The sequence below is a fragment of the Streptomyces sp. NPDC097640 genome, from assembly GCF_040302705.1.
Lineage (GTDB): Bacteria > Actinomycetota > Actinomycetes > Streptomycetales > Streptomycetaceae > Streptomyces.
This window is the reverse complement of the sequence record NZ_JBEOSB010000039.1, coordinates 56,769-99,175: the sequence shown is the minus strand read 5'-3', so window position 1 is coordinate 99,175 and position 42,407 is coordinate 56,769. Positions and strand designations below refer to the sequence as shown.

Annotated in this window: 38 protein-coding genes, 1 tRNA gene and 1 pseudogene; 21 read left to right on the top strand and 19 right to left on the bottom strand. The window is 72.6% G+C overall.

All coding sequences use genetic code 11. The features are described from left to right. Positions 1-95 precede the first annotated feature (95 nt). A pseudogene (locus tag ABTY62_RS42070) lies at positions 96-1,376 on the bottom strand (IS200/IS605 family accessory protein TnpB-related protein); the annotation flags it as partial. 431 nt (positions 1,377-1,807) lie between these two features. Between ABTY62_RS42070 and ABTY62_RS42065 the strand changes: the two are divergent. Together ABTY62_RS42065 and ABTY62_RS42060 are read left to right on the top strand one after the other, a co-directional pair. Further along, a tRNA-Leu gene (locus ABTY62_RS42065) sits at positions 1,808-1,890 on the top strand. A 184-nt stretch (positions 1,891-2,074) separates the two neighbouring features. Next, positions 2,075-2,953, top strand: coding sequence for a Bax inhibitor-1/YccA family protein (locus ABTY62_RS42060; RefSeq protein WP_352134660.1), 879 nt, complete (start codon positions 2,075-2,077; stop codon positions 2,951-2,953). A gap of 115 nt (positions 2,954-3,068) precedes the next feature. Here ABTY62_RS42060 and ABTY62_RS42055 read toward each other — a convergent pair whose 3' ends face one another. After that, complete coding sequence (locus ABTY62_RS42055; RefSeq protein WP_311729380.1) at positions 3,069-3,299, bottom strand: DUF4287 domain-containing protein; 231 nt, start codon at positions 3,297-3,299, stop codon at positions 3,069-3,071. A gap of 123 nt (positions 3,300-3,422) precedes the next feature. On the opposite strand from ABTY62_RS42055, the gene ABTY62_RS42050 reads away from it, so the two are divergent. Beyond that, positions 3,423-3,770, top strand: coding sequence for a hypothetical protein (locus ABTY62_RS42050; protein WP_352134659.1), 348 nt, complete (start codon positions 3,423-3,425; stop codon positions 3,768-3,770). 34 nt (positions 3,771-3,804) lie between these two features. Here ABTY62_RS42050 and ABTY62_RS42045 read toward each other — a convergent pair whose 3' ends face one another. The 3 genes from ABTY62_RS42045 to ABTY62_RS42035 all read right to left on the bottom strand — a co-directional run bounded on the left by ABTY62_RS42045 (position 3,805) and on the right by ABTY62_RS42035 (position 7,413). Further along, positions 3,805-4,746: a hypothetical protein gene (locus ABTY62_RS42045; RefSeq protein ID WP_352134658.1), complete on the bottom strand. Its 942-nt coding sequence runs from the start codon at positions 4,744-4,746 to the stop codon at positions 3,805-3,807. 269 nt (positions 4,747-5,015) lie between these two features. Continuing rightward, on the bottom strand, positions 5,016-6,245 hold the full coding sequence (locus ABTY62_RS42040; protein WP_352134657.1) for an acetyl-CoA C-acetyltransferase: 1,230 nt from the start codon (positions 6,243-6,245) through the stop codon (positions 5,016-5,018). Positions 6,246-6,378: 133 nt separating this feature from the next. After that, positions 6,379-7,413, bottom strand: coding sequence for an SGNH/GDSL hydrolase family protein (locus tag ABTY62_RS42035; protein ID WP_352134656.1), 1,035 nt, complete (start codon positions 7,411-7,413; stop codon positions 6,379-6,381). Between the two features lie 220 nt (positions 7,414-7,633). On the opposite strand from ABTY62_RS42035, the gene ABTY62_RS42030 reads away from it, so the two are divergent. Further along, a complete protein-coding gene (locus ABTY62_RS42030; RefSeq protein WP_352134655.1) occupies positions 7,634-9,034 on the top strand; it encodes a cystathionine beta-synthase in 1,401 nt (466 codons plus the stop codon). A 330-nt stretch (positions 9,035-9,364) separates the two neighbouring features. Here the strand turns inward: ABTY62_RS42030 and ABTY62_RS42025 are convergent, their stop codons facing one another. Next, positions 9,365-9,808, bottom strand: coding sequence for a hypothetical protein (locus ABTY62_RS42025; protein WP_352134654.1), 444 nt, complete (start codon positions 9,806-9,808; stop codon positions 9,365-9,367). Positions 9,809-9,917: 109 nt separating this feature from the next. Here ABTY62_RS42025 and ABTY62_RS42020 point away from each other — a divergent pair, with 109 nt between their 5' ends. After that, positions 9,918-11,321, top strand: coding sequence for an acyl-CoA synthetase (locus ABTY62_RS42020; protein ID WP_352134653.1), 1,404 nt, complete (start codon positions 9,918-9,920; stop codon positions 11,319-11,321). A gap of 69 nt (positions 11,322-11,390) precedes the next feature. On the opposite strand, the gene ABTY62_RS42015 is transcribed toward ABTY62_RS42020, so the two are convergent. From ABTY62_RS42015 to ABTY62_RS42000, 4 genes are read right to left on the bottom strand one after another with little or no spacing between them, the layout of a single operon-like run. After that, complete coding sequence (locus ABTY62_RS42015) at positions 11,391-12,356, bottom strand: ABC transporter substrate-binding protein (protein ID WP_352134652.1); 966 nt, start codon at positions 12,354-12,356, stop codon at positions 11,391-11,393. Between the two features lie 21 nt (positions 12,357-12,377). Continuing rightward, complete coding sequence (locus ABTY62_RS42010) at positions 12,378-13,061, bottom strand: ABC transporter permease (protein ID WP_352134650.1); 684 nt, start codon at positions 13,059-13,061, stop codon at positions 12,378-12,380. 1 nt (position 13,062) lies between these two features. Further along, the gene (locus tag ABTY62_RS42005; protein WP_352134649.1) at positions 13,063-13,704 is read right to left on the bottom strand and encodes an ABC transporter permease; all 642 of its coding nucleotides are present in this window, start codon (positions 13,702-13,704) and stop codon (positions 13,063-13,065) included. After that, positions 13,701-14,843: an ABC transporter ATP-binding protein gene (locus tag ABTY62_RS42000; RefSeq protein ID WP_352134648.1), complete on the bottom strand. Its 1,143-nt coding sequence runs from the start codon at positions 14,841-14,843 to the stop codon at positions 13,701-13,703. Before ABTY62_RS42000 ends, ABTY62_RS42005 begins: the two co-directional genes overlap by 4 nt. A 171-nt stretch (positions 14,844-15,014) precedes the next feature. Here ABTY62_RS42000 and ABTY62_RS41995 point away from each other — a divergent pair, with 171 nt between their 5' ends. The 3 genes from ABTY62_RS41995 (at position 15,015) to ABTY62_RS41985 (ending at position 18,236) form a co-directional block, all read left to right on the top strand. Next, the gene (locus tag ABTY62_RS41995; RefSeq protein WP_352134647.1) at positions 15,015-16,595 is read left to right on the top strand and encodes an aromatic amino acid ammonia-lyase; all 1,581 of its coding nucleotides are present in this window, start codon (positions 15,015-15,017) and stop codon (positions 16,593-16,595) included. Between the two features lie 47 nt (positions 16,596-16,642). Continuing rightward, positions 16,643-17,545 carry a MurR/RpiR family transcriptional regulator gene (locus ABTY62_RS41990; protein WP_352134646.1) on the top strand — a complete coding sequence of 301 codons (903 nt, stop codon included), beginning with the start codon at positions 16,643-16,645 and terminating at the stop codon, positions 17,543-17,545. Positions 17,546-17,648: 103 nt separating this feature from the next. Continuing rightward, a complete protein-coding gene (locus ABTY62_RS41985) occupies positions 17,649-18,236 on the top strand; it encodes a hypothetical protein (RefSeq protein WP_352134645.1) in 588 nt (195 codons plus the stop codon). A gap of 94 nt (positions 18,237-18,330) precedes the next feature. Here ABTY62_RS41985 and ABTY62_RS41980 read toward each other — a convergent pair whose 3' ends face one another. The 4 genes from ABTY62_RS41980 to ABTY62_RS41965 all read right to left on the bottom strand — a co-directional run bounded on the left by ABTY62_RS41980 (position 18,331) and on the right by ABTY62_RS41965 (position 22,994). Further along, entirely contained in the window at positions 18,331-19,584 is a 1,254-nt protein-coding gene (locus tag ABTY62_RS41980; protein WP_352134644.1) for a cytochrome P450, read from the bottom strand. A gap of 278 nt (positions 19,585-19,862) precedes the next feature. Then, entirely contained in the window at positions 19,863-21,260 is a 1,398-nt protein-coding gene (locus ABTY62_RS41975) for a type III PLP-dependent enzyme domain-containing protein (RefSeq protein ID WP_352134643.1), read from the bottom strand. A 233-nt stretch (positions 21,261-21,493) separates the two neighbouring features. After that, positions 21,494-21,898, bottom strand: a complete 405-nt coding sequence (locus tag ABTY62_RS41970) for a MerR family transcriptional regulator (protein ID WP_352134642.1) — start codon at positions 21,896-21,898, stop codon at positions 21,494-21,496. Between the two features lie 55 nt (positions 21,899-21,953). Then, on the bottom strand, positions 21,954-22,994 hold the full coding sequence (locus ABTY62_RS41965; RefSeq protein WP_352134641.1) for an MDR family NADP-dependent oxidoreductase: 1,041 nt from the start codon (positions 22,992-22,994) through the stop codon (positions 21,954-21,956). A 183-nt stretch (positions 22,995-23,177) separates the two neighbouring features. Here ABTY62_RS41965 and hutU point away from each other — a divergent pair, with 183 nt between their 5' ends. The 4 genes from hutU (at position 23,178) to hutI (ending at position 28,802) form a co-directional block, all read left to right on the top strand. Continuing rightward, positions 23,178-24,842 carry a urocanate hydratase gene (gene hutU, locus ABTY62_RS41960; RefSeq protein WP_352134640.1) on the top strand — a complete coding sequence of 555 codons (1,665 nt, stop codon included), beginning with the start codon at positions 23,178-23,180 and terminating at the stop codon, positions 24,840-24,842. A gap of 143 nt (positions 24,843-24,985) precedes the next feature. After that, positions 24,986-26,173 carry an allantoate amidohydrolase gene (locus ABTY62_RS41955; protein WP_352134639.1) on the top strand — a complete coding sequence of 396 codons (1,188 nt, stop codon included), beginning with the start codon at positions 24,986-24,988 and terminating at the stop codon, positions 26,171-26,173. Then, positions 26,164-27,513, top strand: coding sequence for a formimidoylglutamate deiminase (locus ABTY62_RS41950; protein WP_352134638.1), 1,350 nt, complete (start codon positions 26,164-26,166; stop codon positions 27,511-27,513). The genes ABTY62_RS41955 and ABTY62_RS41950 overlap by 10 nt, the downstream gene beginning before the upstream one ends. Before the next feature lie 119 nt (positions 27,514-27,632). Then, positions 27,633-28,802 carry an imidazolonepropionase gene (gene hutI / locus ABTY62_RS41945; RefSeq protein WP_352134637.1) on the top strand — a complete coding sequence of 390 codons (1,170 nt, stop codon included), beginning with the start codon at positions 27,633-27,635 and terminating at the stop codon, positions 28,800-28,802. 10 nt (positions 28,803-28,812) lie between these two features. Here hutI and ABTY62_RS41940 read toward each other — a convergent pair whose 3' ends face one another. After that, positions 28,813-29,757: a zinc-binding dehydrogenase gene (locus tag ABTY62_RS41940; RefSeq protein ID WP_352134636.1), complete on the bottom strand. Its 945-nt coding sequence runs from the start codon at positions 29,755-29,757 to the stop codon at positions 28,813-28,815. A gap of 117 nt (positions 29,758-29,874) precedes the next feature. On the opposite strand from ABTY62_RS41940, the gene ABTY62_RS41935 reads away from it, so the two are divergent. Further along, positions 29,875-30,504, top strand: a complete 630-nt coding sequence (locus ABTY62_RS41935; RefSeq protein WP_352134635.1) for a TetR/AcrR family transcriptional regulator — start codon at positions 29,875-29,877, stop codon at positions 30,502-30,504. 141 nt (positions 30,505-30,645) lie between these two features. Here ABTY62_RS41935 and ABTY62_RS41930 read toward each other — a convergent pair whose 3' ends face one another. Further along, positions 30,646-31,611 carry an RNA polymerase sigma factor SigF gene (locus ABTY62_RS41930; protein WP_352134634.1) on the bottom strand — a complete coding sequence of 322 codons (966 nt, stop codon included), beginning with the start codon at positions 31,609-31,611 and terminating at the stop codon, positions 30,646-30,648. A gap of 249 nt (positions 31,612-31,860) precedes the next feature. On the opposite strand from ABTY62_RS41930, the gene ABTY62_RS41925 reads away from it, so the two are divergent. The 6 genes from ABTY62_RS41925 to ABTY62_RS41900 all read left to right on the top strand — a co-directional run bounded on the left by ABTY62_RS41925 (position 31,861) and on the right by ABTY62_RS41900 (position 37,491). Continuing rightward, on the top strand, positions 31,861-32,229 hold the full coding sequence (locus ABTY62_RS41925) for an STAS domain-containing protein (protein WP_352134633.1): 369 nt from the start codon (positions 31,861-31,863) through the stop codon (positions 32,227-32,229). A 194-nt stretch (positions 32,230-32,423) separates the two neighbouring features. Further along, positions 32,424-32,933 carry an ATP-binding protein gene (locus ABTY62_RS41920; RefSeq protein WP_352134632.1) on the top strand — a complete coding sequence of 170 codons (510 nt, stop codon included), beginning with the start codon at positions 32,424-32,426 and terminating at the stop codon, positions 32,931-32,933. A gap of 196 nt (positions 32,934-33,129) precedes the next feature. After that, positions 33,130-33,888: an LPXTG cell wall anchor domain-containing protein gene (locus ABTY62_RS41915; protein WP_352134631.1), complete on the top strand. Its 759-nt coding sequence runs from the start codon at positions 33,130-33,132 to the stop codon at positions 33,886-33,888. Between the two features lie 95 nt (positions 33,889-33,983). After that, positions 33,984-34,982 (top strand): COG1470 family protein, encoded by a 999-nt coding sequence (locus tag ABTY62_RS41910; protein ID WP_352134630.1) that lies wholly within the window; start codon positions 33,984-33,986, stop codon positions 34,980-34,982. Continuing rightward, positions 34,979-36,178: a hypothetical protein gene (locus tag ABTY62_RS41905; RefSeq protein WP_502997628.1), complete on the top strand. Its 1,200-nt coding sequence runs from the start codon at positions 34,979-34,981 to the stop codon at positions 36,176-36,178. The genes ABTY62_RS41910 and ABTY62_RS41905 overlap by 4 nt, the downstream gene beginning before the upstream one ends. Positions 36,179-36,192: 14 nt before the next feature. Continuing rightward, positions 36,193-37,491 carry a hypothetical protein gene (locus tag ABTY62_RS41900; protein ID WP_352134664.1) on the top strand — a complete coding sequence of 433 codons (1,299 nt, stop codon included), beginning with the start codon at positions 36,193-36,195 and terminating at the stop codon, positions 37,489-37,491. A 68-nt stretch (positions 37,492-37,559) separates the two neighbouring features. On the opposite strand, the gene ABTY62_RS41895 is transcribed toward ABTY62_RS41900, so the two are convergent. Further along, positions 37,560-39,089, bottom strand: coding sequence for a peptide MFS transporter (locus tag ABTY62_RS41895; protein ID WP_352134629.1), 1,530 nt, complete (start codon positions 39,087-39,089; stop codon positions 37,560-37,562). Between the two features lie 312 nt (positions 39,090-39,401). Here ABTY62_RS41895 and ABTY62_RS41890 point away from each other — a divergent pair, with 312 nt between their 5' ends. Both ABTY62_RS41890 and ABTY62_RS41885 read left to right on the top strand, forming a co-directional pair. Continuing rightward, positions 39,402-40,082, top strand: a complete 681-nt coding sequence (locus tag ABTY62_RS41890; protein WP_014177112.1) for a response regulator transcription factor — start codon at positions 39,402-39,404, stop codon at positions 40,080-40,082. A 50-nt stretch (positions 40,083-40,132) separates the two neighbouring features. Continuing rightward, positions 40,133-41,392, top strand: a complete 1,260-nt coding sequence (locus ABTY62_RS41885) for a sensor histidine kinase (RefSeq protein WP_352134628.1) — start codon at positions 40,133-40,135, stop codon at positions 41,390-41,392. Positions 41,393-41,402: 10 nt separating this feature from the next. Here the strand turns inward: ABTY62_RS41885 and ABTY62_RS41880 are convergent, their stop codons facing one another. After that, positions 41,403-41,912, bottom strand: coding sequence for a GtrA family protein (locus tag ABTY62_RS41880; protein WP_352134627.1), 510 nt, complete (start codon positions 41,910-41,912; stop codon positions 41,403-41,405). A 99-nt stretch (positions 41,913-42,011) separates the two neighbouring features. Then, on the bottom strand, positions 42,012-42,383 hold the full coding sequence (locus tag ABTY62_RS41875; protein WP_352134626.1) for a hypothetical protein: 372 nt from the start codon (positions 42,381-42,383) through the stop codon (positions 42,012-42,014). Positions 42,384-42,407 lie beyond the last annotated feature (24 nt).

Sequence of the window (42,407 nt, the reverse complement as noted above, 5' to 3'; positions counted from 1 at the left end):
GTGAGGGACTGGCCTATGACACAAGCCAGGGAGAGCATTGGCTATGAATTCACCATTGCAACTCCACTTCTTACGGTGCGACTTCGTGTCGCACACTTGGACGTGTAGGCCGGGTCGACGGCGACGACGGTGATGCCGAGTTCGGCGGCCATGGACACCAGCCTGCTGCGCAGCCTGCTCACGGGCATGCCGGAGATCAGGCGGCGGAAGCGCTTGCGCCGTCCGTGCTTCTCCCGGGTCGTCTCGGCCTGGAAGTCCAGGTCCTCGATGGCGATGGCCAGGTGGTGGCGCTGGGCCCAGTGCAGGAGGCGGATGAGGGCGTGCCGCACCTGCGCGTCCCGGCGCGGTGCGCATCCGGTGAGGTCGTAGTCGAACCTGCGGGGTTCGCCGACGGGGTTTCCGTGGGCATCCAGGCGCCAGGCGGCCAGATGGTCGGCGTTCATGTCCACACCCACCAGCCCGCCGGACCGGGCCGCCTCCAGCGGCACCGTCCTCACCGCCGGGATCTGCCAGCAGGCAGTCAGGTACCAGCGGCCACGGTCCACGTCGTAGTGGATGCGGTACGCCACGGCCCGGTTGGCCGCGATGCGGTCGGCCCACTGCTCGCCCCGGTGGTGGAAGCGGACGCGGCAGGCCAGCACGTACCGGCCGTGGGGCGCGTTCGCCAGCGCGGCCAGCGGCGCCGGAAGCCTGATGCTCACCTCACCGCCCGGGGTGACGCGGATCGTCTCGTTCCCGAAGCCCTTCCCCGACTCGCCATCGGCCTGAAGAAACCAGCGCTCGGCCTCCCACCGCTCCCGCCACTGCGTCTCGGTCAACTGGGCCGCCTTGAGGTTGTGCCGGTTACGCAGCAGCTTCTTACCACCGCGCACCACCCGCACCCGCCCCGCCTCACGGTCGGCCCGCTCCCGCACCAGCCGGTCCTCGAGCAGATGCAGGCGCCTCGACTTGGCGAACCACTCCTGCCGGGAGCGGTAACCACCCGGCGAACCGTTGGTCCCCTTCGACCCCACCGGCAGCGACAGCCGGGATGCGATCGTACGAACACCGGCCTCAAGGGACTGAATATGCGCGAGCTGACTGCGCCGGGCCAGCGCCCACTGATCATGCGAGGCCTTGGTGATGCTGCCCGCCCAGCGCGAGGACGACTGACCGGTCAAAGCACGCTTGCGCTCTGCCCACTGATTGCTGTCATGATCCAGCCCGGCCGCGCAGCGGGCCCTCAGATCCCGGGAGGCCAGGGAACCCAGCAGGGCCCCGACCAGGCGCAGGACCTCCTCGTCCTGCCCGGTCAGGTCCTTGAGGCTGCTGCGGATCGCCACCCCGGACGGACCGGGCACCACGAACGGCGCCGCCACCTCGCGCAGCCCGCCCATCCCCCACCTCCGCCCGGTGACGAAGAACCCTTCACCACACCCAACGAACACCTCCCATACAGGTCACGCATTCGATGCAAGAACCCCCATTCCCGCCCCAGCCTCATCGCACCGCCGTGCGTGTGCTTACTCCCGCACACCAAAACGCGCCCAAACACTGCCAACCGGCAGCAGCTCACAACCCCCATACGGGGGCGTCGAGATTGCGTCAATCCCCTGCCGGGGGCGTGGTGCGGCATATGAGCAGGTCCGATGGGCGCCGGTGTGTGCGGTTGCCCCGACCCGATGCTGATGGGCCCTCAGTTGCCAATAAAATAAGACAACCTCGGTTCGTCGATCCGCTGTTCGGGGGCGTGCCCCCGGATAGGCTCGTGGTTGCTCTTCTACGGGGAGGGACGTACGTGCGTGCTCGTACGACCCGAGGGAGCCGCGCCCGGATGGTGGAATGCAGACACGGCGAGCTTAAACCTCGCTGCCCCTCGCGGGCGTACCGGTTCAAGTCCGGTTCCGGGCACACCCAGTCCCAGCGACCGTACGCTGAGTGCGCGTCCGGTCGCCCAACGTCCACCGCGCGGGGCCCGCATGGGCCTCGCGCCGCTCGCGCGCGTGAAAATATCCTCCCTGGGCACTAGAGTGCTTTCTTTGCTTACCCATTACTCTGTAGTCAAGGTCGCGCAGGGCGGCCATGGAGGAGTGAGATGAGGAGCAGCAACCCGGTCTTCTCGCGACGGGGGTTCAGCCGCGACGGCGGCTACGCGGGCTTCGGCGCGGCACCGCAGGCCGGGGGCCCCGCCGCAGCCCAGGGCAACCCGTACGCGCAGACCCAGGCACCGACCAACCCGTACGCGGCCGGTGACCAGCAGAATCTGACACCCGACCAGCTTCAGCAGATGTACGGCGCCCCGCCGGCCGGTCCGCTTCAGACCGGCCGTATGACGATGGACGACGTCGTCATGCGCACCGGTATGACGCTGGGCACCGTCATCCTCGCCGCCGCGGCCGCCTGGATCATGGAGCTGCCCGTCGCCGTCGGCTTCGGCGCCGCGCTCGTGGCGATGGTGCTGGGCCTGATCCAGTCGTTCAAGCGCAAGGCCTCGCCCGCGCTGATCATGAGCTACGCCCTCTTCGAGGGGCTCTTCCTCGGCGTCATCAGCCAGGTGTACAACGAGCGCTGGTCCGGCATCCCGATGCAGGCCGTGCTCGGCACGATGGCCGTGTTCGTCGGTGTGCTCGCCGCGTACAAGACCCGGCTCATTCGGGTGAACGCGCGATTCCAGCGCTTTGTGGCCGCCGCAGCCATCGGCTTCCTGCTGCTGATGTCGGTCAACCTGCTCTTCGCCGCCTTCGGCGGCGGTGACGGCCTCGGCTTCCGCAGCGGTGGCATGGGCATCCTGTTCGGCATCATCGGCGTGGTGCTCGGCGCCGCGTTCCTGGCGCTCGACTTCAAGCAGATCGAGGACGGCGTCCGCTACGGCGCTCCGCGCGAGGAGTCCTGGCTGGCCGCGTTCGGTCTGACCCTGTCGCTGGTGTGGATCTACCTGGAGCTGCTCCGGCTGATCTCCCTCTTCCGGGACTAGCCGTCCCCCCGGACATCGTCCGGGACCGGATCACCAGCTGATCACGAAGGGCCCGCGAGGCATACGCCCCGCGGGCCCTTCGTCCTGTTCGATGGTGTGGGGAGGGGAGGGGAGGCTAGAGCAGCTTGCGCGCGGCCCGCCTCAGATCGTGCTCATGAATGATCGCCTTGGCATGGCCGTACGCGAGCTGGTGTTCACCGCGCAGCCAGCTGACCTTCTCCTCGAAGCGGAAGAGGGCGGGCCCTTCGTCTACGGTGCGCAGCCAGTCGACGACTTCACGGCCGGTGCATTGGGGGATTCGGGAGAGCAGGTTCCGGTGGGTTTCTTCGGAGAAGGATTGGGACATCGGCGCCTCCGACGCGTCCGTTTTCCAGGCCTTTCTTCACGGCCCGGGTCTGGTCCTTCAGCTCACCGTGCCTGAGAGTTCGGCCGTTGGCAACAGTCCGCGGGTGGCGCATAGGCTCGCAGCGTGGATGATGCGACCTCTTTGCTGACCGCCGTGGACCGGCTCGCCGACCGTCTGCGCTCCCTTCCGCAGTCCCGTCTGAGCCGGGGTGTGGCGGCCGAAGGGCTCGCGCTGGCAAGGGAATTGTCGGTGCGGGCCCAGCGGATCGAGGAGCCCGGGAGCAGCCCGAGGATCATGCCGGACGCGGGGATGTTCGCGGTCGCCGACCAGGTGGCGGTGGCCGGTCACGATTTGGCGCATGCGCTGGAGCGCGCGCCTCGCGGTGCCGGGGCGGGCGGAGCCGAGGGCGATGAGGCGCTCGCCTCCGCGGTGGCGCTGGTGGAGGCCACGGCCCGGCGCTGCGACCTCTGAGCCGGGGCCGGGGCTGGGGGGCCGGGCGCCGGGGCTACAGGGAGGCGATGACGCGGTCGGCGAGGATGTACACCTGCTCGTCGCCGCAGCCGAAGGTCAGCGCGTAGGCGCCGAGGACCCCGGAGCTGCCCAGCAGCACCGGGCCGCGCCCCTCGCGCAGCGCGTCCGCGAGCCGCTCCGCGGTCTCGCGGTGGCCGGGGGTCATACAGACCGTGGTGCCGTCGGCGAAGACATACACATCCAGGGTGCCCAGCGGGCCGGGGCGCACATCGGCGAGCGGGGTGTGGGCGTCGGCCAGCGCGGTGAGCCGGGCCACGGTGCGGTCGTGGTCGGCGACGGTGGGGTGCGGCGAGAAGTCCGGGTGCGAGGGGTGGCGCCGGCGCGCGGCCGCCAGCTCGGACGACTCCACGGCCTCGGCCGCCGGCTCCGCGTCCAGGCCGGGATCCGGCTCCAGGTCCACCTCGGCCTCCGCGCCCGTCTCCGGGCGCAGGTCCGGTTCGCCCACGGGGTCGAGCGCGTCCAGGTCGATCAGCGGCTCCACCCCGGCCGGGTCGGCCTGCCGGGGCACATACGGGATGACGTCCGGCTGCGGCTCCTCGCCGAGCCCGGCCAGCCTGCCCAGCAGCGGGTGCGCGTCGGCCGCCGCCGCGGTGTCCCGGGCCTCCTGTGCCGCCCAGAACGCCCGCGCCTCGGCCAGCTCGCGCTCCCGCTCCTCGGCGAGCGCGTCGGCGACGGCGGCGCGTATCTCGGCCACGGGGGTGGCGGCGGAGCGGGGCGCCGGGACCGCGACGGGGCCCGCCTCGCCCGCGAAGTCCGCCCGGCCGTCCCGGCCGGCGGTGGGAGCGGCCGCCGCCGCGAGCTCGGCCCGCAGTTCGGCGATCTGCCGCCGGGTGCCGCGTGCGGTGAGCAGGGCGGACGCGCCCACGGCCGTGGCGGTGGCCGCGGCCAGGAGGGCGGCAAGAGTCGTGGCGCTCACTGACTTAACTCCCGGTTCCTGTAGATCCCCCGAATTCCTACCTCAGCTTGGCCCGCGCCGCCGCCCCGTGTCAGTGCATAACATCACCAAGTGGACGGAAATCGGGGTCGGCGGATGCGGCGAGGGCCCGGAACACCCCCGCTGAGCTGGGCTTACACCACTCCCCCAGGACCTTGGTCACATCCTGGGGGAGATTCGGTCACAACTCATGTGCTCACCTCATGTGCTGGGCGCATGTGCCCGGAGAGACTCGGTGTGCCCGGCCCGGCTCAGCTCAGCCGCTCCAGCACCATGGCCATGCCCTGGCCGCCGCCCACGCACATGGTCTCCAGGCCGAACTGCTTGTCGTGGAACTGGAGCGAGTTGATCAGCGTGCCGGTGATCCGGGCGCCGGTCATTCCGAAGGGGTGGCCGACGGCGATCGCGCCGCCGTTCACATTGAGCCGGTCCAGGTCGATGCCCAGGTCGCGGTAGGACGGGATGACCTGCGCGGCGAACGCCTCGTTGATCTCCGCCAGGTCGATGTCGCCGATCGCCATCCCGGCGCGGGCGAGCGCCTGCTTGGACGCCTCCACCGGCCCGTAGCCCATGATCTCCGGCGAGAGCGCCGAGACGCCGGTGGACACGATCCGCGCCAGCGGCGTCACGCCCAGCTCGCGCGCCTTGGTGTCCGACATGATCACCAGCGCCGCGGCGCCGTCGTTGAGCGGGCAGCAGTTGCCCGCGGTGATCAGCCCGTCGGGGCGGAAGACCGGCTTGAGGCCGCGTACGCCCTCCAGGGTGGTCCCCGCGCGCGGGCCGTCGTCCTTGGCGACGACCGTGCCGTCCGGGGTCGTCACAGGGGTGATCTCGCGCTCCCAGAAGCCGTTCTTGAGGGCCTCCTCGGCGAGGTTCTGAGACCGCACGCCGAACTCGTCCATGTCCTCGCGGGTGATGCCCTTCAGCCGGGCCAGGTTCTCGGCGGTCTGGCCCATCGCGATGTACGCGTCGGGGATCAGGCCGTCCTCGCGCGGGTCGTGCCAGTCGGTGCCCTGCTGCTCGGCGCGCTCGGCGCGCTCGGCGGTGCGGGCCTCGGCGTCGGCGAAGATCGGGTTGTGGGTGTCCGGCAGCCCGTCCGAGGTGCCCTTCACCGAGCGGGAGACCATCTCGACGCCCGCCGAGATGAAGACGTCGCCCTCGCCCGCCCTGATCGCGTGCAGCGCCATCCGGGAGGTCTGGAGCGAGGAGGAGCAGTAGCGGGTGATGGTGCAGCCGGGGAGGTGGTCCATGCCCATCTGCACGGCCACGATCCGGCCCAGGTTGTGGCCCTGCTCGCCGCCCGGCAGCCCGCAGCCGAGCATGAGGTCGTCGATGTCGCGCGGGTCCAGCTCGGGGACCTTGGCGAGCGCCGCCTGGATGATCTCGGCGGTCAGGTCGTCCGGCCGCAGCTCCTTGAGCGACCCCTTGAAGGCCCGGCCGATGGGGGAGCGGGCGGCAGAGACGATCACGGCTTCGGGCATCACGGCTCCAGATGGCGCGAGGGGCGGGCTGGGTGGACTCTGAGGGAAGTTACCCGCACGTATCGCATGGGTCACGGCATCAGGGCTGTGATGCGGGCCTCTTTTCCAAGCGTACGCTCAGCGCCTCGGGGGCTCAGCGGGCCGTCGGGGGCGGGCCCGTGGAGGAGGGGGCTCCGGCCGGTTTCTGGGCGGCGGGCGTCCGCTCGCCCGAGGCGTGGCCGTTGCGGCGCAGCAGCCGGGCCCAGGGGCCGCGGGCCGCGGTGACCTCGGTGCCGCCCTCGGCCGCCGCCTCCGCCGCGGCCTTGGCCACCGGCAGGATGCCCACGTCGCGGGCCTCCTCGGGCACCTCGGGCCACAGACCGAGCGCCCCGCACAGCGTCGGCAGAATGGCCATCGCGGCCGTCGCGTAGCCCTCCGCCGAGGGGTGGTAGTTGTCCGGCCCGAACAGCTCGCGCGGGTTGGCCGCGAACTCAGGCCCGAGGAGATCGCCGAGCGAGACCGTACGGCCGCCCTGCTCGACCACCCCGATGGTCTGCGCGGCGGCCAGCTGGCGGCTGAGGCGGCGGGCGATCCAGCGCAGCGGCTGGTAGACGGGCTCGATGGTGCCGAGATCAGGGCAGGTGCCCACCACCACCTCGCAGCCGCCGCCGCGCAGCCTGCGCACCGCCTCCGACAGCAGCCGTACGGACTGGGCGGGCGGCATGCGGTGGGTGACGTCATTGGCGCCGATCATGATCACGCAGACATCGGGGAGGGCCGTCGGGTCCTCGAGGGCCAGCGTCACCTGGCGCTCCAGGTCATCGGACTGGGCGCCGGGCTGGGCCACATTGTGCAGGTCGACGGGGAGCTCGGCGACCGCGGCGAGCCCCGAGGCGAGCAGTGCGCCCGGGGTCTGGCTGGGCCGGTGCACGCCCTGCCCGGCGGCGGTGGAGTCGCCGAGGAAGGCCAGCCGCAGCGCGGGCCGGTCGGCGCGGGGGGTGAAGTCGAGACCGTAGCGGCCGTCGGCGCGCGGGGGCGGGTCCTCGGATCCCCCGACCACCCGCTTCGCGTGCGAGACCTCGGTGAGCAGCAGAACGGCGGCCACGCCGCCCAGCAGCCCGATCCCGCCGCCTCCGTACGCCGCCGCGGCGGCGATCCGCCGCGCGACCCTCGCTCTCGACATAGACATGGGTCCAGGTCACCTCCGTCCACACGTCCGTTGCTCCTTTGTACCCTTTTTTGTACGACTTGCTAACCACTTGCCGCCCGGCTTGTTGCCGCGTTCGCGCTCGGGCGCCACGCACCCGTTGAGCGGTCACAGCGCGCAATAAGCTGGGCAGCACGGGCCCGCGACGGCGGCCGCCCGCCCTGACCGCGGAGAACCCGCTGACTTCGGACCTGGAGCAGGTGTGCAGTACTACGATTCGATGATTGAGCTGGTCGGCAACACCCCGCTGGTAAAGCTCAACAGCGTCACCGAGGGCATCCGGGCGACCGTCCTGGCCAAGGTCGAATACTTCAACCCCGGCGGCTCGGTGAAGGACCGCATCGCGGTCCGGATGATCGAGGCCGCCGAGCGCTCCGGTGCGCTGCGGCCGGGCGGCACGATTGTCGAGCCTACCTCCGGCAACACGGGCGTGGGGCTGGCGATGGTCGCCCAGCGCAAGGGCTACAAGTGCATCTTCGTCTGCCCCGACAAGGTGTCCACCGACAAGATCAATGTGCTGCGGGCGTACGGCGCCGAGGTCGTGGTCTGCCCGACGGCCGTGGACCCCGAGCACCCCGACTCGTACTACAACGTCTCGGACCGCCTGGTGCGCGAGACCCCGGGCGCCTGGAAGCCGGACCAGTACAGCAACCCCGACAACCCGCGCTCGCACTACGAGACGACCGGTCCCGAGCTGTGGGAGCAGACGGAGGGGAAGATCACCCACTTTGTGGCGGGCGTCGGCACCGGCGGCACGATCAGCGGCACCGGCCGCTACCTCAAGGAGGCCAGCGAGGGCCGGGTCCAGGTCGTCGGCGCGGACCCCGAGGGCTCGGTGTACTCCGGCGGCAGCGGCCGCCCGTATCTGATCGAGGGCGTCGGCGAGGACTTCTGGCCGACGGCCTACGACCGGACCGTCGCCGACCGGATCGTCGCGGTCTCCGACAAGGACGCCTTCCAGATGACCCGGCGGCTCGCCCGCGAGGAGGGGCTGCTGGTCGGCGGCTCGTGCGGGATGGCCGTGGTGGCGGCGCTGCGGGTCGCCGAGGAGCTGGGCCCCGACGATGTGGTGGTCGTGCTGCTCCCCGACAGCGGCCGCGGCTACCTTTCCAAAATTTTCAACGACGAGTGGATGGCGGACTACGGCTTCCTGGAGGAGGAGGGCCCGGCGGTGCGCGTCGGCGACGTCCTCCAGGGCAAGGAGGGCGGGCTGCCCTCGCTGGTCCATATGCACCCGGACGAAACGGTCGGTCAGGCCATCGAGGTGCTGCGGGAGTACGGCGTCTCGCAGATGCCCATCGTCAAGCCGGGCGCCGGGCACCCGGACGTGATGGCCGCCGAGGTCATCGGGTCGGTGGTGGAACGCGAGCTGCTGGACGCGCTGTTCGCGCAGCGCGCCGCGCTGACCGACCCGCTGGAGAAGCACATGAGCGCGCCGCTGCCGCACGTCGGCTCGGGCGAGCCGGTCGAGGACCTGATGGCGGTCCTGGGCGGGGCGGACGCGGCCATCGTGCTGGTGGAGGGGAAGCCGAGCGGCGTGGTGAGCCGGCAGGACCTGCTGGCGTACCTGGCCAAGGGCGCCCAGGGCGCTCCCCAGCGGTAGCCACGGCGGCAGCCGTTCCGGTGGTCAACTGCCGTCTCGGAAAAGGTCGCTCGTCCTTCCGGTAAGTGGTACGTGGGTGTCACGCGCCCGCAGCACGCGCTTAACACAGCTCCGGCACATTAGTGGGTGTCGGAACGGACGACACCGACACCCGAAGAGCGGCGACAAGGACCTCCGGAGCGGCTCCCGGACCTCCATGGTCGCCCGGACGCGACGGCTCGGCTTGCCCCGGCCCGCGTCCCTGGCGGGGACCGCCGTCGTCCCGCCCTCGGTGCTCACACCGGGGTGCGGCGGTCCCCCCTATACATCCCCCCGCACATCCCGCTCTCGCTACGCGTCCCAGTCGCCGCGCGTCTCGCGGCGGCGGCGCAGCACGGAGAGCCATCCGGACGCGTGCACCGCGTTGACCGCGACGATGCCGCCCCAGGTGACCAGCAGCCCGGACAGCCCCGCGTTGGCCGCGGCGATCGCGGAGAGCGGAATGGCCAGCACGAGCGTGACCACCACGAAGGCGAAGCGCTCGCCGAGCCCGAGCCCGAGGCCGGGACCCTGGCCGGGGAGGCCCGCCGGGTCGGGGCGCGCGCCGCGCGCGGCCGCCATCTGCTCCTCGGCCATCTGCCGCCGCACCTGGCGGTCAGCGGTGTCGTTGAACCGCTGCTCGACCTTCTCCATGAAGGAGTCGACCAGCTCCGTCTCGTACTCCGCCCCCAGCTCCTTGCGCGTCTGGAGGGTGGCGTCGAGTTCGCGCTTCAGTTCGGCGTCACGACTGTCCATGCTCCAACGGTACGGTCTCAGGGACGCGTTGTCGGTGGGGCTAGCCCCCCGAATCGCGTGGGGGGACAGGTAGCCGTACCTCCCGGCCCGCTGTGGAAGGAGCCAGTCCGTGTCCGCACCTCTGCTTACGTCCCTCGCCGGATCGGGAGGCGCGTCGGGAGGCGACCGCCCCGACGCGCTCACCGTGGGCCCCCGCGCCTGCTCGCGCGAGGAACTGCTCGGCGCCGCGGGCGCGGTCGCGGCCCGTATCGCCGGGGCGCCCGTCGTCGCCGTCCGGGCGACCCCGACGGCGGAGACGGTGGCGGCCGTGGTGGGCGCGCTGCTCGCGGGGGTGCCCGTGGTGCCCGTGCCGCCGGACTCCGGCCCCGCGGAACGGGACCACATCCTCCGGGACTCCAAGGCCGCGCTGCTGCTGACGGGGGAGCCGTCGGAGGACGAGCACGCCGCGCCCGTGGAGACCGTCCCGGTGGACCTGGCCGAGCGCGCGGCGTGGAGCGGGGCCGAACCGGCCCCGGAGTCGACGGCGTTCATCCTCTACACCTCCGGCACCACCGGCGCGCCCAAGGGCGCCCTGATCTCGCGGCGCGCGGTGGCCGCCGACCTGGACGCGCTGGCCGGGGCCTGGGCCTGGACGCCGGAGGACACGCTCGTCCACGGCCTGCCGCTGTTCCATGTGCACGGGCTGGTGCTCGGCGTGCTGGGCGCGCTGCGCGTGGGCAGCCGGCTGGTGCACACCGGCCGGCCGACCCCGGCGGCGTACGCGGCGGCGGGCGGCAGCCTGTACTTCGGCGTGCCGACGGTCTGGAACCGGGTCGTCCAGGACCCGGCCGCCGCCCGCGCGCTCTCCGCCGCCCGGCTCCTGGTGTCCGGCAGCGCCCCGCTCCCCGCGCCCGTCTTCCGCGACCTGGAGCAGCTGACCGGCCACCGCCCGGTCGAGCGCTACGGCATGACGGAGACGCTGATCACGATCAGCACCCGGGCGGACGGCGAGCGCCGCCCCGGCTATGTCGGCACCCCGCTGTCCGGCATCCGCACCCGGATCGCCGCCGAGGAGGGCGCCGAGATTGGCGAGCTCCAGCTCACCGGCCCGACCCTCTTCGACGGCTACCTCAACCGCCCGGAGGCGACCGCCGGCTCGTACACCGAGGACGGCTGGTTCCGCACCGGCGACATCGCCGCCGTCGAGCCGGACGGCTTCCACCGCATCGTCGGCCGGGCCTCCACCGACCTGATCAAGTCCGGTGGCTACCGCATCGGCGCCGGCGAGGTCGAGAACGCGCTGCTGGACCACCCGGCGGTGCGTGAGGCGGCCGTCGTCGGCGCCCCGCACGAGGACCTGGGCCAGCAGATCGTGGCGTATGTCGTCGCCGACGGGGTGAGCGAGGCGGAGCTGATCGACTTCGTCGCCGGGCAGCTCTCCGTCCACAAGCGCCCCCGCAAGGTCCGCTTCTTGGACGCGCTGCCGCGCAACGCCATGGGGAAGCCCCAGAAGAAGCTGCTGCCCCCGGCCTGAGGGCTCCCGGCCTGACGGACAGGGCCGGGCGGCGCGGCCCGGGCTGGGCCGCGCCGCCCTTCGGCGGTGCTATCGCTTGGCGAGGCCGTTCCGCTTCGCCCAGTCGGCCGCCACCTCGTCCGGGTCCTTCTTCTCGACGTCGACCAGCTTGTTCAGCTTGGCCAGCTCCTCCGTGGTGAGCGCGCCGCCCAGCCGGGCCAGGGCCCTGCGGACCTTGGTGTCGGCCTTGGCGCCGCGCACGACGGGGACGATGTGCTGGGCGGGGATGAGCTGCTTGGGGTCGGCGAGGATGATCCAGCCGTTGGCCTGGATGTCGGGGTCGGTGCTGAAGAGGTTGGCGACGTCGACGTCGCCCTTCTTCAGGGCGCCCTTGACCAGGGGGCCGGAGGCGTCCAGGGACTTGAACTCCTTGAAGGTGGTCCCGTAGACGTCCTTCAGACCGACCAGGCCGACGACCCGCTTCTTGTCCTCCGCCGGGCCGCCGAAGACCAGCTTGCCGTCGAGCCGGTGGAGGTCGGCGAGGCTGCGCAGCCCGTGCCGGTCGGCCGTCTCCTTGGTGACGGCGAAGACATCCTTGTCCTCGGCGGCGGCGTACGGGAGGGCTTCCAGGCTGCCGGGGAGGGCGACGGTCAGCGCGTTCTGGAGGTCGCCGGCCTCCGTCTGCTTGGCGGTGTCGTCGAAGTGCAGGAGCAGATTGCCCTGGTACTCGGGGAGCAGGTCGATGTCGCCCTGCTGGAGGGCGGGGATGACGATCTCGCGGGAGCCGAGGTTGGGGCGGACGCTCGCCTTGACGCCGGCGCCGCGCAGCGCCTCGGCGTAGAGGTAGCCGAGGATCTGGTTCTCGGTGAAGTTGGCGGTGCCGACGACCAGGCCGCCCGCGCTGCTGCCGCCGCCGGAGCCGCCGTCGTCCGAGCCGCCCTTGAGCGAGGTGACGCCGCCGCAGGCGGCGAGGGCGGGGAGGGAGGCGGCGCCGAGGAGGCCGCCGAGCAGGGCCCTGCGAGTGGGGCGGGGGGCCCGGGGGTTCAGGGAGGTCATGCGGGACTTCTCCTCAGTTCCTCAGTGCGAGTGGGCGTGCGAGGGCGCGGGGCGGTTGCGGAACAGCAGGCGCTGCACTCCGGCCAGCGCCAGGTCCAGGGCGATGGCCAGCGCGGCGACCAGCACCGCCCCGCCCAGCACCTGCACCAGGTCGCGCTGGGCGAGCCCGTCGAAGACGTACCGGCCGAGCCCGCCGAAGCTGACGTACGCGGCGATGGTGGCGGTGGCCACGACCTGCACGGTGGCCAGCCGCAGCCCGGTCATGACCAGGGGGAGCGCGAGGGGCAGCTCGATCCGCAGCAGGACCTGGTGGGCGCGCATGCCCTGGCCGCGCGCGGCGTCCTTGACCTCGGGGTCGACGGCGGCCATGCCGGCGTAGGTGTTGGTGACGATCACCGGGACCGCGAGGGCGACCAGCGAGACGTACACCGGCCACATGCTCAGCCCGCTGGCCAGGAAGACCAGCGTGACCAGGCCGACCGTGGGCAGCGCGCGCCCGAACCCGGCGAGGTTGATGGCCAGGAAGGCGCCGCGGCCGGTGTGGCCGATGAGCAGGCCGACGGGGAGGGCGATCACGGCGGCGACGACGGTGGCCAGGAGGGAGTACTGGAGGTGTTCGAGCAGGCGGGTGGCGATGCCGTCGGGCCCGGCCCACTGGGCGCCGCTGGTCAGCCAGGCGCCGAGGTTCTTCAGCAGTTCGATCATGTCAGGCACGCCTCCTCAGCCACGGGGTGCACAGCCACTGGACGGTCACCAGCACGGCGTCCGCGGCCAGTGCGAGCAGCAGGGACAGGGCGACTCCGGCGACGACGGGGGTCGGGTAGTTGCGCTGGAAGCCGTCGGTGAACAGCTGGCCCAGGCCGCCGTATCCGATGTAGCTGGCCACGCTGACCAGCGAGATCGCCATCACGGTGGCGACCCGCACGCCCGCCATGATCACGGGGAAGGCGAGCGGCAGCTCGACGGTGAGCAGGGTACGCAGCGGGCGGGCGCCCATCGCCTTGGACGCCTCGCGGGCCTTGGCGGGGACGCTGTCCAGGCCCTCGACGGTGTTCCGCAACAGCACGACCAGGGTGTAGATGGTCAGGCCGGTGATCGCGGTGGTGCGGGTGAGGCCGGTGACCGGCAGCAGCAGCACGAAGATCGCGATGGACGGGATGGTGAACAGGACGTTCGACAGGCCCAGCAGCAGCCCGCGCAGCGGCCGTACGCGATGGGCGAGCACGGCCAGCGGCAACGCGATCAGGATCCCGAAGAGCACGGAGGGGATGGCGGTGGACAGATGGTCGAGGGTGAGCCGGACGAGGTCGTCGCGGTGGTCGGGGAACCAGCCCCAGTCGATGGTCATGCGGTCACGCCCGCGTCCTCAGGTGCGGCCGTGCCGTCCGTGGCCGTGCCGTTCGCTGCCGCGGCCGTCCGCGCCGCCTCCGCGTGGCGCCGCCCGGCGTGCTCATGGATCAGCTCGCGGTCGGTCACTCCGGTGAGGACACCGTCGGCGTCCACGCGGGCCACCAGACCGGCGGGGGAGGCGATCGACTCGTCGAGGGCGGTCAGCAGGGAGTCGCCGTCCCGCAGCGGGCGTACCGGCAGCAGCGGGGCACGGTCGCCCTGCGGGCCCTCGGTGTCGCGCCAGCCGAGCGGCTCGCCGCGCTCGGAGGTGACCAGCCGCCAGCGGCCGCCCTCGCCCTTCGGGCCCGCCTCCTCGGTGGGCGCGGGGCGCTGCGGCACGTCGGCGAGCGTGGAGAGCGAGAGCAGCTTCAGGCCGCGCTCGGCGCCGAGGAAGCCCGCGACGAAGTCGTCGGCCGGGTCGGCCAGCAGCTCGGCGGGCGGTGCGCACTGCACGAGGTGGCCGCCGGTGCGGAAGACGGCTATGCGGTCGCCGAGCCGCACCGCCTCGTCGATGTCGTGGGTGACGAAGACCACGGTCTTGCGCAGCTCGCTCTGGAGGCGCAGCAGCTCGTTCTGGAGCTGGGTCCGCACGACCGGGTCGACTGCGCCGAACGGCTCGTCCATCAGCAGCACCGGCGGGTCGGCCGCCAGTGCGCGGGCGACCCCCACGCGCTGCTGCTGGCCGCCGGAGAGCTGGTGCGGGTAGCGCTTGCCGGCGTCGGCGGGCAGGCCGACCAGCTCCAGCAGCTCGGCGGCGCGCGCCCGCGCCTTGCGGCGGCCCCAGCCGAGCAGCAGTGGCACCGTGGCGATGTTGTCGAGCACCGTGCGGTGCGGGAACAGCCCGGCCTGCTGGATGACGTAGCCGATGCCGCGCCGCAGCTCGGCGGCGTCGGCCCGCTGGACGTCACGGCCGCCGACGCTGACGGTGCCGCTGCTGGGCTCGACCATCCGGTTGACCATCCGGAGGGTGGTGGTCTTGCCGCAGCCCGAGGAGCCCACGAGGACCGTGATGCCGCCCTCGGGCAGTTCGAGATCGAGGTCGTCGACGGCGGTGGTGCCGTTCGGGTAGTGCTTGCTGACGCGATTGAAGCTGATCATCCGCTTCCCCTTGCCCTGTCTGCATATAGTCATGCACAGTCGTAGGCGAGTGAATAGAAGTCAAGAGTCCGGTGTTAATCAACGGTTACTTCTGCTCACAATGTGGGACGGAATGTCGATCTCCGTCCGAATAGGGCCCGAACAGGGTGCGGGTGAAAGGGGATCCGCTGGATGTTGTCTCAGATGCTGGGCTCGACGGGCACTGCGGGTACGGCGGGCAGCGCACGCGGTAGCGGCGGCGCGGACGGTGCGGGTGGCGCCGCGCCCCAGGTCGTACTGGACGGCCGGACCCTGCGCGTGGCCGACGTCGTGCGGCTCGCCGACCGGACCGCCCGCCCCGCCGCGCCCGACCCGGACGCCTTCGCCCGCGCCGAACGCTCCTGGGAGACCGCGCTCCGGCTGGCCGCCACCGGGCGCGTCTACGGCCGCAGCACCGGCGTCGGCGCCAACCGCACCGAGGACGTCGGGGCCGCCGACCAGGAGCACGGCCTGCGCCTGCTGCGCAGCCACGCCGGCGCCATCGGCGCCCCGCTGCCGGGCCGCGAGGTCCGCGCCATGCTCGCCGTACGCGCCAACCAGCTCCTCGCGGGCGGCGCCGGGCTGCGCCCCGCCGTCGTCACCGCCCTCGCCCAGGCCCTGGAGAGCGGCGCCCACCCGGTCGTCAACGAACACGGCGCGGTCGGCACCGGTGACCTCGCCGCGCTCGCCCAGACCGGCCTCGCCCTCGTCGGCGAACACCCCTGGGACCTCACCGACGCCGCCCCGGACGACCGCGCCCCCGCGCCCGTCGAGCTCGACGGCAACGACGCGCTCGCCCTCATCAGCAGCAACGCCCTCACCCTCGGCCAGTCGGCGCTCGCCCTGGACGAGCTGCGCCGGCTGCTGTCCGCCTCGCTCGCCGTCGCCGCGCTCTCGCTGATCGCGGTCGGCGGCTCGCTGGAGGCGTACGCCGAGCCCGTGCACGAGGCGCGCCCGCTCCCCGGCTCCGTCGAGGCGGCCGCCCGCATGCGCGCCCTGCTCGGCGCCCCGGCCCGCCCGACGCCGCCGCTGGGCCGGATCCAGGACCCGTACGGCTTCCGCTGCCTGCCGCAGATCCACGGACCGGCGCTGGACGCCGCCGACGCGCTGGAGCGGGTGCTGACCATCGAGTTCAACGCCGCCGCCGAGAACCCGCTGATATGCGCCGAGGACGAGGCCGCCTACCACCACGGCAACTTCTACGCCGCGCACCTCGCGCTCGGCCTCGACCACTTCCGGCTCGCCACGCTTCAGACCGCCCGGCTGTCCACCGCCCGGCTCGCCGCCCTGTCGGAGCCGGACTTCACCCGGCTGCGGCCCTTCCTCGGCGACGCCGCGTCCGCCAGCTCGGGCGTGATGATCCTGGAGTACGCGGCGGGGGCGGCCCTCGGCGAGCTGCGGGCCGTCTCCCACCCGGCCTCGCTCGGCCACGCCGTGCTCTCGCGCGGCGTCGAGGAGCAGGCCAGCTTCGCCTCGCTCGGCGCCCGGCAGACGCTGCGGGTGATCGACAACTACCGTCAGGTGCTGGGCTGTGAACTGGTCGCGGCCGTACGGGCGCTGCGCCAGCGCGGGCTGGAGCCGGAACCGGAGCTGCCGGTCGGCGCGGCGTTCGCCTTGGCGGCGGACCAGCTCGATCCGAGGATGGAGGACCGTCCGCTGACGCAGGATGTGGCGGTGGCCGCGGGCCTGCTCGACGGGCTGGCGGACATCGGCGTCGCGGGCGCGGAGAGTTGAGCATCGGGGAGTGGGCCCGGGAGGGCCGAGAGGGGCAGGAGAGAGCGATGAGTACGAACACGGGGGCGTCGGCGGAGGTGACGGCCGGGGTGCGGGATGACGCGGCCGGTGCCGGGGCGGGGACCAGCGCCGCCCGGCTTCAGAAGCTCTTCGAGGGCCACCGGCTGACGCCCACCCAGCGGCGCATCGCCCACTGCATGGTGCGGCGGGCGGCCGACGCGCCGTTCCTGTCGAGCGTCGAGCTCGCCGAGCTGGCCGGCGTCAGCCAGCCGTCGGTGACCCGCTTCGCGGTCGCGCTCGGCTTCGACGGCTACCCGGCGCTGCGCAGGCATCTGCGCGAGGTCGCCCCCGCCGAGCGGGGCGAGGGCGGGGACGCCTACAACGAGTACCAGCAGGCGGTCCAGTCGGAGATCGACAACCTGCGCCATCTGGCGTCCCTGCTCGCCGACCCGGCCCCGGTCGTACGGGCCGGGCGGCTGCTCGCCGAGTCCCGGCCGCTGCCGGTGCTCGGCCTGCGCGCGGCCTCCGCCCAGGCGGGCGGCTTCGCGTACTTCGCGCGCAAGGTCCACCCGGACGTACGCCTGCTCGACGAGGGCGGCACCATGCTCGCCGACCGCGTCGACGCGGCGGTGCGCGCGGGCGCGACCGCCCTGCTGTGCTTCGCCCTGCCGCGCCATCCGCGCGAGGTCGTCGAGGGCCTGGAGTACGCCAGGTCCGCCGGGCTGACCGTGGTGACGGTCGCCGACAGCGCCTTCGCTCCGGTCGCCCGCCACAGCGACCTGCTGCTGCCCGCGGCGGTCGGCACCGGGCTCGCCTTCGACACGGCGTGCGCGCCGATGCTGCTGGGGCGGGTGCTGCTGGAGGCGATGTGCGACGCGCTGCCGGACGCGCAGGCGCGGCTGGAGGAGTTCGACGCCAAGGCCGCGGCGCGGAGCCTGTTCGTGGAGTGACCGCCTCTCAGAGAATTCTCAGGCCCGGTGACTGGAGTCCGTCCCTCGAACGCTGTATGCACAGTTTGTACAGGTGACCGGATTCGAGACGAGGAGGTCTGTCGTGGGGCGCGGGGTGTATGCGCTGGCCCGGGTGGCCGTGGTTCTGCGGGCGCCGGCGGGGTGGCTGTGGTGGCTGGGCCTGCTGGCCGCAGGCGTCGGGGTGCCGGTGCCGGGGCTGACGGGGCGCCGGATCGGAGTGCTGGCGGGGGCGGCGCTGTTCCTGATCGCGGCGGTCGTGGCCTTCCTGGCCCGCCGCGGGCGGTATCTGGAGCTGGCGCGCGCCGCCTCCCGGGCGGGCAGGTCGGTGTTCCTCCAGGACCGCGCGGTGACCGTACGGGCCCGGCGGCGCGCGCTGCGCTGGTGGCTGCCGGCGGCGTTCCTGGCCGCGGTGGGATCGTCGTTCGCCGTGCCCGCGGCCGTCGGGATGCTGATGGCGGGGGCCGGCGCCGGGCTGTGGGCCAAGGCGCTGTGGCTGGGCCACTGGGAGCGGGCGAACGACGCGCTGTTGTGGGTGCGCGCGGAGTGGGTGGCCCGCGGCGGGCCGGCGGGCAAGGGCGTGAGCGCCTACCAGACGACCGGGATCGTGGCCGGGGACGCCCGGCCGGGCGGGGCCAGGCGGGGCCGCGCGGAGGCCGCGGCGGCGCGCTGACGTGCCACCCGGACCGGGGCGGGGTGCCCTGATCCTTCGCCGGACGGCCCGGAAACCGAGCCGTCCGGCGATCGGGGAAGGAACCCCCGGACGGTCAGCGGGAGACGTGGGCCGGAGTGAACTCGACCGGCAGGGCGGCCACGCCCCGCATCCAGATGGACGGCCGCCACTCGATCTCATCGGCGGGAAGCGACAGCACCACATCGGGGATCCGGTCGAGGAGCACCTCGATGGCCGCCTTGGTGATGATCTCGGCCAGCTCCGGCGCCGGCTCCGGGCAGCGGTGCTCACCGTGGCTGAAGGACAGATGGGCCTGGTTGCCGGCGGAGCCGGCGGTGAAGTCCGGCCGCACCTGCGGGTCGGTGTTCGCGGCGGCCAGGCCCAGGATGACGCAGTCGCCCTTCTTGATCTGCTGCCCGCCGAGCCTGGTGTCCTGGGATGCCCAGCGCCCGATGAAGTTCTGGGTCGGGGTGTCCTCCCACAGCACCTCGGTGAGCGCCTGGCTGACGCTGCGGCGCCCGCCGGAGATCGTGACGGCGAACCGGTCGTCGGTCAGCATCAGCCGCAGGGTGTTGCCGATCCAGTTGGACGTGGGCTGCTGACCGGCGGCCATGATCGAGATCATGTCCTGGATGATCTCTTCGTCGCTGAGCCCGGCCGGGTGAGCCGCCATCCGCGAGGGCACGTCCGCCTTGGGCTCACGGCGGCTGCGCTGCACCAACTCCGCCATCTTGGCGGCTATTCGGCCGTACGCCGCGACAGCTCCCTCGCCGTCGTCCAGCGAGGCGGTCATGTCCCGCTCCAGGTCGGCCGTCTCGGAGGGCTCGAGGCCGCAGATCCTGGCCACCACGCGCAGCGGGACCTGGCTCGCGTACTCGGCCATCAGCTCGGCCCGGCCGCTGCCCGCGAAGGCGTCGATCAGCTCGTCGGCGACCCGCTCGCTGTGCGCGCGCACCTCGAACTGGTCCGCTGCGGAGAGGGCGTCGCTGATCGCCCCCGAGCGTCGCTGATGCTCCGCGCCCTCGGTGAACAGCACGGACGGCTGATAGCCGACGAAGGGCAGCAGCGGCCAGTCGTCCGGGATCCGGTCCCAGGCGTGCCAGCGGCGGGAATCGCGCGCGAACAGCTCGGGGTTGGTGGTGACGCGGTGCACCTCGCGGTAGCCGAGGACCAGCCAGGCGGGGATGTCGCCGTCGAGCAGGACCGGGGCGACCGGCCCGTGTTCCCGCCGCAACTGCCCGTAGAGGTCGGCCGGATCCTCCTGGAACCGCAGGGCATGCATACGTACGCCGCCGGGGTTGTGGGCGGGGCAGCCCACGGGGGGCGAGGGGACCTGGGGATGATTCATGCGGTGTGCTCCTGGGCGGGCGGCACGTTCGCCGGCACGCCGAAGGAGTCCCGCATTGCTCGAACGATTGAACGGCTCAACGTGCTGGGGGCTGGCGTAGGGCCGCCCGACCATACGGAGCCTTGGGTTCCATACGGTGGACGACCTGGGCAGAAGGCTAACAGCCACCCGCCGGGGGAAGGGAAGTTGGTGGCTGTACTGAACGCCTGCCGCCGCTCGACTGAACGCCTGCCGCCGCTGGCCGGCGCCGATGGCAGAAGACCTCCAAAGGGGAGGCTTCAAAGCCCCGACAGCGCGCCCGTGTGCTCGCCGCCGCTCTCGGCGACGATCTCGTCGACGGACTGCGGCGAGCGTACGGGCGCGAAGCGCACTCGGCCGTTCCTGCCGCCGCTGCCGCCGCTGACCGAGAAGCCGTAGATCCCGGGGCGGGGCAGGCTGTTGTACGCGAAGTGGTTGGAGAAGTAGTACGCGCCCGTGTCGAGCAGCGCGACCAGGTCGCCCGACTCCAGCGCGGGCAGCGGCCGGTTCACGGCGACCAGGTCGCCCGCGAAGCAGCACGGCCCGGCCACGTCCTGCGGCACCGGGCCGCCCGGCCCGGTCGGCTTGGCCACGCCCTCGCCGTCGTACGCCGCGACCCGCAACGGCCATGACTCCGGGGCGAAGACGGTGCGCGTGGCCAGCTGGGCGCCCGCGTGGGTGACGGCGATCGGGCGGCCGCCCGCCGACTTGGTGTACTCCACGCGCGCCAGGACCGTGCCGGACTTGGCCACCAGCGACCGCCCGAACTCCGTGACCAGCCCGTACCGGCCGTCGAACAGCCCGGGGACGGTGGCGAGCAGCAGACGGGCGTAGTCGCGGTAGCCGGGGGTGATCTCGTCGGAGCCGAAGTTGACCGGCAGCCCGCCGCCGATGTCGAGCGTGTCGATCTGCTGTCGGCCGACCTTCCGGTTGATCTCCTCGGCGAGCTCGTACGCCGCCCGTACGCCCGCCGCCATCAGGTCCAGCGGGCAGCCCTGGGAGCCCACGTGCGCGTGCAGCCGGGTCAGCCAGGGCCGCTTCGTGAACGCGTTCACGACCCACTCGCGCGCCCCCACGTCCAGCAGCGCCACCCCGAACTTCGAGGTCGCGGTGGCGGTGCTGAGCGCCCCGATGCTGCCGCCGCCCACCTGCGGATTGACCCGCAGCCCCAGGGGGCCCGGCGGCAGCGCGGGCCCGGGGCCGCTCTGCGGCGCCACCAGCGCGTTCAGGCGGGCCAGCTCCTGCGGGTTGTCGGCGTTGACGGCGATGCCGAGCTCGACGGCCTCGCGCAGCTCGGCGTGGGTCTTGGCGGGCGAGTCGAGCACGATGCGCTCGGGCGCGACCCCCGCGGCCCGGGCCAGGGCCAGCTCGCCGGGGCTGGCCACCTCGCAGCCGATCCCGTCGTCGGCCAGCAGCCGCAGCACGGGGACGAGCGCGGCGGCCTTGACGGCGAAGGCGTGCAGCACGGGGGTGCCCGGCGCGACGACCTCGTCGAAGGCGGCCCGCAGCTCGGCCGCGGCGGCGCGGATGCCCGCCACGTCAAGCAGCCCGACGACGGGCTGGTCGGGGCCGATCAGCCCCTGCTCCACGGCGGCCCGCACCGCCCGCTCCCGCCGGGCGGCCGCGCCCGCCCCCGTTGCCACCGCATTCGATGTCATGTCACCAGCCAACCACCACGCGCCCCCGCCGCCCAGCCCGCTCCGCGGCCCGTCCCACGTGGTGGGCCAGGTGGGTTTCCCCTGCCCCGCCCCTTCCCGGCCCCAGCCGATGTGCGGTCTCCGCCCCAGCCCCCGGGGGCGGGAGCCGGATGCAGGGCTCACCGCGCGGCGGGGGCTCGTCTGGCCGAGAGCCGGAAAGCGGCGGGGTGGGGAAAAGTGGCCGTCGGCCGGGCCTAGCCTGTGGAGCCCAGGTCGCGGCCGAGGTCGCGCAGCGGGCCGCCGACGCGCTGCGTGAGCCCGTCGCGCAGCTCCGTCAGCCGTTCGATGCGCTCGTCGAGATACGTCAGCCGGCGCCGGACGATCATGTTGGGGAGGGTGCACAGACCGGGCTCCCCGTCCGTCCGGGGCTCGGCGGCCGCGGGGAGCGCCTCGATGGCCGCCACGAGGGCCCGTACGTCCTCGATGGTCAGGCCGGCGGTCAGCAGCTCGCGCACGGCGCGCAGATGGCGCACGTCCTCGGCCGTGTAGTCGCGGTGCCCGGAGGGCGTGCGGCGCGCGGTGAGCAGCCCGCGCTGCTCGTAGTAGCGCAGCGCCCGCGGCGTCAGCCCGGCGGCCGCCGCCGCGTCCCCGATGCGCATGGGTCCCCCGTCCCCCGTTCCTTTGCGCCTTGACGCCATTGTCGCGCCGCGCCGTTTACAACTCCACCAGCACCGCGCCGACATGGCGCCCCTCGACCAGCTCGCACAGCGCGCGCGGCGCCTGCTCGACGCCCCGCAGCCGGGTGTGCGGATAGGTCATCGTGCCCTCGCGCAGCGCGCTGCCGAATTCGCGCACGTACTCGGGATAGGCGTCCATGTGGTCGTAGGCCGCGACGCCGCGCAGCGTGATCCCCCGCGCGATGAGGGCGAAGGTGCTGATCGGGGTGGTGGCCATGGCGTCGCCGGTCAGCTGGGCGGACAGCGCGCCGACGAGGGCGAAGCGGGCGCCCCGGCGGGCCACGGCCAGCGCCGCCAGCAGCTGCTCGCCGCCGACGTTGTCGAAGAGCACGTCGATGCCGTCCGGGGCCGCCTCGTGCAGCTGGGCCTCGATCGGCCCGGCGCCCCGGACCACCGCCGCGTCGTAGCCGAGCTCCTGGACCAGGTAGTCGGCCTTGCGCCGGGAGCCGGTGGAGCCGATGACCCGGGCGGCGCCGTGCAGCCGGGCGAACTGCCCGGCCAGCGTGCCGACCCCGCCGGCCGCGCCGGTGACGAACACGGTGTCCCCGGCCCGCACCTCGGCCCCGCGCGCCACGCCCAGCCAGGAGGCGAAGCCCTGCGAGAGATACGCGGCGGGGTCGGGCAGCCCCTCCGGGCCCAGCCGCTCCGCCTCCGCGGCCTCCACGAGCGCGTACTCGCGCCAGCCCAGCCGGTGCCGGACCAGCTCGCCGGGGGCGAGATCGGTGCCGGGTGCGGCGACCACCTCGCCGACGGCCGGGCCGTGCATGGGGTCGCCGGGCCGCTGGAGCAACTGGGACAGTTCGAAGCTGTCGGGGTCGGCGAGGGTCAGCGGCCGCATCACGGCGGCGACGTTCATGAGCCGGTTGCGGACCAGCACCTGCCCCGGGCCGGGCTCGGGCACGGGGGCGGTGACGACCGCGAAGTGGTCGGTGGTGAGCGTGGTCCGGGGGCGGTCGGCCAGGAGTACCTGGCGGTGGGTGGCGGGCACGGATCCGGGCACGGGCGCGGGCTGTGGCATGGAGCGCTCCTCGGTGTGGAGGTGTCGCGGTGGAGCGGAACGCCGAGACGGTAAGACCTGACGTATACGTCAACCGCAAGTCCGCCTCCCGGAACACTCCGTGAGCCCGGTATTGACTAACCTTATTCATCGAAGCAAAGATGTGAATATATTGATCCAGTCAACGGCAGGGAGGCACGGCCCATGTCAGGACCGCGACCCGTACGCGCACCGCGTGGCACCGAACTCAGTGCCCGGGGATGGCAGCAGGAAGCCGCTCTGCGGATGCTCCAGAACAACCTCGACCCGGAGGTCGCCGAGCACCCGGACAAGCTCGTCGTCTACGGCGGCACGGGCAAGGCGGCCCGCGACTGGCGCTCGTTCGACGCCATGGTCCGCACGCTCACCACGCTGAAGCAGGACGAGACGATGCTGGTCCAGTCGGGCCGGCCGGTCGGCGTCATGCAGACCCACGAGTGGGCGCCGCGCGTGCTGATCGCCAACTCCAACCTGGTCGGCGACTGGGCCAACTGGGAGGAGTTCCGCCGTCTTGAGGCGCTCGGCCTGACCATGTACGGCCAGATGACCGCCGGCTCGTGGATCTACATCGGCACCCAGGGCATCCTCCAGGGCACGTACGAGACCTTCGCCGCCGTCGCCGCGAAGAAGTTCAGTGGCACCCTGGCCGGGACCATCACCCTCACCGCCGGGCTCGGCGGCATGGGCGGCGCGCAGCCGCTCGCGGTCACCATGAACGACGGCGTCGCCATCTGCATCGACTGCGACCCGCGCGCCATCGAGCGCCGTATCGAACACCGCTACCTGGACGTACGGGCCGACAGCCTGGACCACGCCCTCCAGCTGGCCGTCGAGGCGCGCGACGCCAGGCGGCCGCTGTCCATCGGCGTCCTGGGCAACGCGGCCGAGCTGGTCCCCCAGCTGCTCGCGATGAACGCCCCCATCGACATCGTCACCGACCAGACCAGTGCCCACGACCCGCTGGCCTATCTGCCGCTGGGCGTGGACTTCGACGAGATGGCCTCGTACGCCGCCGAGAAGCCCGCCGACTTCACCCAGCGGGCGCGCGAGGCCATGGCGATCCACGTCGAGGCCATGGTCGGCTTCATGGACGCGGGCGCCGAGGTCTTCGACTACGGCAACTCGATCCGCGGCGAGGCCCAGCTGGCCGGCTACGACCGCGCCTTCGCCTTCCCCGGCTTCGTGCCCGCCTACATCCGGCCCCTCTTCTGCGAGGGCAAGGGCCCCTTCCGCTGGGCGGCCCTGTCCGGCGACCCCAAGGACATCGCGGCCACCGACAAGGCCATCCTCGACCTCTTCCCGGAGAACGAGTCGCTGGCCCGCTGGATCAAGCTGGCGGGGGAGCGGGTCCACTTCCAGGGCCTGCCCGCCCGGATCTGCTGGCTCGGCTACGGCGAGCGCGACAAGGCGGGCGAGCGCTTCAACGAGATGGTGGCCGACGGCACGCTCGCCGCGCCGCTCGCCATCGGCCGCGACCACCTGGACTGCGGCTCGGTGGCCTCCCCGTACCGCGAGACCGAGGCGATGCTCGACGGCTCGGACGCGATCGCGGACTGGCCGCTGCTCAACGCCATGGTCAACGTCGCCTCGGGCGCGTCCTGGGTCTCCATCCACCACGGCGGCGGCGTCGGCATGGGCCGCTCCATCCACGCGGGCCAGGTCACGGTCGCCGACGGCACGGCGCTGGCGGGCGAGAAGATCCGCCGCGTGCTGACGAACGACCCGGGCATGGGCGTGATCCGCCACGTGGACGCGGGCTACGACCGCGCGGACGAGGTAGCGACGGAACGAGGCGTCCGCATCCCCATGCGCGAGGAGGACACCGCATGAGTGTGGGCAATCGTCCCGCAGAGGGGGCACCTCCCAGCGGTAGCTGGGGGAGGGACGGGTGGGCACACCCCGCCCACCGGCCCGCACCCGCCCACGAAACGGAACCCGCGGCGGCGCCAGGCGCACCCGCCACGTTCCACGAGATGTGGCGCGACCTCCTCCCCATCGGCCGCAACCAGGCAACCCACGGCTACCGCCGCTACGCCTGGACCCCCGCCGACGCCGACTGCCGCGCCTGGTTCCGCGCCCAGGCGGAGACCCGCGGCCTTGCCTACGAGGAGGACCGCAACGGCAACCAGTGGGCCTGGCTCGGCGACCCGGCCGCCGGGGACGCCGTCGTCACGGGCTCGCACCTGGACTCCGTGCCGGACGGCGGCGCCTTCGACGGCCCGCTCGGCGTCGTCTCCTCCTTCGCCGCGCTGGACGAGCTGCGCTCGCGCGGGGCACGCCCCGCCAAGCCGCTCGCCGTCGTCAACTTCGGCGACGAGGAGGGCGCCCGCTTCGGCCTGGCCTGCGTGGGCTCGCGGCTGGCCGCCGGGCAGCTGAGCGCCGAGCAGGCGCACGCGCTGCGCGACGGCGACGGGGTGAGCCTGGCGCAGGCCATGGAGCGCGCCGGGTACGACCCGGAGGCGATCGGCCCGGACCCGGAGCGGCTGGCCCGCATCGGCGCGTTCGTGGAGCTGCACATCGAGCAGGGCCGAGCCCTGGCGGACGGCACGCACCCCGTCGGCGTCGCCTCCGCGATCTGGCCGCACGGCCGCTGGCGGTTCGACTTCCACGGCGAGGCCAACCACGCCGGGACGACCCGGCTGGAGGACCGCCGCGACCCGATGCTGACCTACGCGAACACCGTCCTGGCCGCCCGCAAGAAGGCGCGGATCGCCGGGGCGCTGGCGACCTTCGGCAAGGTCGGCGTGGAGCCGAACGGCGTCAACGCCATCGCCTCGCTGGTGCGGGGCTGGCTGGATTCCCGGGCCCCCGACGAGGAGACGCTCGCGGCCGTCGTCGGCGAGATCGAGCGCGCGGCCGTGGAGCGCGGGCTGCGGGACGGCGTGAAGGTCAAGGTCACGCGGGAGTCGTTCACGCCGGTGGTGGAGTTCGCCCATGGCCTCCGCGACGAGCTGGCGGGGCTTCTCGGCGGGGCCCCGGTCCTGCCCACCGGCGCGGGACACGACGCGGGCATTTTGTCCGCGTCCGTACCGACCGCCATGCTGTTTGTAAGGAACCCCACCGGCGTCTCGCACTCACCCGCCGAGACGGCGACCGAGGATGACTGCCTCGCCGGGGTGACGGCACTCGCCGACGTACTGGAGGGCCTGGCGTGTCGCTGACGGCGCAGACCTACTGGGCGGAGCATGCCTGGCTGGGCGGGAGCGTGCAGCCGAACGTGCTCATCGTGACGGCGGTCGACGGCCGGATCAAGGAGGTGCGGGCGGATACGCCCGTGCCGCCCGCCGGGGCCGTCTGGCTGCGCGGGCTGACCCTCCCGGGCCTGGCCAACGCCCACAGCCACGCCTTTCACCGCGCCCTGCGCGGCGTGGTCCAGGCGGGCAGTGGCACCTTCTGGACCTGGCGGGAGGTGATGTACGGCGTCGCGGACAAGCTCACCCCCGAGCGCTACTTCGATCTCGCCCGCGCCGTCTACGCCGAGATGACCATGGCGGGCATCACCTGCGTCGGCGAGTTCCACTACCTCCATCACGCGCCCGGAGGCACCCGCTACGACAACCCCAACGCGATGGGGGAGGCCCTGATCGCGGCCGCCGCCGAGGCCGGGATCCGGATCACCCTCCTCGACACCTGCTATCTCTCCTCCGGTTTCGGGGCCGAGCCCGACGCCCACCAGCTGCGCTTCTCCGACGGCACGGCGGAGACCTGGGCGGAGCGGGTGTCCGGGCTCAAGGGCGACGGCAACACCCGGATCGGCGCGGCCGTCCACTCGGTGCGGGCGGTGCCCGTGGACCAGCTGGGAACCGTCTCCGGCTGGGCCGACCACCATGCCGCCCCGCTCCATGTCCACCTCTCGGAGCAGACCGCCGAGAACGACGCCTGCGTCGAGGCGCACGGCTTCACCCCCACCCGGGTGCTCGCCGACCACGGGGTGCTCGGCCCGCGCACCACGGCCGTGCACGCCACCCATCTCACCCCCGGGGACATCCGGCTGCTGGGCCACTCGGCCACCGGCGTCTGCATGTGCCCGACCACCGAGCGCGATCTCGCCGACGGCATCGGCCCGGCCGCCCAGCTGGAGCAGGCGGGCTCCACCCTCTCGCTGGGCAGCGACAGCCATGCCGTGATCGACATCCTGGAGGAGGCACGCGCCATGGAGATGGACGAGCGGCTGCACACCCGCACCCGGGGCCACTGGAGCGCGCCCCGGCTGCTGCGCGCCGCCACCGCCGACGGCCACGCCGCCCTCGGCTGGGGCGACGACGCGGGCCGGATCGAGCCCGGCGCGCTCGCCGACCTCACGACGATCGCACTGGATTCCGTCCGCACGGCGGGACCGCCGCCCGCCCTCGGCGCCGAGACGGCCGTATTCGCGGCGACCAACGCGGATGTCCGGCACACCGTGGTCGGCGGGCGCCATGTCGTACGGGACGGGGCGCACCAGCTCGTCCCCCGAGTCCCCGAGGCCCTGGCCGAGGCCATCGCGGCCCTGCGGGACTGAGCCACAGCACCATGCCCGGCCCGGTGACCGGCCCCATGACCGGCCGCTTCACGACCGGCCATTTCACCACCGGCCCCATGAGGGCCCGGTGACCGGCCAGATGAAGGAGAACGCCCGCGATGACGACCGCGACCGCCATCATCGACATCTCCACCCTCGTCACCAACGACCCCTCCCTCGGCGAAGGCCCCCTCGGTCTGATCCAGGACGCGGCCGTCGTGATGGAGGACGACCGCATCGCCTGGATCGGTGACTCGAGCAAAGCACCCGCCACCGACAATCAGGTCGACGCCGGCGGCCGGGCGCTGCTCCCCGGCTTCGTGGACTCCCACTCCCACCTCGTCTTCGCGGGCGACCGGACGGAGGAGTTCAACGCCCGGATGTCCGGCCGCCCGTACAGCGCGGGCGGCATCCGCACCACCGTGGCCGCCACCCGCGCCGCCTCCGACCAGGACCTGGACGCGAATGTGGCGCACTACGTCCGCGAGGCGCGCCGCCAGGGCACCACGACCCTGGAGATCAAGTCCGGCTACGGCCTGACCTCCCAGGACGAGGCCCGCTCGCTGGAGGTCGCCTCCGCCTACACCGACGAGGTCACCTATCTGGGCGCCCACGTCGTGCCGCCCGAGTTCGCCGACGACGCCGCCGCGTACGTGGATCTGGTCACCGGCCCGATGCTGGACCTCTGCGCCCCGCGCGCCCGCTGGATCGACGTGTTCTGCGAGCGGGGCGCCTTCGACGGCGACCAGGCCCGTACGATCCTCACCGCCGGAGCGCAGCGGGGGCTGACCCCGCGTGTGCACGCCAACCAGCTGACCCAGGGCCCCGGCGTCCAGCTGGCCGTCGAGCTGGGCGCCGCCTCCGCCGACCACTGCACCCACCTCTCCGACGCCGATGTCGACGCCCTGGCCCAGGGCGACACGGTCGCCACGCTGCTGCCGGGCGCGGAGTTCTCCACCCGCTCGCCGTACCCCGACGCGCGCCGGCTGCTGGACGCGGGCGTGACCGTGGCGCTCTCACCCGACTGCAACCCGGGCTCGTCCTTCACCAGCTCCATGTCCTTCTGCGTCGCGCTGGCCGTCCGTGAGATGCGGATGACCCCGGACGAGGCGGTCTGGGCGGCCACGGCCGGCGGGGCGCGGGCCCTGCGCCGTACCGACGTCGGCCGGGTCGCCGTCGGCCTCCGCGCCGATCTGGTCCTGCTGGACGCCCCCTCGCACGTCCACCTCGCCTACCGCCCCGGCGTCCCCCTCGTCGCGGCGGCCTGGCACGGCGGCACGCTGGTCTGACGGACGTCCCCTACGCCGGCACCTCCAGGACCGCCTTACCGCGCACCCGGCGGCCGAGCAGCGCCTCGGCCGCCTCGGTGGCCCGCGACCAGTCGCCCCGCCAGGCGATCTGCGGGTCGAGTTCGCCGCTCGCCACGAGCCCGGCCAGCCACGACAGGTCCTCGGCCAGCCCGTCCACGTCCTCCAGCAGGAAGTACGTGGTGATGGACCGGTTGTGTCCTTCGTTGCCGAAGAAGGCCCCGTACGGGAAGCTCTCGCTGTCGCCACCGTTGTGCCCCAGGGCGATCAGCGTCCCGTGCGGGGCCAGGGTCTCGTACGCGGCGACCAGCGCCGCGCCGCCGACCAGGTCGATCACGCCGTGCACCGGCTCGGCCGGCTTCACCGCGGCCGGTTCTCCGGCGCTCACGACGACCTCGTGCGCCCCCAGTGCCCGCAGCTCGGTCTCCTTCGACGGATCCGAGGTGGCCGCGACGACGTGCGCGCCGCCCCGGGCCGCCAGCTGTACGGCGAAGCGCCCGACCCCGCCGCCCGCGCCCGTCACCAGCACCCGCCGGCCCAGGATCGGCCCGAGGCGGCGCAGCGCGCGCAGCGCGGAGCCCGCGGCCACCGGCAGCGTGCTGACCGCCCCGGGGTCGGTGCCGGGCGGGACGGCGGCGAGCAGGCCGGTGTCCACCGCGCGCAGCTCGGCCCAGGCTCCGTCGGCGCCGAGGGAGACCACGGGCGTGCCGGCGGCCGGGCCCGAGCCGTCCGCCGCCGCCCGGACCACCACGCCCGCCGCGTCCCAGCCGGGCACGTCTCCGTCGGCGCCGCCGGGCAGGACGTGGGAGACCTCGCCGTAGTTGAGCGAGAACGCCTCGACCCGCACCAGCGCCTGGTGGGGCGCGGGCTCGGGGTCAGGGACTTCGGCCAGGGACAGATGCCCGGGGGCCGCATGGTCGATCGTCAGTGCGCGCACGTCCGCCTCCGCGGTTCACAGGTGCTGCTGATCAAGGAATTCCATAGTGCCACTCAGTGGCATAAGCCTACAAGTGGCAAAAGACCCGGGGAGGCGCCGGGCGGTAGGCTGCCGGGCGTGGTGAACGAACTGCCGCTGCGCGAGCGCAAGAAGCTGCGCACCCGCGAGGCCCTGGTCGAGACCGCCCTGGCGCTCTTCTCGGAGAAGGGGTTCTGCGCGGTCACGCTCGATGAGCTGGTGGGCGCGGTGGAGGTGTCCAAGCGCACGTTCTTCCGTACGTTCGCCTCCAAAGAGGACGTCGCGCTCGCGCCCGAGAAGGAGCTGTGGGCCGCGTACAGCGCGCGCATCGAGGCGCAGCCGCCGACCGGCCCGCTGCTGACGGCGCTCGAGGACACGCTCTTCGCCGCCGTGGCGGACATGGCGGACGGCTGGGAGCGCCGCTTCCGCGTCAGCCGCGCCCTCGCCGACCGCACTCCGGCGCTGACCGCGCACAGCCTCGGACACTGCGCGGACGTCACCGACGCCCTCGTGCGCTCCGTCGCACGCAGCCGGCCCGACTCGGCGACCGACGAGTTGCGGGTGCGGCTGCTGCTCGAGCTGATGCTGGCGGCGTGGCGCAGCGCGCTCAAGGAGTGGGCGCAGGCCCCGGGGGAGCCGGGCCGCGACGAGCTGCGGGCGCGGACGCGCGAGGCGCTGAACGCGCTTCCGGAAGTCGCCGGCCTGATCGCCGACTCCACCCGGGGCTGACGCCCGGCGGACGGGGAGTCATGTCCCGGTATTCGATGTGGGGAATGCGTGCGGGGAATGGTCGCGGGGAAGGCGCACGCGGGCGCGGATAAGGGCCCGTCCCAGGCCTGGGGGCGGGCCCTTATCCGTCTGCGGTGAGCGCTACTCCTCGATCATCAGGCCTCTGCGGAGCCGGACGAGTGTGCGCGACAGCAGCCGGGAGACATGCATCTGGGAGATGCCCAGCTCATCACCGATCTCCGATTGCGTCATATTCGCGACGAAGCGCAGGGAGAGAATTTTCCGGTCGCGCGGCGAGAGATCCGCGATGAGGGGTTTGAGGGATTCGACGTATTCGATGCCCTCAAGGCCGTGATCCTCGTAGCCGATGCGGTCCGCGAGCGCGCCCTCGGTGTCGTCCTCTTCCGGCTGGGCGTCCAGCGAACTCGCGGTGTACGCGTTGCTCGCGGCCATGCCCTCGATGACCTCGGCGGTGGTGATGTCCAGCCGCACGGCCAACTCGGCGGCGGTCGGGGCGCGGTCCAGCCGCTGGGCCAGTTCGTCGCCGGCCTTGGCCAGGTCGAGCCGCAGCTCCTGAAGCCGCCTGGGGACCCGCACCGACCAACTGGTGTCCCGGAAGAAGCGCTTGATCTCGCCGATGATGGTCGGCATGGCGAAGGTGGGGAACTCGACGCCGCGGCTGAGCTGGAAGCGGTCGATGGCCTTGATGAGGCCGATGGTCCCGACCTGGACGATGTCCTCCATGGGCTCGCTGCGCGAGCGGAAGCGGGAGGCGGCGAACTTGACCAGGGCCAGGTTGAGCTCGACCAGGGTGTTGCGGACGTACGCGTATTCGTGCGTGCCTTCTTCGAGGATTTCGAGCCGCTCGAAGAGGGTCTTGGACAGCGCCCGCGCGTCTACCGGCCCTACCGTTTCATACGGCGGGATCTCGGGTAGATCGGCCAGTTCGGGCAGATCCTCGAAAGAAAGACCGGTGACCGTAGGGCCATCCGGGCCGGAAGTGAACTGTTGCGGCGGGGGTGTCGACGAGGCGGTGAGCCGAGTGTCCTGAGTGGTCCGAGTGGTCACAGAGGAATCGGTGCGCGATTCGTCGAGCCGGGGTGACATAAGTCTCCTCCCTCATTCTCGGCATATGGCTGCCGATGCCATTACGACTGCTGCGGTTTGCGGCGCCTCCAAAGCCGGCCGTGGCGGGTGTGTCTCTCTACGCCTACCCGGATTCACCTGCAAGTGGCAAGTCCAACTTGTCCGTGTTTGGCGAAGTATGTGGATTGTTCGGGTACCGGAGGCGGTGGAGAAGGCGTAATGTTCGACACGCGCAATCGAAAGCAACGAGACGCCAGAAGAGGTGCGCACATGGACCGCCAGATGGTCGGCAGCGCAAGCAAGGGCCGACTACGGGTCGAGGTTCGGCACCACGGGGCGAGCGCGGTCGTGACACCGGCGGGTGAGCTGGATCACCACACTGCCGAGGCGTTGCGGGAACCGCTCGAGGCCTGCGTGGAGGAGGGGCATGCGCGGCTGGTCGTGGACTGTTCCAGGCTGGAGTTCTGCGATTCCACCGGACTCAACGTCCTCCTCGGCGCCCGTCTGAAGGCCGAGGCGGAGGGCGGCGCGGTCCATCTGGTGGCCATGCAGCCGGTCGTGGCGCGCGTGTTCGAGATCACAGGGGCGGAGGCCGTCTTCACGGTGCACGACTCCCTGGACGCGGCGCTCGTCGAGTAGCGCGGGCTCTTCCTGTTTCCGTGTTTCCCGGGGGCATCTCCGACACGTCATGGATGCGTAGTCCGCGTCACACGAGACGTTCGGAGGAAGTGGGTGTTCTCACGCTTTCGTCGGGCAGGAGACAGGCTGAAACTGTTGAAAAGATCAGGTATTCCTTGTCCCTGAATCGGTGAATCGGTGAGGTGAAGCCGCTGATGAGCACCACCCGGCCGTACCCGCCGGGCGACCGTGGCCCGGAGCCGGACGGCCCCGCTGCTTCGGCCACCCCGACGGCGACCCCACCCGTCGGGCCCATCCGCCAGACCCGCAGGCTCCACCTGATCGGGGCCAGCGGCGCGGTGCCGCGCGCTCGCGACTTCACTCGCGACGCGCTGCGCGACTGGGGCTGGCTCCCGGCGGTGACGGCCGATCAGCGAGCCGCCGCCGAGGACGTCCTGCTCGTCGTCTCCGAACTCGTCACCAACGCCTGTCTGCACGCCGACGGGCCCGAGGAGCTGCGCGTCAGCTGCTCGGCGAAGGTGCTGCGGCTCGAAGTGGTGGACCTCGGCTCGGGCACCCCCGCCCCCCGCACCCCGCACCGCGCGGGCCGCCCCGGCGGGCACGGCATGTTTATCGTGCAGCGGCTCTGCCTCGACTGGGGGGTCGTACGGAACCCCGACAGCGCCGGCAAGACGGTCTGGGCCGAACTCGCCGCTCCCTCCTGACGACTGGGGTCCCCTCCCTGCCCGGCGGCCTGCGCGGGCCCGCGCAGGCCCTGGTTTCCACATCTTCACCCGCTTCGCGTCGAACCGGCGCGTACTTTGTCTTCCCTCCATAAGGTCCCCGGCGTACTGTCAGCGCCCGATCTGATGTGTCGTCAGTAACATTCGGCTGCGGCACTTGACGAGAGGGGATCTCGAGGTGTCCCACACACAACGCCACCCCGCCGGCCGTGGCGCAGCCCTCGCACTCGCCGCGGCCGTGGCCGGCTCGGCGGTACTCCTCACCGCCCCGGCCGCGCGGGCCGTCACCGTGGACGTCAACTACAAGTGCCAGACCCCGATCGGTGACAAGAGCGCCGTGTCGCCCATCGACATCAAGGCCGTGAAGAGCGGCAGCGCGTACAAGCTCACCATGTCCTTCCAGAAGGGCGTCTCCTCCAGCCCCGTCGAGCTGGGGAAGGGGGCCATGCACCCGAGCGCGCTCATCAAGCTCGGCGGCGCGGAGAGCGGCACGCTCAAGGTCGCCGGGTCCCCCAACGCCGAGGCCATCCCCGCCAACACCCCGATCAAAATCACCGACTTGACGGGCGACTACACCCCGAAGAAGAACGGGAAGGTCACCTTCACCGCCTCCACCCTCACCATCAAGGCGCTGGGCACCACCACGACCTGCACACCGGGCAACAGCCCGGGGCCCTCCCTGACCCTGGACGTCACGGGCGCGGCCGGCTCGGGCGGCACGAGCGGTACGGACGGCGGCACAAGCGGTACGGGCGGATCCGGAACCAGCGGAACCAGCGGCACCAGCGGTGCGCAGAGCTCCTCCGGCGGCAGCCTTCCGCAGACCGGACCGGCGGACTCCGCGGTCGCCCTCGGCACGCTCGGCGCCACGGTGGTCCTCGCCGGAGCGGCCGGAACGCTCTGGCTGACCCGACGCGGGCGTACGCGCCGCGCGTAGGGGCGTCAGCCGGACACCGGGCCGGGCCGGGTCCGCCGCCGCCCCGCGGTCAGGCACGAGCACGAGCACCAGCACCAGCACTCAAGGAGCCGCCGATGCCGTCTCGTATCCGCGCAGCGTGGACGGTCGCCGCCGTGCCCGCCCTCGCCACCGCCCTGCTCGCCGCAGCGCCGCTCACCGCGCCCGCCACGGCCGCCGGGCCGGACTGGTCCGCGCGCCCCGCGGCCGGCGGCGCGGGCGGGCCGGGCGCCGACGACCGGCCGTACTTCTATCTGGAGGGCGGGCCGGGCAGCGCGCTCCGGGACCGGCTCTCGGTCGTCAACCACAGCAAGCGGCCCCGTACCGTCCAACTCCGTGCCGCGGACGCCGCTTCCGGCGGCGCGTGGATCGCGCTCGCCGCCAAGCGGGTCACGGTCCCGGCCCGCACCCGCGCCGACGTCCCCTTCACCCTCACCGTCCCGCCCGAGACGCCGCCAGGCGACCACCCCGGCGCCATCCTCGTCTCCGGCGGCGGCCACGAGGTCCGGGTACCGGTGTATCTGCGGGTCGGCGGGCGGACGCTGGCGGCGCTCTCCGTCGAGGACATGAAGGTGGTCAAGGCGGACGGCGGCGCCGCCATCCACTACGCGCTCGTCAACCGCGGCAACACCGTGCTGACGCCCCGGCTGGCGGTCCGCGCCGACGGGCTGTTGGGCGAGGTGCTCCGCCGGGACGCCCGCACGCTGCCCGTCCGACTGGCGCCGGGCCGCCGGGTGCGGCTCACCGAGAAGTGGCCGGGCGCGCCCGCCCTCGACTCGGTGGACGTCACCCTCACCGTCACCGCGGCGGGCGGCGCCCACGCCACCGCCTCCGCCGGCTACACCGCCGTGCCCCGGGGCGTCGTGGCCGGGGCGGCGGCCGTGGGGCTCGGCGCGGCCGGGGGCGGGAGCGCCTGGCTGATGCGGAGGCGGCGCGGCCGCCACCACAGGCCCGGCGTCCCCGGGACAGGCCCGAAGGACGGCGGCGCGGACGGCGGCGCGGAGGGCGGCGCGCCCGTGGAACCCGCGCGGGAGACACGGGAACCGGCAGGCACGGGGTCAGGAGCGAGGACGTGACAGGCCGTACGGACATCCAGCCGACCCCGCGCCCGGCGCCGAGGCCCCCAGGCGCGGCTTCCCGCGGACACCGCCCGCTCGCCGCGCTGTTGGCCGTGCTCGCGCTCGTCGTGCTGGCGCTCGGCGCGCCGCCGCAGGTCCGGGCCGCCGCGGCCGACGGACCGACCGCGACGGTGTCGAAGGAGGAGGCGGGCGCGGGCGGCACGGTCACCGTGAGCGGCCGGGGATGGCGGCCCCGCGCACTGCTCATGATGCTCATCTGCGGACAGAACATGATCGGCGGCACCAACTCCTGCGCCAATTCCGACGGCAGAGCGGTCACCACCGACGCCCAGGGCGCCTTCAGCAAGAAGCTGCCGGTCGCCGAGCCGCCCGAGCCGTGCCCCTGCGTCATCCATGTGGCGACCGTCACCGGCGAAGCCGCCACCGTGGATGTGACGTTCCGCGTCGCGGGGCATCCGGTCGAGCCGCTGCCGGAGCGGGAGGGGACCGGGGGCGAGCGGCTGCGGGCGCTGTCCGCGCGCCTCGACGGCTCGAGCGGGCTGCTCACCTGGTTCGGCGCGCCACCGCAGCGGCGTCTGGTGGTCACCGTCGCCAACCTCGGCTCCACCCCGGCCCGCGACCCGGTCTTCCAGGTGGGCACCTCGCACGGCGTGTTCGCTCCCTCCTGGGAGGAGCAGCAGTGGCGGGGGACCATAGCGGCCGGGAAGAAGGCGCAGGTCAAGCTCCCCGTCGAGCTGTCGGCGGGCGCGCACGGCGACTATCAGGTGTCGCTCAGGTACGGCGGGAAGGTGCTGGTCGAGCAGCCGTGGACGGTGGGGCGGCCATGGGGCGTCACGCTCTTCTGGATCCTGCTGTGCGTGGTGGTCCCGGCGGCGGTCTTCCGCATCGGCATGGCCGTCGTGGACAAGGTGCGCCCGCGTACGGCGGTGGTCAGCGGGCGCGGTGGCCGCCGTCGCCCGGTACGGCGGTGGCCGCCGCGTAACCCGCGCACCCCCCGGCCGCCGTCCAGGACCCCGGCCCCGGCGGAGAGCGAGGGTGGCGGCGCGCTGCCCTGGTTCACCCCGGACACCCTGCCGGGCAGCTCACTGCCTCAGGCGAAAGGCACAGAGCGAACAGAGCGAACAGAGCGAACTGAGCGACAACTTTCCGCACCGTCCCAGGAGAACCGACCGACCCCGAAAGGAACGACGTGAGTACGCAACGAAGAGTGGGCGCGGCAGCGGTCGCGCTGCTGCTCGGCGGTGCGGGCGTGCTGATGGGCGCGGGCACCGCACGGGCGGCCGAGGTCTCGTACGCGACCGAGTGTCTGCCACCGCCGATCTCCGGCCTGCCTCCGGTGGAGGGCACCACGACGGTGGACGTGCAGGCCCCGGCGACGGCGAAGGTCGGCGACGAGGTCGAGGTCGTCTGGAAGACGGTGCAGGCCGCCTCCAAGAACCCGCCGATCCTCGACCTCGAGGAGAACACCGTCTTGCCGACCGGCACCGTCACGGTGGGCGGCGCGCAGACGGGCGAACTGGCCATGGAGGGGCCGCGGGAGAACCCGGCGATCCCCAAGGACAGCCCGATGAAGCTGTCCGACATGAAGGGCACGCTCAAGCTGACGAAGGCGGGGGAGGTGACGCTGACCCCGGGCGCGTACAACATCAACGTCAGCAAGCCGCTGTCCACGGACACCAAGTGTTCGGCGAAGGAGGCGGTCAAGGCCGCGGCCACCATCAAGGTGACGGACGGCGGCAGCACCACGACGGGCGGCTCGACCACCGGCGGTAACACAACAGGCGGCACCACGACCGGTGGCACCACCACGGGCGGCACCACCACGGGCGGCGGCGGTGGCGGCGACTCGCACACCGGCAAGGAGGTCCAGGTCGCCTACGCCTGCAAGACCCCCATCGGCGACAAGAACGCCACCTCCCCGGTCCGCATCGACGCCGTCAAGAAGAGCGGCAGCTTCGACCTGACCGTCAAGTTCGGCAAGTCGGTCATGGACAGCCCGGCCGACATCCCCGCGGACTCGGTCAAGCCGTCGATGGCCGTCAAGGTCGCCGGCGCGGACAAGGGCACGGTCGCGGTGGAGGGCCCGACCAACAAGGAGGCCATCAAGTCCGGCGCCCCGATCGAGATCCCCGACCTCACCGGCACCTACAAGCCCGGCGCGAGCGGCAAGTCGACGCTCACTCCCGGGGTGCTCACGGTCAAGGCGCTCGGTACGACGACCACCTGCACCCCCGCCAGCGGCACCCAGGCCTCGCTCGAGCTGGACACCACGGCCCAGCCGGGCGGCACCTCCGGCGGCGACAGCGGTTCCAGCGGCAGCGGCACCAGCGGTACCAGCGGCTCCACGTCCGGCGGTGGCACCTCCACCAGCGGCGGGCTTGCCGAGACCGGGGCAAGCGACCACGGCGGCCTCAAGGCCCTCGGGCTGGTGGCCGGCACGGCCATCCTGCTCGGCGCCGCCGTCTTCACCCTGACCCCCTGGCGCAAACTGCGCGGCACCCGCTGACGCACGGCGCGTACGCGAGGGGCCCGGCGCGATCACCCGCGCCGGGCCCCTCACTCATCCACGGCGTCTCAGTGGACGTCGGCCATCAGCCGCACGACCTTCTTGCGCGAGAAATAGATCGCGACACCGGCCGCCGCGGCCGCCGCCGCCTCCAGCGCGATGATCCCCACGCCGCTCAGGTCGACCCCCGCGATGGACAGCAGGCCCGTGACGCAGTCGCCGGCGGTGACGGCCAGGAACCACACGCCCATCATCTGGCTCGCGTACTTCGCGGGCGCCATCTTGGTGGTCACCGAGAGCCCCACGGGCGACAGGCACAGCTCGCCCATGGTCTGGATCAGATAGATCGACACCAGCCACATCGGGCTGACCTTCGCACCGTCCGAGGCCATCCCCATCGGGACCATGAAGACGAAGAAGGACGCGCCGATCAGCAGCAGGGCCAGGGCGAACTTCGCCATGGTGCCCGGCTCCCGGCTGCGCCGGGCCAGGGCCAGCCAGGCCCAGGCGAAGACCGGCGCCAGCGCCATCACCATCAGCGGGTTCACCGACTGGAACCAGGACGACGGGAAGTGCAGGCCGAAGATCGTGTCGGCGGTCTTGGTCTCGCCGAAGGCGGACATCGTCGAGCCGCCCTGGTCGTAGATCATCCAGAAGACGGCCGCGGCCACGAAGAACCAGATGTAGCCGCTCACCTTGGTCTGCTCGACCGGTGTGAGCTCCTTGTCGCGCTTGATGCGGACCAGCACCCCGGTGGGGATGATCAGACCCAGGATGGTGATCGGCACCAGCGCCCAGTTGAGCGTCCAGTGGCCGGTGGCCACCACCACGGTGTAGAAGACCGCCGCGACGGCCAGCCAGATCAGGCCCTTGCGCAGCCAGGCGTTGCGCTCGGCGACCGCCAGCGGGGTCGGCACCACGCTGCTGCGCGGGCTCAGATGGCGGGTGCCGACCAGGAACTGGATCAGGCCGAGCCCCATGCCCACCGCGGCGAGCCCGAAGCCCAGGTGCCAGCTGTACTGCTGGCCGATGGTGCCGATCACCAGCGGGGCGGCGAAGGCACCGAGGTTGATGCCCATGTAGAAGATCGTGAAGCCGCCGTCCCGGCGCGGGTCGGACGGGCCGTCGTAGAGGTGGCCGACCATCGTGGAGATGTTGGCCTTCAACAGCCCCGAGCCCAGGGCGACCAGCGCCAGACCGGCGAAGAACGTCGCCTGGCCGGGCACGGCGAGCGCCAGGTGGCCGGCCATGATGATGCCCGCCGCGACGGCGACCGTCTTGCGCGGGCCCCAGACGCGGTCACCGAACCAGCCGCCCGGCATCGCGAGCAGATAGACCATGGCCAGGTACACCGAGTAGATGGCCACCGCGTTGCCCTGCGTCAGCTCAAGGCCGCCGCCCTGGCTGCCGGCCTTGGCGTCCGGGCCCCCGGCGATCAGGTAGAGGACCAGCAGGGCCCGCATGCCGTAGAAGCTGAAGCGCTCCCACATCTCGGTCATGAAGAGAGTGGCCAGGCCGCGGGGGTGGCCGAAGAAGGTCTTGCCGCCGTCGGCAGGGGTTCCCTGCCTGGCCGCGCCCTTCGTCTGGCTGGACGCCATGGTGGTTCCTTGTATGTGCTCATGCCCGGGCAGGGTGTCGCACGAGGGCGTGCCCGGTGGGGGGTGGCGGCCGTGTGCCGGACCGGCAGAGCAGATGGCTGCGGCCCCGTACACGACGAGGACCTTCGGCGCTGCGATTACGGCCAAAGGTCCCGAAAAGTTGCTACGGACTCCCTGTCACCATACGACACGCCATGCACGACAATGACCGTATTGAGAGATAGCTCACGCGTGCCGTGTGCAACCTTTTGTGCTTCGGCCGTAGTCCCGTGCGCGCCCCGTGCGCGAACGTGGTCGGACTACCATCACCCCATGACCCGAGTACTGCTCGCCGAGGATGACGCGTCCATCTCGGAGCCGCTCGCCCGCGCCCTGCGCCGCGAAGGATACGAGGTCGAGGTGCGGGAGGACGGACCCACCGCGCTCGACGCCGGGCTGCAAGGAGGCGTCGACCTGCTCGTCCTCGACCTGGGCCTGCCGGGCATGGACGGCCTGGAGGTGTGCCGCCGTCTGCGTACGGAGGGCCACGGTTTCCCCGTCCTGGTGCTCACCGCGCGCGCGGACGAGGTGGACACGGTGGTCGGCCTCGACGCCGGCGCCGACGACTATGTCACCAAGCCGTTCCGCCTCGCCGAGCTGCTGGCCCGGGTGCGGGCCCTGCTGCGGCGCGGTGCCGTGGAGACGCAGGCGCAGCAGCCGGCCACCCACGGGGTGCGCATCGACGTCGAGTCGCACCGCGCCTGGATGGGTGACGAGGAGCTCCAGCTGACCGCCAAGGAATTCGATCTGCTGCGGGTCCTGGTCCGGGACGCGGGGCGGGTCGTCACCCGCGACCAGCTGATGCGCGAGGTGTGGGACACCACCTGGTGGTCGTCCACCAAGACCCTCGACATGCACATCTCCTGGCTGCGCAAGAAGCTCGGCGACGACGCGGCCAACCCCCGGTACATCGCCACCGTGCGCGGGGTCGGGTTCCGCTTCGAGAAAAGCTGAGAAAACCTGAGCAAAGCCGAGAGACATCCCCAGCGTGACACGGTAGGGCTATGCGCCGTCGTTTGATCAATTCCACGCTCGCCGTGGTGCTCGTCGTCATCGCCGTCTTCGGTCTTTCCCTGGTCATCGTGGAGACCCGGACCATCGAGAACAGCGCCCAGGAGAGCGTCGAATCGGACGCGGTGCGCCTGGTCAGCATCGTCGACAGCAGACTGCTGGGCGGCGAGGGGGTGACCCCGACGGTGCTGCGGGAGCAGATCGAGCCGGGCCGCTACGCCCTGATCAGGATCCCGGGCCACGATGTGGTGGAGATCGGCCGGCGCCCGACCGGCAGCGTCATCTCCGCCAAGGAGAAGGGCGAGCAGGGCGAGACGGTGCTGGTCGAGGCGTCGCGCTCGACCGTCAGCCAGGAGATCGGCCGCACCATGCTGATCATCCTGGCGGTGGCGCTGCTCGCCGTGCTCGCCGCCGTCTTCCTCGCCGTACGGCAGGCCCACCGGCTCTCCGCCCCGCTCACCGACCTCGCCGAGACCGCCGAGCGCCTGGGCTCGGGGGACCCGCGCCCCCGCCACCGGCGCTACGGGGTGCCGGAGCTGGACCGGGTCGCCGATGTGCTCGACTCGAGCGCCGAGCGGATCGCCCGGATGCTCACCGCCGAGCGCCGGCTGGCCGCCGACGCCTCGCACCAGCTGCGTACGCCGCTGACCGCGCTGTCCATGCGGCTGGAGGAGATCACGCTCACCGACGACCCGGAGACGGTCAAGGAGGAGGCTCAGATCGCGCTGGCCCAGGTGGAGCGGCTCACCGACGTCGTCCAGCGGCTGCTGACCAATTCGCGGGACCCGCGGACCGGCTCCGCGGTCGCCTTCGACCTGGACGAGGTGGTCAAGCAGCAGATCGAGGAGTGGCGCCCGGCCTCGCGCAGCGAGGGCCGCGCCATCGTGCGCTCCGGGAAGAAGGGGCTGCGGGCGGTGGGCACCCCGGGGGCCGTCGCCCAGGTGCTGGCCACGCTGATCGAGAACTCGCTGATGCACGGTGACGGAACGGTCGCGCTGCGCACCCGGGTGACCGGCAACCAGGCGGTGGTCGAGGTGTCCGACGAGGGGCCAGGCGTGCCGCCCGACCTGGGCGCGCGGGTCTTCGAGCGCACGGTCAGCGGGCGCAACTCCACGGGTCTTGGGCTCGCCGTCGCCCGCGACCTCGCGGAGGCGGACGGCGGCCGTCTGGAGCTGCTCCAGCAGCACCCGCCGGTCTTCGCGCTCTTCCTGAGCCGCGAGGGCGACGCCGGGCGCGAGGGCGCTGGTTCCTGACTACTCCTGACTACTTCCTGACCGTCCGGTCGGGCGTCTCGGAGAGGAAGGACTCGGCCGTCTCCACCGCCTCCTTGGCGGGCAGCGCGCGGAACACCCAGGTGCGGTAGGACCAGAACCGGAAGAGCGTGGCGATGCCGATGCCGAGGAACTTGAACACGTTGTTCTGGAGCTGGCTGTCCCAGCCGAACCCGTACGTGGCCGTGTAGAGCACGCCGTTCTCGATGATCAGGCCGACCGCGCTGAACAGCAGAAAGAGGGTGAGTTCCTTGGTGCGCCCCTGCTTGTCGCGGTCCCGGTAGGTGAAGTACCGGAACCCGACGTAGTTGAAGGCGATGGCGACGATGGTCGCCGCGATGCTGGCCCGCACCGTGGGCAGCTCGGTGACATGGCTGATCAGGTTGAAGACGCCGAGGTTGACGAGCACACCGGCCCCGCCGACGGCTCCGAACTTGAGGATCTCATGGGTGAGTTGATCCACTCGTGCGCGCAGCCTGCCGAACATGCGCTGTTCACTCATGGCGACTACTCAGCCCCGTCCGATCGCATCGACAACATCGCCCCATGCTAACCAGCGGGCGGGGCGCCCGCCTGCCGGTGCCCCCGAACCGGCCTTTTCTCATCGGTCGCCGCGGGCCCGTACCCGCAGCTCCAGCACCGCGGCCACCGCTTCCAGCCACCGTGCCACCGTCTCGTCCTCCGCCACGCCCTTGACCAGGGGCGCGGCCGTCCCCAGCCAGTCGCGCGCCAGCGCGCCCGCCTCGGGCCCGGGCAGCGGTTCCGGCAGCTCGGAGGCCATCCGGGTGCCCCCGCGCCGTACCACCTCCGCGAGGTACGCCACCGACCGCGGCTGTACCTCCAGCCGCTCGGCCCCGAGCGCCGCGGCGATCGCCCCGTCCCCGAAGAGCGCGGTGCGGTGGGCGCCGCCGAACATCAGCCCGTAGCGGATCATCAGGGGGACGTCGAGGGCGATCAGCTCTTTGTCGGTCATGTTCTGGTGTGTCATGAGGTCTCG

Excerpts from the sequence above, each read along its gene's own strand:
- ABTY62_RS42060 (WP_352134660.1), top strand. The coding sequence starts at position 2,075 with ATGAGGAGCAGCAACCCGGTCTTCTCGCGACGGGGGTTCAGCCGCGAC.
- ABTY62_RS42055 (WP_311729380.1), bottom strand. The coding sequence starts at position 3,299 with ATGTCCCAATCCTTCTCCGAAGAAACCCACCGGAACCTGCTCTCCCGA.
- ABTY62_RS42040 (WP_352134657.1), bottom strand. The coding sequence starts at position 6,245 with ATGCCCGAAGCCGTGATCGTCTCTGCCGCCCGCTCCCCCATCGGCCGG.
- ABTY62_RS42035 (WP_352134656.1), bottom strand. The coding sequence starts at position 7,413 with ATGTCTATGTCGAGAGCGAGGGTCGCGCGGCGGATCGCCGCCGCGGCG.
- ABTY62_RS42025 (WP_352134654.1), bottom strand. The coding sequence starts at position 9,808 with ATGGACAGTCGTGACGCCGAACTGAAGCGCGAACTCGACGCCACCCTC.
- ABTY62_RS42015 (WP_352134652.1), bottom strand. The coding sequence starts at position 12,356 with ATGACCTCCCTGAACCCCCGGGCCCCCCGCCCCACTCGCAGGGCCCTG.
- ABTY62_RS42010 (WP_352134650.1), bottom strand. The coding sequence starts at position 13,061 with ATGATCGAACTGCTGAAGAACCTCGGCGCCTGGCTGACCAGCGGCGCC.
- ABTY62_RS42005 (WP_352134649.1), bottom strand. The coding sequence starts at position 13,704 with ATGACCATCGACTGGGGCTGGTTCCCCGACCACCGCGACGACCTCGTC.
- ABTY62_RS42000 (WP_352134648.1), bottom strand. The coding sequence starts at position 14,843 with ATGATCAGCTTCAATCGCGTCAGCAAGCACTACCCGAACGGCACCACC.
- ABTY62_RS41995 (WP_352134647.1), top strand. The coding sequence starts at position 15,015 with ATGTTGTCTCAGATGCTGGGCTCGACGGGCACTGCGGGTACGGCGGGC.
- ABTY62_RS41990 (WP_352134646.1), top strand. The coding sequence starts at position 16,643 with ATGAGTACGAACACGGGGGCGTCGGCGGAGGTGACGGCCGGGGTGCGG.
- ABTY62_RS41980 (WP_352134644.1), bottom strand. The coding sequence starts at position 19,584 with ATGAATCATCCCCAGGTCCCCTCGCCCCCCGTGGGCTGCCCCGCCCAC.
- ABTY62_RS41975 (WP_352134643.1), bottom strand. The coding sequence starts at position 21,260 with ATGACATCGAATGCGGTGGCAACGGGGGCGGGCGCGGCCGCCCGGCGG.
- ABTY62_RS41970 (WP_352134642.1), bottom strand. The coding sequence starts at position 21,898 with ATGCGCATCGGGGACGCGGCGGCGGCCGCCGGGCTGACGCCGCGGGCG.
- ABTY62_RS41965 (WP_352134641.1), bottom strand. The coding sequence starts at position 22,994 with ATGCCACAGCCCGCGCCCGTGCCCGGATCCGTGCCCGCCACCCACCGC.
- hutU (WP_352134640.1), top strand. The coding sequence starts at position 23,178 with ATGTCAGGACCGCGACCCGTACGCGCACCGCGTGGCACCGAACTCAGT.
- ABTY62_RS41955 (WP_352134639.1), top strand. The coding sequence starts at position 24,986 with ATGTGGCGCGACCTCCTCCCCATCGGCCGCAACCAGGCAACCCACGGC.
- hutI (WP_352134637.1), top strand. The coding sequence starts at position 27,633 with ATGACGACCGCGACCGCCATCATCGACATCTCCACCCTCGTCACCAAC.
- ABTY62_RS41930 (WP_352134634.1), bottom strand. The coding sequence starts at position 31,611 with ATGTCACCCCGGCTCGACGAATCGCGCACCGATTCCTCTGTGACCACT.
- ABTY62_RS41925 (WP_352134633.1), top strand. The coding sequence starts at position 31,861 with ATGGACCGCCAGATGGTCGGCAGCGCAAGCAAGGGCCGACTACGGGTC.
- ABTY62_RS41920 (WP_352134632.1), top strand. The coding sequence starts at position 32,424 with ATGAGCACCACCCGGCCGTACCCGCCGGGCGACCGTGGCCCGGAGCCG.
- ABTY62_RS41910 (WP_352134630.1), top strand. The coding sequence starts at position 33,984 with ATGCCGTCTCGTATCCGCGCAGCGTGGACGGTCGCCGCCGTGCCCGCC.
- ABTY62_RS41895 (WP_352134629.1), bottom strand. The coding sequence starts at position 39,089 with ATGGCGTCCAGCCAGACGAAGGGCGCGGCCAGGCAGGGAACCCCTGCC.
- ABTY62_RS41890 (WP_014177112.1), top strand. The coding sequence starts at position 39,402 with ATGACCCGAGTACTGCTCGCCGAGGATGACGCGTCCATCTCGGAGCCG.
- ABTY62_RS41885 (WP_352134628.1), top strand. The coding sequence starts at position 40,133 with ATGCGCCGTCGTTTGATCAATTCCACGCTCGCCGTGGTGCTCGTCGTC.
- ABTY62_RS41880 (WP_352134627.1), bottom strand. The coding sequence starts at position 41,912 with ATGAGTGAACAGCGCATGTTCGGCAGGCTGCGCGCACGAGTGGATCAA.
- ABTY62_RS41875 (WP_352134626.1), bottom strand. The coding sequence starts at position 42,383 with ATGACCGACAAAGAGCTGATCGCCCTCGACGTCCCCCTGATGATCCGC.